This window comes from Kitasatospora sp. NPDC059646 (genome assembly GCF_042734615.1).
Lineage (GTDB): Bacteria > Actinomycetota > Actinomycetes > Streptomycetales > Streptomycetaceae > Kitasatospora.
Genome location: NZ_JBHWDS010000023.1, coordinates 1 through 51,111, shown reverse-complemented (window position 1 = coordinate 51,111; position 51,111 = coordinate 1). Strand labels below are relative to the sequence as shown.

The following is a 51,111-nucleotide window of genomic DNA, read 5'->3' as shown; positions in this document are numbered from 1 at the left end:
CGTGCGCGCCCCTTACGTGGTGTCCCCCAACCCCCCCGCCCCCTACTTGGGGGGCCGGTTGCCCCCCCCCCCCGTCTGACCCCCCCCGGGGGCCGCCCCCCGGGGGGGCGCCCACCCCACCACCCCAAACCTGCACCCGCTGACCAGCGCCACCGAGGAGACCGTCGTGCTCACCCCCGCCGCCACCGCCCGCCTCGACCGCCACCTCCGCGACCTCCCCGAACTCCTGGCGTACGCCCACCTCGCACTCCAGCCCGGCAGCACCACCCGATCCAGCCACGTCACCGGCGCCACCCGCACCGCCCCCCTGCCGTGCAGCATCAACGTCCTCAGCCTCCTCGGCCCCGCCGCAAGCGACACCGTGCGCGACCCCCACGGCGACCAGGACGGCCTCGTCCCTGCCGTTGGCACCATCACCGCCTGGGCACGGCTCCACGCCGAGGAACACGGCCAGCAGCCCGCCGACACCAACCTCGGCACCCTCCTCGCCTACCTCACCAGCCTGCTGCCCTGGGCAGCCGAACAGCCCTGGGCCGACGAGTACGCCAACGAGATCGCCGACCTCCACCGCCGGTGCACCCCCCTCGCGCTCCTCCGGCCCCGCCGCCGACTCATGCAGCTGCCCTGCCCCCGCTGCCACCTCCAGTCCCTCGTCCGCGAAGACGGCCACGACGCCGAGTGCGCCACCCCCGGCTGCGGCGTCATCCTCCGCCCCGACGAGTACGACCAGCGGGCCACCGCCTACGCCGACGCCCTCAACGCCGCCTGACCTTCAGCGCGCTGAACACCACCCAGGAGAACCCATGCACCGCACTGGAGACTGGCTCCGCGTCGAACTCGCCGGCGTCCCAGGCCTGAGCGGCTGGACCCTCGCCGGCACCGCCACCATCCTCGACATCGTCCCCCTCCACCGGCCCTACCTGCTCCTCCGCATCACCAACACAGCCGGGTCCACCCCGCTGTACGCCTACGGCCCCCTGTGCACCGAACTGAACGACGAGCAACCGGCCGTCCGACAGCCCGTCACCAACGGCATCCAGCCCGCCGCCATCACCCTCGACGAACCCGCCGGCCGCGACCACATCACCGCCGCCGACATCGACACCGCATACAGCGCGCTGAACGGATTCCACCGCTCCCTCACCCCCGACGGCCCCCTCACCGACCACCACCTGCCCCAACTCGCCCGCGCCGTAATCGACCTGGCCGTCGCTCGCCAGACCGCCCTCGACGCCGAGGCCGCCCGCGACGCCCTCATCCGCCGCTACCTCGCCGGCGAAGTCCAGCCCAAGACCATCCAGGAGTACACCGGCCTCGGCGCCTCCCGCATCAGCCAGATCCGGAACCCCGCACGGGCCGCCGCGTAGAGCCGCTTGCACAAGATCCGCCCGGTGCGCATAATGGCGACAGCGCCACACGTGCGCCCACAGACACCCCAGAGCCCCGCGGCAGAGCAGCAGCCGCGGGGCTCTCGCCATCCCCGGGGAGGTGCCGCCGTGGACGACGACGAGCTGTACACCGACCCCGAGGGCCTCGACTGCGTCACCGCCCGCCAGGCCGCCCGCATCACCGGCCGGAACATCCAAACCATCTACAGCTGGCAACGGCGCGGCCTCATCGCCCCCCGGATGACCGACGACCGCGGCCTCCGCGTCTACCTCCTCGCGGACATCTGCGCTGCCGCCGGCCACGTCGCTGTCCGCGCCCAGCGCGTCTTCGACAGCCGCACCGCCGCATAGACCGCAGAAGGGGGGAGGCCGTGAACACGACCGAACTGGCCGAGTTCCTGCACGAGCAGCTGGCCGCCGACGAACGCGAACCGGGCGGCTGGAGTCGGGCGCGGGAGCTCGCCGAGGTCGACGCCAAGCGAGGCCTGATCACCCTGCTCCTCGACACCACGCACACCGTCTGCGAGGACCCCTGGTACACCTGCGGCGCCGCCACGAAGGAGCGCGAGGGCGAGAGGTGCCCGGACAACAACCGCCGTGGCCACTGCGACTGCGGCCGCGACAGGCTCGTACTCGCCGGTCTGCAGCTGCTCGCCCTCCCGTACGCCGAACGCCCCGGCTACCAGGCCGAGTGGGCACCGAACGCATAGACCGCGGCCCGCCGCCCTCCCCCGCGGCGGGCCGCTATCTCCAGGAGGTGACCATGGCCGAACTCCTCGTGCACCTGCGCATCGGCGACCTGGACGAGTACTGCATCGGCAGCATCAGCCTGGGCCCGAACGACGAGCACGTACGCCACCAGGTCGCCGACCTCCTCCGCGGAACGGCCACGATCATCCGCGCCGAACTCCCCGCCACCGACCGCACGGAGGACGACGATGATGACCGGCTATGAGGTCCACCTCCTGCCCGACGGCCGCCGGTGGATCGCCGAAGAACATGTCCTCACCGAGGAAGGCCTGGCCGCCCTGATGGCCGGCCGGGTCGAGCAGCCGAGCGAACGGGTCTGGACCTGGTCGACGGCCGACGCCACCGACTGACCCACCCCGCCCCCGGAGGGAGGTCCCCCCGGTGCCCACCCGCCCCCCGTCCCGCTGCTCTGACCCCACCTGTCCCGAACTCGCCACCAAGCGCGGACGCTGCGACCAGCACCAGCCCATCCCCTGGGCCGGCCGCGACGACAAGGCGGCCCGGTACGGGATCAGCTCCGGCCGGTGGCGCTCGCTCAAGGCCACCGTGACTCGCCGCGACGACGGCTGCTGCTGGATCTGCGGAGACGGCGACGCCGACAGCTACGTGCTCGACCACAAGGTCCCCATCAGCGAAGGCGGATCGCCGACCAGCCTCGACAACCTCGGGCTGGCCTGCGGGCCGTGCGACACGGTCAAGAGCGCCGCGGAAGCGCTGCGGGGCAACCAGCGGCGTCGCGAGCGGGCCTCAGCCCGGGCGGCCCGGCACCCCGGGGGGTAGGGGAGTCCGGATCACAGAGCCTCGGCCCCGGGGCCCCGCCGCGGTCAACTCCGCACACGTCTGCACAGAATCAGCGAAGGGGGGTCCCCGGTGGGAAGGACCGCCCAGCCGGCCGCGCTGCGGCTGCTGAAGGGCCGCGGCGACGGCAAGGACTCGGCCGGCCGCGAGGTGAACCCGGGCCCGGCGTTCGTCCGGGTCCCGCCGAACCCGCCGACCTGGCTGAACCGCGAGGCGGCGGCGGAGTGGAAGCGGGTCGTCCCGGGCCTGGCCCGGCTCGGCCTGCTCAAGCCTGAGGACCGGGCCGCACTCGCGGCGTACTGCGAGGCGTGGGCCCAGTTCGTGGAGGCGACGACGCTCCTGAAGACGGAGGGGCTGACGATCGAGGCGAAGCAGGGCGTGCTGCCGCACCCGCTGGTCGGCATCCAGCGGGCGGCCGGCCGCGAACTGCGGGCCTGGGCGGCGCACTTCGGGCTGACTCCCTCGACCGAGCAGGCCCTGGCGAGGGGGGCCGACGATGGCACGAACGAGGACAACCCCTTCGCCTGACCCGACGCCGGGCGCGTTCCTGGATGATGCCGAGCTGGAGCACCTCAAACTCAGCCCGGAGGTGGCCTGGTACCTGACCAGCCGGGGCATCCCGCTGCCGGACTGCCCTCCGCTGATCCAGACCCCGTCTCCGGGCGAGGCACCTGGGGCGGTGTTCGATCCTGCCCGGGTCGACAGGGTGCTGCAGTCCTTCAGCTTGCTGCGGCACACTCAGGGCCAGTGGGCGGGGCGGCCGCTTCGGCCCGATCCGTGGCAGGTCGCCTACATCCTCGCCCCGGTGTTCGGCTGGGTGCGGTGGGACGAGGACGCCGACGACTACGTGCGCGTGGTGCGCGAGGCGTACGTCGACGTGCCGCGCAAGAACGGCAAGTCGACGCTGTCCGGCGGCTTGGCGATCTACCTGACGTGCGCGGACGGCGAGCCCGGTGCGCAGGTCATCACCGCGGCCACCACCAAGGAGCAGGCGAAGTTCGTCTTCGAGCCGGTGCGGCACCTGGCCGAGCACTCGCCGGCGCTGGCGAAGCACGTGATCCCGCTCAAGGAGAAGATCGTCCACAAGCGGTCCGGCTCGTACTTCCAGCCGATCGCCAGCATCGCGGCGGCCCAGCACGGTGCGAACCTGCACGGCGGGATCATCGACGAGCTGCACGTCCACAAGGACCCGGAGCTCGTCGAGACGATCGAGACCGGCACCGGCTCCCGGCGCCAGCCGCTGATCCTGATCATCACCACTGCGGACGCGGGCGGCCGGGAGACCGTCTACGACCGCAAGCGCCAGCGCATCGAACAGCTGGCCCGCCGCATCTTCACCGCACCCGGCACGTACGGGGTGGTGTGGGCCGCCGAGAAGGACGACGACCCGCACTCCGAGGCCACGTGGCGCAAGGCCAATCCGGGGTTCGGCATCTCGCCGACGAGGGCCTACCTGCAGTCCAAGAGCGACGAGGCCAAGCAGTCGCCGGCGGACCTGGCCAAGTTCCTGCGGCTGCACCTGGGCATCAGGACCAAGCAGGTCACCAAGTACCTGACGGTGGAGTCGTGGACGGCGAACGGCGCCCTGGTGGTCGAGGACCAGCTGGCCGGCCGGGAAGCGTACGGGGGCCTCGACCTCGCCTCGGTGTCCGACATCAACGCGCTGGTGTGGCTGTTCCCGGACCCGTCCGAGGACGGCAGCCTGGACATGCTCGTCCGCTTCTGGACACCCGAGGACAACCTGAAGTCTCTCGACAAGCGCACCGCCGGCGCCGCGTCGCGGTGGGTCAAAGAAGGCTGGCTGAAGACCACGCCGGGCAACGTCACCGACTACGGCTTCATCGGCGCGCAGATCCGCAAGGACCTGGACGCCTTCGACGTCCGCGCGCTGGGCTTCGACCGCTGGTCGTCGACGTCGCTGACCAACGACCTGGAGGGCGAGCGCGCCCCGATGGTCGGCGTCGGCCAGGGCTTCAAGTCGATGAGCCCGGCGCTGAAGGCCGTCAAGCGGCTGCTGCTGCAGGGCGAGCGCCAGGTCCGCGAGGGCGAGCGCCCCGTGCTCCGGCACCAGGGCAGCCCGGTCATGACGTGGATGGTCGACAACCTCGCCGTCGAGGAAGACGCCGCGGGCAACGTCAAGCCGTCCAAGGCCCGCGCCGGAGACAAGATCGACGGCGTCTCGGCGTTGTGCGACGCGATGTCCGAGGTCCTGGCCCGCCCGCCCAAGCGCCGCTCCGCGTACGAGGACGGCGACTTCGAAGCGATCTGACAGGGGGTGAGGTCGTGGCGTTCTGGCGCCGCAGGACCAAGGCCATTGGCTCCGGCCTGGTCATCACCCCGGACGGCCTGCCCGTCGCGGCGAAGGCCTCGCCGGCCACCGATGGCGTGCTAGCCACGTTCCCGTCGCTCGCCGAGCCGTGGGTCTTCGACGGCCGCGTGATCGTCCCGGATCCGGGCATCCCGCTCGGGGCCTACGCGGACAGCGGCGGCTGGGACCTGTACGCCACCCAGCCGTCGGTGCGGAAGGTGACCGGGTTCATCGCCCGCAACATCGCGGGGATCCCGTGGAAGGTCTACCGGCGAGTGTCCGACACCGACCGGCAGCGCGTCACCGACCACCCGCTCGCGCAGGTGCTGGCCGCCCCCAGCGAGACCACCACCGCCTACCGACTGTGGAACTCGCTGATCATGGATCTGCTGCTGGATGACCGCTGGTGCGCGCGGGTGCTGCCGTCGGCGGACACCGCGTCCGGGTGGGAGATCCGGCGCATCCCGGCTGCGCGGATGCGGCTGGTGTCCGACGGCTGGGACGGCGTCGAGAAGATCGTCATCCAGGGCATGGACGGGACACGGACGGAGGCCGCTCCCCGCGGCTATCTGTTCGATCACGGCTACTCGCCCGCCGGGCAGGCCAACGGCGTCTCGCCGATGGTGACGCTGCGGAACATCCTGGCGGAGTCCGCGGAGGCGGTGGAATACCGGCGGCAGGTGTGGCGCAACGGGGCGCGCGTCCCCGCTGTGATCGAGCGCCCGGCCGACGCACCCGGCTGGTCGGCGACCGCGAAGGATCGGTTCACCGAGTCCTTCGCCCGGTTCATCGGCCGCAGCGGCGGCGCCGGCGGCACGCCGATCCTTGAAGACGGAATGAAGCTGGTCACCGTCAATGCCTTCACCCCCAGGGACACGGCGGACATCGAGGGCCGGCAGCTCACCGACGCCGAGGTCGCCTCCGCCTACTACGTCGCGCCCGAGCTGGTGGGCGCCCGCGAGGGCACCTACTCGAACGTCGACGCGTTCCGGCAGATGCTCTACGGGACGACCCTCGGGCCGATCGTCACCAGTTTCGAGCAGGCCCTGAACCTGCTGCTGCTGCCCATCGTCGCCCCGGGCGAGAGCGACCTGTACATCGAGGCCGACGTCGCCTCCAAGTTGCGCGGCTCCTTCATGGAGCAGGCCTCCGTGTTGCAGTCCGCGGTCGGCGCGCCGTACATGCTGCGCTCCGAGGCCCGCGCCGTGCAGAACCTGCCCTACGTCGAGGGCACCGACGAGCTGGTGACGCCGCTCAACGTCACCATCGGTGGCCTGGCCTCGCCCAGGGACACTGCGCCGAAGGGCCGGCCGCCGGGCCCAAAAGCTCCAGGCCGGGACGGGTGAAGGCGTCCCGGCCGGACGACCTGGGCACGTTCGCGGTCGAGCGGGACGCCCTGACGGCGTCGCTCACCGCGTGGGCGGACAAGGAGGCGGCGTCGCTGGTGCGCCGCGCCGGCCCGGCGGACGCCGGGGCGCCGGACCTGTACGGGCTGTGGGGCGAGTCCTCGCCCGAGCGGCAGGCCTCCCTCGCGGCGCTGATCCAGGGTCACACCTGGCGCATCGCGCAGGTCGGCGCGTGGGCCGTCCTGGGCACGTACAACCCGGAGGCGGACGGCTGGGACGCCTCGGTGATGGAGGGGTGGCTGGCCGCGGCCGCCGCCTCCCACGCCGCCCAGTACGAGCAGGCCGGGTACGCCGCCGCGGTCGGCGCGCTCGCCTCCCCGGACGGCTGGCACGCCGGGCTCACCGCGGCCATGGCCGGGTGGGTCACCAACGCGGCGATCCGCGCCGTCACCGCCTCCACCGAGTCCCGCTCGTTCGGCGGGCACGACGCCGCCGGCGCCTCGGGCCTGGTCTACAAGGTCTGGAACACCGGCTCCAACGCCCGCAGTTCGCACTCGGCGCTGAACGGCGACCGGGTCGAGCTCGGCGACGTTTTCACCAACGGCCTGCGCTGGCCGGGCGACGCCCGCGGCAAGGACGCCGAGACCGCGAACTGCAACTGCCACCTGACCTACGAGAGAGGGGAGTAGGCGTGCCTCGCACCAAGGAGTGCAAGGCCCGAGTCAAGGCCGCCGGCCCCGCCGACGGCCTGAGCGAAGGCCAGTTCGTCGCGTTGGTCAGCGTGTTCGGCAACGAGGACAGCGCTGGCGATGTCGTCGTCCCGGGCGCGTTCACCCAGACGCTGGCCGACTGGGCCGCCAAGGGCGACCCGATCCCGGTGATCTGGTCGCACGACTGGGGCGACCCGTTCTCGCACATCGGCGTGGTCGTCGAGGCCGAGGAGACCGCCGAGGGCCTGCAGATCACCGGCCAGATCGAGGACATCGACACCAACCCCACCGCCGCCCAGGTCTACCGCCTCCTCAAGGGCCGCCGCGTCACCCAGTTCTCCTTCGCCTACGACGTCGAAGAGGGCGCGTGGGTGGAGGGCACCGACGAGGAGGGCGACTGGGAAGGCTGGTACGAGCTTCGCCGCCTCAAGCTCTACGAAGTCGGGCCGTGCCTGGTGGGCTGCAACCAGCAGACGGAGCTGATCGCCGCGAAGGCCGAGCAGCTGACCCGCGGCGTGAAGGCCGGCCGCGTGCTGGCCCAGCGCCACATCGACACCCTGACCGCCGCGCACGCCGCGATCGGCGACGTCCTGGCCGCTGCGCAGGCCGCCGACGACGCGAAGACCACCACCGCCACCGAGTCCGGCCACCGGCCGGTCGAGCGGCCCGCCGTCGCCCCCGAGGCGCCCGCGAAGGTCGCCGGCCCGTCGCCCGCCCAGGTGCTCGCACGCGCACTCACCCGCAAGCACCTGATCGGAGAACCCCGATGAACCTGCGTCAGCAGCTCAAGGCCGCCCTCGACCGCCTCGCCGAGATCGCCGCCCTCGCCAAGAGCGAGAACCGCGACTTCACCGAGGAGGAGATCACCGAGGTCGCCACCCTGTCGGCCAGCGCCGACGCCCTCGACGCCCAGATCAAGGCCGCCGACGACGCGCAGGCCTCCATCACCCGCCTCGTCAAGAGCGGCGAAGGCCGGCCCGCGCCGGTTCTCGACAGCGTCACCGACCGCACCGACCAGGCCCTGACCGGCAGCTTCGGCGACCAGTTCGTCAAGTCGGCCGCCTACCAGCAGTTCCGCAAGGACCACCCGTCCGGGTTCGGCCAGGGCACTCCCATCCAGTTCGGCCTGATCAAGGTCGGCACGCTGCGCGACCTCGGGCGCAAGGCCAACGCCCCGACGCTGCAGGCCGGCCTGGACCACACCCAGGCGATCCGCTTCCCGATGGTCGACCTGACGACCCCGCCGCCGATCACCCTGCTCGACGTGATCAGCCGCGGCCAGATGGCCGGGCAGAGCATCGAGTACCTGCAGATCACCGCGGTGACCCGCAATGCGGCGATCATCCCGAACGAGATCCTCCCCGCGGACGGCACCACCAAGCCGACCTCCGGCCTGTCCACCGCCCTGGCGACCGCCTCCGCGTTCACGTACGCGGACGGCTTCACCGTCACGAACATGATGCTGGCCGACGCCCCGGCCCTGGCCTCCTACATGGACAGCCAGATCGAGTTCAACATCAACGCCGTGGTCGAGGACAAGCTGATCAACGGCTCCGGAACCGGCGGCAACCCGACCGGCATCCTGGCCACCTCCGGCACCCAGGCGCAGGCCTTCGACACCGACGTGGTCACCACCATCCGCCGCGCGATCGGCAAGGTCACCCGCATCGGCGGCACTGTCACCGGCGTCCTGGTCAGCCCGGACGACGACGAGATGTTCGATCTGCTCAAGGACGCCGAGGGCCGCTACTACTCGGGCGGGCCCTGGTCGTCCGGCCCGAACACCATCTGGGGCCGGCCCCGGATCGTCTGCCACCGCCTGGCGGCCGGCACCGCGATCGTCGGCAACCTGCGCACCATCACCCTGCTGGACCGCGAGGGCCTGTCCGTCCTGGCGTTCAACCAGCACGCCGACTACGCCGCGAGGAACCTCGTCTACGTCCGCGGCGAGCTCCGTGCCGCACAGGCGATCTTCAAGCCGGCCGAACTCGCCGTCGCCGACCTGACCCCGTGAGGGAGTTGAGCATGCCGCAGCACAAGATGGTCGTCGTCGACGGCATCCGCTACCGCGTGGAGGACGCCCCGGCCCGCCCGGAGCCCGTCCAGGAACCGTCGCCCGGGCCCGGGCAGCAGCGGCCCGCCGCCCCCTCCTCGGACGACACTCCGTTCGACCCGGACGCCCACACCGTCGAGGACGTCCTCGCCCACCTGCTGGCCGCCGACGGCGACGAGCGGGCGCGCGTCCTGGCCGCCGAAGCCGAGGGCAAGGCCCGCAAGGGCGTCCTCGAAGCGAACCTGACACCGCCGGGGACGTCCGGTGGCGCTGCCTCCTGACGGCCTGCTGGCCTTCCCCGCCGACCTCGCGACCTGGCTGAAGGTGCCGGCCGACGACCCGAACCTGCTGCTCGCCCTGCGCAGCGCGAGCAGCAGGTTCATCGCCGACGTCCGCCACCCCGTCCGGCTGGTCACCGGGGACACCACGACCCTGTACGGGGACGGCACCGACCGGCTGCTGCTGCCCGCCGCCCCCGTCGGCCAGGTCGCCTCGGTGACCGTGGACGGCACCGCGGTCACCGACTGGAAAGTCCGCCGCGACATCGGCGCGCTGCTGCGGACCTCCGGCTGCGGCTGGCCGTCCTGGTCCGAAGTCGTCCTGGTCTGGGACCACGGCCTGGACCCGATCCCGCAGGACGTCCAGGACGCCGTGATCGGGCAGGCCCGCGTCGTCTACGCGGTGCTGCCCGGCGTGCAGACCGTCCAGGCCGGCGGCGAGTCCATGACCTACGGCGCGGCCGCCGCCACCGGCGTCACCGCGGAGTGGACCAGCGCCGTTTCCAACTACCAGCTCGCCCACGGCGACCGAACCTGAGGAGGCCCCCGTGCCCGGCCCCGCACCCATGTACGCCAAGCTCCGCAACGCCGCCGCGGCCAATCCCGCGCAGCAGGTCCTCGACCTGGTCGTCGTCGCCGGGTCGGCCGCTCCGCTGCCGGGCACCGCCCCGGTCATCAACAACCAGAGCCCCGACTTCGCGAGCCTCGCCGCCGTCACCACCGCCTACAACAACCTGCTCGCCGCGCTGCGGACCCGCGGCGTCATCGCCGGATCCTGATGGCGATCTTCCACCAGCAGGTCGTGCGGCTCCGGCCCGGCACGCGGACCGACCGGGGCGGCAACACGGTGCCGGACTGGTCGCCCGGCGCCGTCGACCGGCTCGCCGTCGGCCGGCTGTCGGTGCAGCCCGCAGTCCAGATCGAGCGGCCGGGGCCGGACCGGACCGAGGTGGTCACCGGCTGGCACGTCCTGTCTGCGCCCGGCACCGCGCCGGACGTCCGCTCCGGCGACCGCATCGAGTACGACGGCCTCACCTGCGAGGTCATCGGCGAGGTCGCCCGCTGGGCGAATCCGGTCACCGGAGCCGTCCACCACGTCGAATGGCAGATGACCCGGGCCACCGGGTAGGAGGGAGGCCGCGATGGCGCGTCAGCGCGTCACCTTCGAACTCGACCCGGCCGGCATCCGCGAAGTGCTGCGCACCCCCGAGGTGAAGGCCATGGTCGACGGCGCGGCCGAGCAGATCGCCCGGCATGTCCAGGCCGAGGTCCCCGCCGGCGTCGAGGTCGAGGTCCGGGCCTACACCACCGACCGCGAGGCGGCGACGGTCGCCGTACCGGACCGGCGCGCGATGGGCTGGCAGGCGAGGGACGGCATCCTCACCCGGGCCGCCGCGAGCATCGGCGCCGAGGTGAAGGAGCGCGGCGGGTGACCGCGCCGCTGGTCGTCTTCGGCGACGCCCAGGCCGCCACCGCAACGTACCTGCGCGTCGCCCTCGCCGGCCGCGCGGAGCCGTACGCGGCAGGGGCGACGGTCGGCACCCGCGTCCCGGACAACCGCCGGCCCGAGGACCCGTACCTGCCCTACGTCCTGGTCCGCCTCGACAGCGCGATCCCGGACCCGTCGATGGCCAACTCCCGCGTGACGCTTCGGCTCACCGTCTGGCACGCCGACCCGGACCAGGCACACGACCTCGCCCAGCTCGTCCAGGGCCTGATGGTCGTCCACAACGGGCCCGTCATCCGCTCGGTGCGGCCCGCACTCGGCCCGGTGCCGGCGCTCGACCCCGACTCCGCCGTGGACCTGTCCACGTGCACCGTGACGGCCAACGTCCGTCCCGTCCAACTCACCTGACGATCAGGAGGTCCGGCATGTCCGGAGACACCAGCAACGCGCGGCTCTGGGCCAACGCCGACTTCTGGGTGGCCGACTCGCTCACCACCGCCAACCCGGCCGACGCGAACACCGCCTTCGGCCCCGGCTGGAGCATGGTCGGCCTGCTCGACGGCGACGACGGCTTCCCGGAGAGCCGCGACGAGGACACCAGCGACCACTTCGCCTGGGGCGGCGACCTCGTCCGCACCAGCCGCACGCACTTCAAGGCGACGAAGAAGGTCTCGATCCTGGAGGACAACCCCACCACGCGCGCCCTGATCTGGCCCGGCTCGACGCAGACGGCGATCGTCGTGCCCAAGCCGGTGCCGATCAAGTGCGCCTGGGAGACCCGCGACCCGGAGGCCGGGATCGTCTACCGGAAGATCACCGCCGGGCACGCGATCATCACCCCGGACGGCGACATCGACCAGAACGAGACCGACCTGCAGAAGGTGCAGCTGGCCGCGGTCATCTACCCCGACACCAGCACCAGCCCGGCCACCCTCTACATCCAGCAGACCTCGCTCGCCGTCGCCTCGCTGGCCATCGCGCCGGCCACGAAGGCCCTGACAGCCGGGCAGATCGGCGCGCTGACCGCCACCGCGACGCTGACCGACTCCACGACCCGGGACGTGACCCTGCACCCGTCCACCGCCTGGTCGACGTCGGCCGCCGCGAAGGCGACGGTCCGGTACGGCTACGTCACCGCCGTCGCCGCCGGCGCCGCCACCATCACCGCCACCTACATGGGCGTCTCCGGGACCTGCGCGGTCACCGTGTCCTGACGCCCTGCCAGTCCCCGGGGCGGGCGAGCTGCGCGGTCCGCCCGCCCCGGACAACCACCCCCACCGCGCGCACCGACGAGGAGACACCGCGCATGAGCACCAAGACCGTCCGGCCGGATGACAAGCCGTTCGACTTCAACCTCGACGCCGTCGCGGCCGAGGCCGGCCTCCAGCCGTTCGTCGTCCACTGGGGCGGCACCCGCTGGTCCTTCGCCCACATGCAGGGCCTGGACATGTGGAAGGCGCTGGAGGTCACCAGCAAGGTCGACATCGAGGTCATCATGGGCACCCTGCGCATGGCCCTCGGCGAAGAGGGCTGGGCAGAGTTCCAGAAGACGCCGCTGCCCGGCTACAAGCTGCGGGCCCTGTGGAAGGCCTACCAGGAGCACAGCGGCACCACCGCGGGGGAATCCTCGGCCTCCGCCGACTCCTAGCCGAGTTCGGGGAGGCCATCGAGGCCGACCTGCCCGCCCACTACCCGGGCGTGCGGCTCAAGCACCTGTTCACCGGCGAGCTGACCTGGCGCGAACTGCGGTCGCTGATCCGCGGGTTGCCGCCCACGTCGCGGCTGCGGACGGCGATCGCCGGCCGCCCCGCCTGGGGGATGACCGAGTACCTGCTGGCCGACCTGTTCGACGTCCTCGCCACGGCGAACTGGCAGCGCGCCGGCGACCGCACCGCGTCCCGGCCCCGGCCGTACCCGCGGCCGGTCGTCCGCGACCACCAGGCCGACGCCGCCAAGGACAAGGCCCGGGCTGCCGCGCGCGAGCGTGCACGCGCCCACCAGCACGCCGTAGAAGCCGGGTACACCGGCTGACCGCCCGCGCACCGAGGGGAGGCAGCCCGTGCCCACTGTCGGCTACGCGTCCCTGCAGATCATCCCCTCGGTGCGGGGCATCGGCTCCGAGATCCGCGAGCAGCTCGCCGGGCCCGTCGCGGACGCCGGAGAGAAGGCCGGCGACGGCTTCGTCGGGAAGCTCGGCGGCGCGCTGAAGGTCGGCCTGCTGGGTGCGGGCGCGATCGGCGGCGCCGCCCTGGTCGCCGGCCTCGGCGAGGCGATGGACCAGCAGGTCATCGCGGGCAAGCTGAAGGCCCAGCTCGGCGCGACCGGCGAGGACGCCAAGCGCTACGGGCAGATCGCCGGCCAGCTGTACGCCTCTGCGGTCACCGAGGACGTCGGGTCGGCGGCCGACGCGATCCGGTCGACCATGTCGGCCGGGCTGCTTCCGCCCGACGCCACCAACCAGCAGATCCAGTCGATCGCCACCAAGGTCTCCGACCTCGCGGGGACGTTCGAGCTGGACTTGGGCCAGGCCGCGAACGCGGTCGGCCAGATGATGAAGACCGGCCTGGCGCCGAACGCCGAGGCCGCGCTCGACACCATCACCCGCGGCCTCCAGGTCATGGGGCCGCGCGCCGACGACATCGGCGACACTTTTAATGAATATTCAACTATTTTCCGCCAGATGGGTTTGTCCGCCGAGCAGGCCACCGGGCTTCTCGCGCAGGGCATGAAGGCGGGCGCTCGCGACACGGACGTCGTCGCGGACAGCCTGAAGGAGTTCGTCCTGATCGCGCAGGGCGGCGGCGACGCCGTCGACGCGGCGTTCAAGACGCTGGGCCTGTCCGGCTCCGCGATGCAGAAGACCTTCATCGAGGGCGGCCCCAAGGCCGCGGGCGCGCTGGACACCGTCCTGGACCGGCTGCGTGCCGTGAAGGACCCGGCCGAGCGCAACGCCACCGCGCTGGCGCTGTTCGGCACCAAGTCGGAGGACATGCAGGCCGCCTTGCTGGCCCTCGATCCGTCCTCGGCGGTGGCGACGCTCGGTCAGGTCGGCGGCGCGGCGGCCGGGATGGGCGACTCGCTGCGTGACAACGCGAGCACCCGGCTGACCGAGTTCACCCGCGGTCTGCAGCAGGGGTTCGTCGACATCGTCGGCGGCCAGGTGCTGCCCGTCCTGTCGGACGTCGCCGGGCAGCTCGTCGGCACCTTCGGGCCGTCGGTCGGCGAGGCTGCCGGCTGGGTGAAGGACCACCTGCTGCCGGCCGTGCAGGACGCGGGCGGCTGGCTGCGCGACAACCTCGTCCCGGCGCTGGCCGACACGGCGCGCTTCGTCCGCGACGACATGGTGCCCGCCCTGCGCGACTTCGGCGGCTGGCTGGACGACAACAAGGGCACGATCGAGGTCGTCGCCGGGGTCATCGGCACCGTGCTGTTGCCCGTCCTGATCACCACCGCGGTCGGCTACGCGCAGGCCGGGATCGCCGCGACGGTGTCCGGCGCCCAGCAGGTTGCGGCGTGGGTCGCTTCCGGCGTCTCGGCAGTGCGCAACGGCGCGCTGTCCGTCGCCGCGTCCTACCAGACCGTCGGCGGCTGGATCGCGTCCGGCACCTCCGCGGTCGTCTCCGGCGCCCAGCAGGTCGCGGCGTGGATCGCAACCGGCGCCCGGGCGACGTGGGGCATGGCCTTGCAGCTCGCCGCGGCGGCGAGCGTCGTGGGCGGCTGGATCCTGATGGGCACTCAGTCCCTGATCCAGGCGGCCCGGATGGCCGCTGCTTGGATCATGGCGATGGGCCCGATCGGCTGGATCACCGTCGCCGTGATCGCGATCGTCGCGCTGATCATCGCGTACTGGGACGAGATCAAGGCCGCGACCCTGGCCGCCTGGGACTGGGTGGTCGACAAGGTCAAGTGGGTCGGTCAGTTCCTCCTCGACCTCTTCATGAACTGGAGCCTTCCCGGGCTGCTGATCAAGCACTGGGACGACATCAAGTCCGGTGCCCAGGCTGCCTGGGACTGGGTCGTCGACTTCGTGCGGGCCATCCCGGGGCGGCTGTGGAACATCTTCCTGAACTTCACCTTGCCGGGCCTGCTGATCAAGTACTGGTCGGACATCAAGCAGGGCGCGATCGACGGCTGGAACTCCGCGATCGACTGGATCAAGGGCGTCCCCGGCTGGATCGTCGACGCCGTGTCCGACCTGAACGTGCGCATGATCGAGGTCGGGATGGACACCGCCCGCGGCATCTGGGAGGGCATCCAGCGCATGGGCGGCTGGCTGCGCGACAAGGTCATGAGCTGGGCGCGGAACGTGATCCCCGGGCCGATCGCCGACGCCCTCGGGATCCAGTCGCCGTCGACCGTGATGCGCGATCAGGTCGGCCGGTGGATCCCCGCCGGCATCGTCGCGGGCATCGACCTGGGGACCCCGGAGCTGGAGCGGACGATGGCCGACCTGGTCGTCCCGCCCACGATCCCCGACTGGATGCTCCAGGAGGTCGGTCCCGTCAAGGTCGGCGCTGCCGTCGCCTCCGCAACGATTCCGGGCGCCGGGCCCGGGACGGTCGGTGCGGCGGGGCCGGCGGTGCAGATCGAGCACTACCACGAGGCCGAGGGCGGCAACGCCCGCAAGACCGCCGTCGAGTTGCAGATGCTGTCCAAGGGCAGGGGGTGACACGGTGGCAGCAGGCGACCTGATCACTCGTGACCTCCAGATCGAGTGGGCCGGGCGGCTGTGGGGCGACGGCACCGCGGTGCAGGTCGTGAACGTCGACGGCTGGGACACCCTCCCAGCCGTCGACTCCCGCACCGTTCCACGAGCCCAGCAGCACGGCAGCTACCTCGGCGGACTCCTCTCCCAGTCCCGAATCGTCACCGCCGACCTCCAGCTCACCACCTGGCCGGACGAGTACCCCGCCGCGCGGCGGGCCCTGCTCACCGCCACCGCCCTCGCCCAGGACGAGCAGCCGCTCGTCATCCGGCTCGCCGGCGAGACCCAGCTCGTCCACGCGCGCGTCTTCGCCCGGCGGCTGCCCGACGACGCCCAGGCCGCGCAGGGCACCCCGGCCCTCACCATCGCGTGGGAGGCCACCGACCCTCGCCGCTACGGCCTCGCCGAGCAGGTGGTCACCACCGCCCTGCCGCAGCCCGGCCTCGGCCTGGACTGGGCGGACGGCGGCAGCCCGGCCGGCCTGGACTGGCACGACGGTGACTCACCCGCTGGCCTGGACTGGGGAGCTGACACCTCGACCGGCAACGTGACCTGCGTCAACGCGGGTGACGCGGACGCGCATCCGCTGCTGGAGATCCGCGGCCCCGTCACCCTGCCGTCGGTGACCGTCGTCGAAACCGGCCAGGTACTCGAGTACGACATCACCCTGGCCGCGTCCGACGTGCTGACCGTCGACACCTGGGGCGGCACCGTGACCCTCGCCTCCGGAGCCACCCGCCTCTACACCGCCACCGCGCGGTCCGCGCCCGAGGGCGCGTTCGTCCTCCCTGCCCTCAGCACCTCGACGCTCGCCCTCCGCTCCGCCCCCGGGTCCAGCGACCCCGCAGCGTCCCTGACCGTCCGATACCGCTCCGCGTACTGGTAGGAGGCCCCCATGGCAGGCCTGTCCCGATGGCTCAAGCCCCGCGCCGCCGGCGGCGGGCAGACCCGCAAGGAGACCCGCCTCGCAGCGACGCCCGGCGACGGCACCCCGACCGGACCCATCACCTTGCGGTCGGGGGTCGTCCCCGGGGGCGACCCCTTCAGCCTCAGTGGCTCGGGCATGACCGCTACCGTCGGCGTCGGCCGTGCGGTTGTCCAGGGCACCACCGCGCAGGGCGCCTACAGCGTCGCGTTCGACGCCCCGCAGTCGCTGCTCATCCCGGACGGCAACGGCGTCAACCCCCGCATCGACCTCCTCGTGGTACGCGTCTACGACCCGGAGATCGACGGCTCCCCGACCGCCCAGGTGGTGCTGGAGCGGGTGGCCGGCACTCCGCTGGGATCGCCGGTCGCGCCCGCCGCCCCGGCCGGCAGCCTTCCGCTGTGGGAGATCCGCGTCGAGGCCACCGCCTCGGCCGGAAGCCCGATCAACTGGGCCAGTCGAACCGACCGGCGCCAGTACACCGTCTCCGCCGGCGGCATCGGCGTCGGCCCCGACACCTCCAACGGCGTGCACGAGGCCCAGTACCGCGACCGCGGAACCACCACGGGCCTGGAGAGGTGGAACGGCGGCAGCGCGGCCTGGGAGTCGCGGCTGTACCTCGGCACCAGCGGCCGGATCGTCATCGGCTCCGACGTCGAGCTGTACCGCGACGCCCCCAACAGCCTGCGCACGCCTGACCAGCTGACCGTCGACGGCCAGCTGAACGTGGCCGGCACCCTGAACGCCACGGGCATCGGCCAGCGGCGGCGCGGGCGCGTCCCGGGGGACCTGTCCGTCCCGAGCACCACGATGATCGACGCCACCAACATGTCGTGGTCGGTCGTCGCGGGCGGCGAGTACATCGTCACCGGCCTGATCGGCGGTTCCGGAACGACCGCGGCAGACCTCAAGATCGGCTGGTCCGCACCGACAGGCAGCGTCTTCGACTGGACGCCGACGATGCAGCCCGCTGGCGCAACCGCGACCGTCGGCAGCGTGATCACGGACCGCTCCACCCTCGCGCAAAGCCAGCTGCTCGGCACCATCGGCACCGGCACCACCATGACCGCCGTCATCAACGGCTCCCTCCTCGTCGGCGGCACGGGCGGCACGTTCAAGATGCAGGTGGGGCAGGGCGCCGCAGATGCGACCCCGTCCGTCCTCAAAGCGGGCTCGTTCATCATGGTCGAGCGGGTCGCCTGATGGCGGACGAGGCGTACCGCCTGGTCGTCGCGGACCTGCGCACCGACGTCGTCATGGACGTCCTGCCGATCAGCGGGGTGTCGTACGACGACTACATCGGCAAGTCCGGCTCGCTCTCCGGCACGATCCCGCTGCCGAACCGGGACCTCGCCGCCCGGGCCCGCGCCGCGCTGCTGCCCGGCCGCACGATGCTGTACCTGGAGTACGACGGGCAGGTCGCCTGGGGCGGACCGCTGTGGACCCGCACCCCGACCCGCGCCGCGCGCGGCGAGCTCACGTGCGCCGTGCAGGCCGCCGGCCTCGAATCCATCCTGCGCGGCCACCGGCTGCTGCTCGACACAACGACGTTCAGCGGCGTCGACCAGTTGGAAATCGCGCGCCAGCTCGTCGCCTACACGCAGGCCCAGACGGGCGGTCAGCTCGGCATCGAGATCGACTGGAGCCAGCTGTCCGGCGTCCTGCGGGACCGCACCTACTCGCGGTACGACGCGCCCTGGATCGGCGGCCTGCTCGACCAGCTGGCCGCCGTCCAGGGCGGCCCGGAGTGGCGGATCCACGTCTACCGGGACAGCGCCGGCAGCCGGCACCGCGCGCTCCAGCTCGGCACCCCGCGCCTGGCCGCGTCCGGCGTCGACACCGTGCTGTCCACCCCGGCCGGCGCGAAGGGCGAAGGCGCGATCACCGCCTACTCCCTGCCGGAGGACGCCACGACCCAGGCCAACGCCTGGATCTCGCGCGGTGCCAGCATCAACACCGACCAGGCCAGCGCGTCGGTGCCGCTCATGTCCGCACTGGCGACCGCGACCAGCGACTTCACCGACGGCTGGCCGAGGCTCGACGGCACCAGCGACTACACCGACGTCAACGTCCAGGCGACCCTGGACAGTTACGCCGCCACCGACCTCGCCCGCTGGCGCCGCCCGATCATCATCCCGTCCGTCACCATCGCCTCTAGCCCCGGCCGCCGGCCCGAGCTCGGCTCCTACGTGCGGATGCGGATCACCGACGACTGGTACCCCGAGGGGCACTCCGCGCGGTACCGCGTCGTCGGCTACAAGGTCGCCCCGGCCGAGCGCCGCGCCGAGTCCACTGACCTGTTTCTGGAGGCTGCCTGATGGTCGCGAACGTCCCCGTGGACATCCTGGACCGGCTCCGCGCGGTGGAGGACCGGCTCCGCCAGGTCGAAGGCCGCACCCAGCAACGCCCCGCGCTGAACCAGATCCTCGGCAACGTCAACGTGGGCCCCGGCGGCATCTTCAAGGTCCTCGACACCGACGGCAGCACGATCTTCTGGGTAGGTGGCATCTCGCCTGCGCACCCGGACGGCAGCCCCCAGCGCGGCGTGCTGATGTACCGCGAAGACGGGTCGATCGCGTTGCAGATCGCCACGACAACCGCTGACCCGCAGGGGCTGGCCATCCGCGACCGCGCCGGCTACTTCATCCTCGCCGACGACGTGCCGTCAGGATCAGGTTTGTCCGCCCCGCACTTCGGGGCTGACGGCTGGTACGGCTACACCGAGACGCCGGCGTGGACCACAACGAGTGCCTCGTTCGCAACGTGCATGTCGCTGGCCTGGAAACGCTTTCACCCCCGTGTGCAGGGCTTCTACCTGGTCCGATGCGATGCTGGGGTGTCGGGTGAGATCCGCCTGGTCGATGGCGCCGGTGGCGTGATCGGCACCGTTGCGCTGGGCGCGGGTGCCTACCAGGTCGGGTCGGTGACCGGCCCGATCAGCGGCGGCCTTGGCAGCGATCAGACCCTGACCTGGCAGGCTCGGGTCACCGGCGGCACCGGCTCGATCGGCGTCCGCGGCCTGAGCACGTTCGGCGTCGGGTCCTAGAGCTGGGGAGGCGGACCGGACGGGGTCGGCGCGTTGGGGTCCGGGACGTGGGTCGGCGGCAGCCCGTTGTCCACCGTGCCGCCGCCGCCAGGGTTCTGACCAACAGGGCTGGGCGGCGGGGTGGTCGGGTCCGGCTCGGTCGGCGTGGTCGGGGTGCTCATCGTGCTTCCCTTCTTCGTCGTGCTCGGCGTCGGGGCCGCGGTCGTGGCCGGCGCGGTGGTGCTGGCCGGCGGGTCGCTCGGGGTGGAGCTGGCGGACGCGGACGCCGACGGGCTGCTGCTCGGGCTCTCGCTCGCACCGGGGCTCGGGCTGCCGGTGTCCGCGACGTCGGCCGTCTGCACCTGCTGGGTGCTGTCCCCGCCCGTGCCGAGCGCCCAAGCCCCGCCGCCGATGCCCAGCACCGCCACCACCGACGCCGCCATCGCTGCCGTCTGCCTGCTGATTCGGAACGCCATCTCGTAGACCCCCCTTGGCTGTTGGTGCCCACCACGGTACCGCCGCGGCCGACACATCTCCCTCACACCACCCGAGTTGGCGACGAATTCGCACGCTCGCATTCCGCTTGGAGCTCTGATGCCCGAACAGTTCCTGCCCGGTGCCGAGGTGCACCGGCTCGACGACGCCCCGATGGCAGGTGACGGCGGGGCGCGCGCAGGCTGGCACATCACCTGGGACCGGAACGCGACCGCTGCCGCCCCGGCTGACCTGGTGCCGTTCGACAACCTGGTGCAGTACTTCGCCGGCTCCGGCGCCGGATCGGCCCCGCACCTGCTCTGGGACCCGTTCACCGGCCGGGTCGCCCAGTTCTTCTCCGCGACCTCGCGCAGCAAGAGCTTCGTGAACAAGGCGGGCGGCGTCGAGACGAATCGCAAGGGCAACCTGCTGGTCCAGATCGAGACCGTCTTCTTCCCCTACTGCCAGGTGGACGGCCGGGTGTACGCGACCGTCGCGGACACGCCGTGCGTCGGGCTGGACCGGATCGTCGAGTGGCTCCGCAGCTGGGGCGTCCCGGACGACTGGCCAATGGGCTGGCCCGACTGGTCCTCGCAGCGCAACGCCGGGATCTGGGACTCGACGAGCGGCCACTACGGGCACAGCCAGGTGCCGGAGAACGACCACAACGACCCGGGCCCCATGCCGCTCGGGATGTTCCAGACCAACACCGCGGCCCGGACGGACCGGCGCCGCCTCGATGAGGAGGTGCGCTGATGGCGCTCATGAGTGGCGAGGTCAAGTCAGGCTTCCTGGCTGACGACCCCGCGAACGCGACCCTGGTCCCGCTGCCGCCGCAGAACGGCGGTGCCGTCGGCTGGGGGCAGGTGTACGTCAGCTTCGCGGCCGAGTTCGCGGACGCGGTGCTGCGCGTGGCGGTCTGGAACGACACGGCCAGGGCCTTCCGAATCATGGAGCGGCTGGCCGTTCCGCGTGCCGGAGGCCGGGTCAACATCTCCATCCAGGACGGCGACTCCAAGATCAGTGTGGGCCGCGTCAAGGCAGGGCCGTCCGACACCGGCCGGTGCCCGGTCGCCTGGCTGCTCGAAACCACCCTCAAGGGCTGACGGGAGATCACGATGAAGGACTCGACGCGCAGACTGCTCCGCACGATCTTCGCGGTCCTCGCTGGCGGCGCTGCCGCGATGCCGCTGCTGGTGCACACCGCCGGGATCCCGGACACGGTGCCTGGCCTCAGCGTCCTGCTCGGTGTCTCCGGGGCCGTGACCCGGCTCCTCGCGCTCCCGGTGGTCGAGGGATGGCTGCCGGCCTGGCTCCGGAAGGCGCCGGACCCGGACGCCGAGGCACTCAGCCGGGCGGTGCGCGAGTGACCAGCCCCCCGGCCGACCCCCTCACCTCCCTGGCAGTCAGCATGACCGCACTCCGCGGCGAGGTCTCGACCGGCCTCGCCGAGATCAAGGGGGAGTTGGCGCTGCTGCGGCAGTCCGACTCCCAGACCGGGCAGACGCTGGCGGCGCACAGTGCGCAGCTGGCCGAGCACGATCAGCGGATCGCGGAGCTGAGACAGGCGCAGGCGGCGGAGGCCGAGGTTCGGCGGGTGGATCACCGTCGGTTGCAGGCCGCGGCGGCGGTGGTGGGGATCGTTGCGGCGGCGGCTGCGGTGGTCCCGATCGTTCGGTGAAGGCGGTGTTTCGCTCGTTCGGGTGACGCTCAGGCCTGTGGGCCTTGCTGGTTGTCGGAGGGGCGTGCCAGAGTATCGACGTCCCCGGGAGACCGGGGGTGAGCCGTCTGGAGGCTGGTCTCCTGGCTCTGCGTTACCTGGGTGTCCGTGGCCCCTTGTCCCTGCGCGAGCGGGGGTCGTCCGAGGTGGTCGTCGGTTCACAGGGCTGAACCAGCAGTTCGTCTTCCCCGCGCGAGCGGGGGTCAGCCGGTTCTCTGCGAGGCAGCTGACGGGCCAGCAACATCCCCTCCCCGCGCAAGCGGGGGTCACGACCCGCCCCGCTCGGCTTCGGCCGGCGGGGCGGTTTCGTGCGTCCGGGCCCCGCTACGCTGCCCGCATGACGATCAAGGCAGTGGTGTTCGATGTCGGCGAGTGCCTGGTGGACGAGACCCGGGAGTACGGCACCTGGGCGGACTGGCTGGGCGTGCCCCGGCACACGTTCGTGGCCCAGTTCGGGGCCGTCATCGCAGAGGGCCGCGACTACCGCGAGACGTTCCAGGTGTTCCAACCCGGCTTCGACCTGTACGCCGAGCGGGAGCGGCGCGCGGCGGCCGGCCAGCCGGAGACCTTCGGCGAGGACGACCTCTACCCGGACGTCCGACCTGCGCTCGCCGAACTGCGCGCGGCTGGGCTGCACCTGACGATCGCGGGCAACCAGACCGTCCGGGCGGGCCGGATCCTGCGCGAGCTGTTCAGTGGGGACGTCGACCTGATCGGCACCTCCGACGACTGGGGTGCCAGCAAGCCGGACGCGGCGTTCTTCGAGCGGGTCGCCGAGGTCGTCCCGGCCGAGCCCGGCGAGATCCTGTACGTCGGCGACCGCCTCGACAACGACGTGCTGCCCGCCCTCGCCGCCAAGATGCGCACCGCGCTGATCCGCCGCGGCCCGTGGGGCTGGATCCAGCAGCATGACCCGGCCGCCGAGAAGTCGACGTTCCGCATCGACAGTCTGACCGAACTCCCCGAACTGATCGCCAAGTTCAACGCTGGAGCGAGCTGAGGGTCGCGGACCAGGAGTAGAGGCGGTCGTCCACGGCCTGGACGGCCGCCGTGTCCTGCCACTCCGTCAGCAGAGCCCGGGCCTCGCGCACCCGCTCCATGCCGGTCTCGTACCAGGTGACCCGCAGCTGTTCGAGAGCTGCCTCCAGGTGGCGGCATGCGTCCTCGGGACGTCGGGCACGGGCCTCGACGGCGGCGAGGTCGGCGAGGACGACGACGCGCTGCTTGCCGTCCGAGTCGCCAAGGCCGTCCAGCACCTCGGTCAGAGTTTCCCGGGCCTGCGGGAGGTGGCCCGCGGCGAGTTGGGTGTTCCCCAGGAACGCGGCGAGCCTGGTCGGGTTGAACCAGGTGAACCACTCCGGCAGGATGCTCGGTTCGCTGGCCGCCAGTAGGTCGGCGGCGTGGTTGAGCAACGTCAGCGCGCCCCGAATGTCCTGGCAGCGTGTCAGGCACTCGGCTTCGACGGCGTCCAGCCAGGCGTGAACCTCGGCTGGTGCGCCCCCTCGACGGGCGTACGCGCGGGCACCGCGCATCCGGTCAGCCATCTCCTCGCGGCGCCCAGCCCAGCCCGGGACGAAGGCCGCGTGGCCGAGGATCGCGGCACCGAGGAGCTGGTCGTCAGCAGCCCCGGCGGCATGCAGCGCGCGAACCAGGGTGCTGTCCGCGGCGGCGGGCTGTCGCAGATCGAAGAACTCGATGCGGCCCGCCAACAGCAGGGTCTCGGCGAGCGCCGCGGCAAGCACACGCCGGGCGACGCCGGACGTCTCGCCGAGCAGGGCTTCGCCCAGGGCGGCGTGCTCAGCAACGGACCGGTGCAGGGTCGCGGGGGCGACGGTCCAGTACATCTGCCGGTGCGCGGCAGTGATGGCCGCGTAGGCGGCGCCGATCGTCTCCGGCTGGACACCGTCGGCCTGGGCCGGGTGTGGCACCGCGGGCCGGGGCGCGGGCGGGACCGCAGGTGCCGGGCCCGCCGTGGCGGACGGCTGCCGGCCGCCGAACCCGAGCTGCGAGAGCGGCAGCCTCAGCAACTCGACCATCACGCGCTGATGCTCGTCCCTGGGCCAGGGCGGGTTAGACCCGAGCCAGCGGGCCACCTGCCGCATGCTGACGCTGTACTGCGCGATGCCGAGGCTGCGGCCGGTACGCTCCAGCGCCTCGCGCAGAGCGCGGTTGCTGCCGATGCCCGCGGCGAGCATGGCCGCTCGCAGGGCGGTGTTGCCGTCGGTGGTGCGTGCCACCCGGCCCTCCTGGTGAGCTGGTGTCGGGCCTCAAAGGTACTCCGCAGGCGGTCGTTTGAGCGACCGTCATCCGATCGAGCGGGAGGAAAAGTCACCAAAGAGGCATCCAAGAGGCATTGTTAGGGCATTCATATGTCGCCCCTGATAGCCGACTCTGATCCTGCACCGGATCCGGTGCGCCAAGTGATCAGAGGAGAGCAGCCCATGCTCGACACGCAGCAAGCCGGGCCCGCAGCGGGGCACCCAGAAGACGCTGGCGAAGGCAAGCCGTACATCCCGTGCGAAGGCTGTGCCCGGCGCCCCACCGGCACTGCCTGCCAGGCCGCCGCCTGCAGCTGCCTGGAGCAGAACCGTGGCTGAAACGGCGAGGCTGGGCATCACCGCAGAAATCACGGGTCACATGCCCAAGACCCACTTCGACTCCTTTTCGGAGGCTGGCGCTTCGCTTTGGGCCGTCCTGCGCTCCCTCCCGCTCGGCCATGTGCAGGCATCGGCCTACCGGCACCTGCTTACCGACGCTGCCGACCAGCTCGGGCCGCTCTTCCAGCACCGGGCCACGGTCCATCTCACCTTCGAGCTGGACCGCGGAACACGGCACACGGTCACCATCACCCGCAGGCCGTGACCGCAGGGTTCGGCACCGCCTCGGACGCGGCGGGCCAGGTGCTCGACCACGCTGCATGGCTCGGCCGCACCCTGGGCCAGGACGTGCGCATACGGCACCTGGAGTGCCGGTGCGTCAGCATCGGCGTCACCTACGCCGAAGGCGCAGTCAGCCCGTTCGATGAGATCTCGGCCGTGCAGCAACTGCTCGACGTCGCCACCACCGTGACGGCCACCACGACTGCCGAAGGAACAGCTCTTTCTGCCGCGATGCACGCTGCTACCTGCTACCTGCTGGCAGCACCGCGGATCCTCGCGCCCCCCAAGCCCGAGCTGCCCGCGCTGCCGCGGCATGCGGGTTGGTCGCTGCAGAGCGGCCGGTGGCGCCTGAGAGATGCGCTGGACGACCTCCTGCTGGCCGACCAGATGGACGACGCGGTGGCCGCAGAGCAGATCGTTCGCCGAATAGCCGCCCACTTCCACATACCAATGCCCCCACCGAGGACGCCACGATGACCACCCCGGACACTGCAACCGGCCACTACTACGTCGACCAGCTGCGCACCCTCGTGGACGGCACACCGATCTGGGGTGTGCGCCGGCCCGACGGCGAGCGGCGGATACGGATGGGCGTCGCCGACTTCTACGTCAGCCGCACCGACGCCGACCGGGTAGTAGCCGAGCTCAACGAGATCAACGGGCTGGCGGTCTAGCCGACGAAGAGCTGCCAGACGTCCAAGCCGAGGGCGCCGGCGACGGCGGTGATCTCATCCAGTCCTGGATTGGTCTGTGCGCGCTCCCAGTACCCGATGGTCTGCCGATCCAGACCAGCCAGCTCGGCCAGGCGTTCCTGGCTCAGGTCCCGCTCGACGCGGAGCTGGCGGAGCCGTCGGCCGAACCGCACCCGCTGCTCGATCTGGTGTGGGCTCGGAGTGCGGCGGGACGTTCGGGCTGACACCCGTTGACATTCGCCGGTACATGATCAATTGTCTGCATCACACGTTTGCCACTTATCGAGCATCAGTTCGATACTGTTCGCCGATCGTCCGGGGGGACCTGAGGAGTGCGCGTGACCACACCCCCGCGGCCGGGGCATAGCCTGGACGTCCCGTTCGACCTGGAGTCGGCAGCAGCCGACCTTCTGGCCGTGAACCGGCTGATCAGCGAGCTGGCCCAGAACGACGACGGAAGCGCGTCCAACGCCGCGGCCATCAACGCAGCGCGCCGCCTGGCCGGGCGGATCTCCGACCGGATCAGCGAGCACACCAGGTAGCTCAGTCGAGCTCGGCCTCGTGCCGGGCAAACCAGTACCCCATCTGCGCGAGGCTCGTAGTTCCCGTGATCGCCTTGATCTTGCTGATCTCCGCGTGCACCGCGCGGTCGCGCAGGTCCATCCGCTTGGCCACGGTGGCTTGCGGTACTCCGGTGACCAGCATCCGCATGATCTGGCGCTGCTGTTCGGTCAGTGCGGTTGCTCTCGGCCGGCGGTCTCCCCTCCACGGTGTGGCTCGGTCCCAGTCTCGATCGAACATCACGGCTGCGTAGTGGACGACGCCCGGGTCGTGGAGGATCAGGGCTCGAATCGGCTCGCGGCCGGGCCCCAGCGGGGTGTGGTCGGCGACGACAGCGATCCTGCGGTCGATGATGACCGCGCGGAGGAAGTCTTCGCCGAGGGTTCGCACGTGCGCGCCCTCCTGGGTGACCTGGGCGGCCCACTTCGCGGTGTCGTCATCGTCCCTGCAGTCGGCGCGGTAGAGCGTGCGCATGGCCACTCCGCGCCGGATTGCCGCGGTGTCCCGGGGGAGCGAGAGGGCCAGCGTCGATGCGGGACGAGGGCCGCCTGGCTGGGCAGTCAGCAGTTCCTGGGTGGCGCCAGCGATGATCTCGGAGAGCCTGCTGTTCACCGCTTCCATCCCTGCGACGTACTCCACCGCCCCGGCGACGAGGTTTGGCTCGGCGCGCTGGTACGCCATCGCCAGCGGACGGAGCACCTCGGGCAGGCGTGCGACGCCCGTGATCGCCTTCCCGATCTGTTCGTACGACCGCTCCCGGCGCTCCGCCAGGACTTCGAGAGGATCGCGGGCGATGAAGCGGCCGGGACGATGCGGATGCGGGACGACCAGGCCGAACGCGAGGAGCTCGTCCAGCGCGCTGTTCGAGCCGGCCGGGCACGGGTGGGCATGGGACAGGATCACGTACAGGGCCTGGGCCTCGGGCGATAGCTCCGTGGCCTCAAGAGCGTTTGCCGCAGGGGCAGTTGGCATCTGGCTTCCAGGGTCTGAGGGAAGTTCTCGCAGTGCGAGAACTTGCACAGTAGAGGGCCTTGAGGTGTCACGTCCATGGCCGGGAGACTGTTCGTACAGGCGCACCTGCACCACAAGCTGCTGACGCACCGGCAGCACCTGATCAGGCCTCACGTCCCCGGCATCTGAAGGAGCCCCAATGCGCACCCTGCGCGCTCTCGCCGTCGCGGCCGGCCTTGCCTTGGCCGTCGTGACCACCGCCAGCCTGGCGGCCGGATCGGCGTCCGCCGACTCGGGGTGGAACGTCGCCCCGACGACCAGTACCTCGCCGTCTCCGAGCCCGTCCCTGAGCACCGTCGCGTCGGTCTCGGATTCTGGCTGGAACTGATCGGCGCAAAGACTGGCCGCCCCTGCCGTGGAGGACGGCGAGGGCGGCCTCGGCAGGGGCCCTGCGGCCCGTACCGCCAGCAGGCGGGAGGTCGGCCTTGGAGGAGGCATAGCCCCTGTCAGAGCCCGTCGGTGGACTTGGTCCGCTCGGCGGGCTCTTGTGCGCTTTCTACCACCCTGTAGAACCGCCGCACAGCCCCCGACCGGCGGGGTGGAGCAGTTCCGGGCCATGGGCCTGACGCTCCTCCCGGATTCCGGACGAATACCGGATGAGGGGGACCGTCGAATGTAGAAGGCCCGACCCCCTCTACGAGGGGATCGGGCCTCTGACCTGCGAGAGGTCGCCGGTGGGCCTAACAGGACTTGAACCTGTGGCCTCTTCCTTATCAGGGAAGCGCTCTAACCGTCTGAGCTATAGGCCCTTGCCGCACTGAAAGATTAGCGGACCGAGGGCCGATCTCCCAAATCCGTATCCCCGGCCCCCGTCGGACGGTGCAGTTCAGCGGCTTCGGCGAGCCACTGGGCACGGGTCGCGGGGAGGTGGGAGGCGCCCGTGACGGTCGGGCGGACGGCGAGGACCTGGTTGATGCCGATGCGGTTCTGCTCGAAGGCGAGGGCGCTGGCGGCCATGTACAGGCGCCAGACCCGGGCCCGGCCGCGGCCGACCAGCGAGACGGCGTCGGGCCAGTGGGCCTCCAGGTTGGCGACCCACTCGCGCAGGGTGCGGCCGTAGTGCTCGCGGAGGGCCTCGACGTCGCGGACCTCGAAGCCGGCCTCCTCCAGCCGGGAGACGGTGGTGCCGACCGGGGAGAGCTCGCCGTCGGGGAAGACGTAGCGGTCGATGAAGGGGGAGAGCCGGTACGTCTCGCCGGGGTGCAACGGGCGGCGGGCGATCTGGTGGTTGAGCAGCCGGCCGCCGGGGGCCAGCAGGTCGTACAGGTGGCGGGCGTAGACCAGGTACTGGTCGGAGCCGACGTGCTCGGCCATGCCGACGCTGGAGATGGCGTCGAAGGGCCCGTCGGGGATCTCCCGGTAGTCCTGGAGCCGGACCTCGATCCGGTCGGCCAGGCCGGCCTCGGCGACCCGCTGGCGGGCCAGCGCGACCTGTTCGGTGGAGATGGAGACGCCGACGGCCTCGACGCCGTAGTGGCGGGCGGCGTGCAGGACCAGGGAGCCCCAGCCGCAGCCGACGTCCAGCAGGCGCATGCCGGGGCGCAGGCCGAGCTTGCGGCAGATCAGGTCGAGCTTGGCCTCCTGGGCGTCCTCCAGGCTCTTGGCCTCGGGCGTCCAGTAGGCGCAGGAGTAGACCATGGTGGGGCCGAGGACGAGCCGGTAGAAGTCGTTGCCGACGTCGTAGTGGTGGCTGATCGCGGCGCGGTCGCGGCGGCGGCTGTGCAGGCTGCCGCGGCGGTGCCGGACCTCCTCCGGCGGGGGAGCGGGCTGCGGGCCGATCGCCCCCTGGCGCAGGGCGGTGCCGAGCAGGCGGCGGCCGGGGGCGCCGAGGACCTGACGGGGGCCGAGGCGCAGGGTGCGGATCTCCGGGTCGTCGGCGAAGGCGGCGACGGCGTCCAGCACCTCGTAGAGGTCGGTGCTCGGGTCGAGTTCGAGGTCGCCGGAGACGTAGGCGCGGGCCAGGCCGAGTTCGCCGGGGGCCCAGATCAGGCGGCGCAGGGCCCTGCGGTTGCGCAGGACGATGGTGGGGGCGTCCGGCGGGCCGGCCTGGGAGCCGTCCCAGGCGCGTACCCGCAGGGGGATCCGACGGCCGATCAGGCCTTCGAGTGCTCGGACCAGTTGCTGTGCGTTCTCCGCCATCACGGACCTCTCGACCGGCCGTACCCGTCCGGGCCGCCCGGTGACCGCTGTCGCGGCCGGTCGGCCCCGTGCTCGTTGGTGTCTCTTCATTTGTCCACGCGGGGGCGGTGCACACGCCCTGGCGCGCCGGGGCGGTCACCCGATTGCCGCCGGAGACGGCGAGGGCCCCGAAGGCTTCAACAGCCTTCGGGGCCCGGGGAATTCCGCCGAACTGACGCGGATTCAGTCTTCTTCGGCGAGGGTCAGCTCGATGCCGCCGGTGAAGCCGGCCGCGGTGTTGTAGATGAACGCGGCGAGGGTGGACAGCGCGGTCATCAGGACCACGTCGACCACCGCGATCAGGGTGGTGAACATCATGACCTTGCCGAACCCGATGTAGTCCATCAGGTTGAAGGCGCCGGAGCTGTCGCTGCCGGTGACGTCCTTGAGGGTGCTGGTCAGCGAGTCGAAGACGCCGAGGCCGTCCAGGGTCATCCAGAGCACCGCGGCGGCCACGATGATGATCACGCCGACGGCGAGCGAGAGCAGGAAGCTGACCTTCATGACCGACCAGGGGTCGGCCTTGGTGATCCGCAGCCGCGCCTTGCGGACCCGCCCGGTGCCGCCGCCGGAGGGGGCCGGGCCGGGGCCGCCGGGGCGACGGGCCTGGCCGCCGCCCTGACCGCCGGTGGGGCCCTGGCCACCGCCGGTGCGGGTGCCGCGCGGCGGGGTGGGCTGGCCCTTGGCGTAGGTGGTGGGCTGGGAGAAGCCGCCCGCCGGCGGGGCGCCGGGGGGCGGCGGCGGGGTCTGGCCGCTGTAGCCGGGCTGGGCGCCGCCCTGGCCGACCGGGGGCATCACCGAGGTGGACGCGGCGGGGTGCTCGGGGCGCTGGGGTGCACCGTACGGTGTCCCGCCCGGTCCGCCCGACAGGCCGCCCGTGGCACCTCCAGTACCCGTGGCTCCGCTCACCGTGGTCCTCCCGAACCGTCCGCCAGGCCGATCGAACCGCCCTGGTCCGTGTTGTGCTCGTGCTCCGCCTGCCCGGTTGGCCTGCGGTCAACCCGTGGTGCCCGCCCCGCCTGGAGCGGGACGGGCACCACGGTCGCGGTCGTGCGTCAGCCCTGGTCGGGCGTGCCGTCCGCCTCGTGCTCGGTGGCGGTCGCGGTCTCGGTCGCCTCGGCGTCCAGGTCCGCGCCCTCCTCCTCGTCGGCCTCCGCGTTGCGGGCCATGCCCACCACCGCGTCGCGCTTTCCGAGGTTGATCAGTTGGACGCCCATGGTGTCACGTCCGGTTTCACGCACTTCGGAAACCCTGGTCCGGATCACGCCGCCGGAGAGCGTGATGGCCATGATCTCGTCGGTCTCCTCGACCACCAGGGCGCCGACCAGCGAGCCCCGGCCCTCGACGATCTTCGCCGCCTTGATGCCGAAACCGCCGCGTCCCTGCACACGGTACTCGTCGACCGAGGTCCGCTTGGCGTACCCGCCGTCGGTGGCGGTGAAGACGTACGTACCGGGACGGACCACGTTCATCGAGAGCAGTTCGTCGTCCTCGCGGAACGACATGCCCTTGACGCCGGAGGTGGCCCGGCTCATCGGGCGGAGCGCCTCGTCGGTGGCCTTGAAGCGGATCGACTGGGCCTTCTTGGAGATCAGCAGCAGGTCGTCGTCGGCGGAGACCAGCTCGGCACCGATCAGCTCGTCGTCCCTGCCCTCCTCGTCCTGGCGCAGGTTGATCGCGATCAGGCCGCCGGAGCGCGGGGAGTCGTAGTCCTTGAGCGGGGACTTCTTGACCAGGCCGCCGCGGGTGGCGAGCACCAGGTACGGCTTGTCCTCGTAGGTGCGGACCGCCATCACCTGGGTGATGTGCTCCTCCGGCTGGAAGGCCAGCAGGTTGGCGACGTGCTGGCCGCGGGCGTCGCGGCCGGCGTCCGGCAGCTCGTAGCCCTTGGCGCGGTAGACCCGGCCCTTGTTGGTGAAGAACAGGATCCAGTTGTGGGTGGTGGTGACGAAGAAGTGGTCGACGATGTCGTCCTGCTTCAGCTGCGCGCCGCGCACGCCCTTGCCGCCGCGCTTCTGCGAGCGGTACAGGTCGGAGCGGGTGCGCTTGACGTAGCCGCCGCGGGTGATGGTGACGACGATGTCCTCCTCGGCGATGAGGTCCTCGATGGAGAGGTCGCCGTCGGAGGGGATCAGGGTGGAGCGCCGCTCGTCGCCGTACTTCTCGACGATCGCGGTGAGCTCCTCGGAGACGATCTCGCGCTGCCGGGCCGGCGAGGCGAGGATCGCGTTGTACTCGTTGATCTTGGCTTGGAGCTCGTCGTGCTCGCTGAGGATGCGGGCGCTCTCCAGGGCGGCCAGCCGGCGCAGCTGCATCTCGAGGATGGCGTTGGCCTGGAGTTCGTCGATCTCCAGCAGCCGCATCAGGCCGGTGCGGGCGGCGTCGGCGCTCTCCGAGGCGCGGATCAGCGCGATCACCGCGTCGATCTGGTCGAGGGCCTTGAGCAGCGCGCGCAGGATGTGGGCGCGCTCCTCGGCCTTGCGCAGCCGGAAGGTGGTCCGGCGGACGATGACCTCGATCTGGTGGGCGACCCAGTGCCGGATGAAGGCGTCCAGCGACAGGGTGCGCGGCACGCCGTCGACCAGGGCCAGCATGTTGGCGCCGAAGTTGGTCTGCAGGTCGGTGTGCTTGTACAGGTTGTTGAGCACGACCTTGGCGACCGCGTCCCGCTTGAGCACGATGACCAGGCGCTGGCCGGTGCGCGAGGAGGACTCGTCGCGGACGTCGGCGATGCCGGCGATCCGGCCGTCCTTGACCAGGTCGGCGATCTTCAGCGCGAGGTTGTCCGGGTTGACCTGGAACGGCAGCTCGGTGATCACCAGGCACTGGCGGCCCTGGATCTCCTCGACCTCGACCACGGCGCGCATGGTGATCGAGCCGCGGCCGGTGCGGTAGGCGTCGTCGATGCCGCGACGGCCGACGATCAGCGCGCCGGTGGGGAAGTCGGGGCCCTTGATCCGCTCGATCAGGGCGTCCAGCAGCTCCTCGTTGGACGCCTCGGGGTGCTCCAGCGCCCAGAGCGCGCCGGAGGCGACCTCGCGCAGGTTGTGCGGCGGGATGTTGGTGGCCATGCCGACCGCGATGCCGGTGGCACCGTTGACCAGCAGGTTGGGGATGCGCGAGGGCAGGACGGTGGGTTCCTGCTGGCGGCCGTCGTAGTTGGCGGCGAAGTCGACGGTCTCCTCGTCGATGTCGCGCATCATCTCCATCGCCAGCGGCATCATCTTGCACTCGGTGTAGCGCATCGCCGCGGCCGGGTCGTTGCCCGGGGAGCCGAAGTTGCCGTTGCCGTCGACCAGCGGCATCCGCATCGACCAGGGCTGGGCGAGGCGGACCAGGGTGTCGTAGATCGAGGTGTCGCCGTGCGGGTGGTAGTTGCCCATCACGTCGCCGACCACGCGGGCGCACTTGTAGTAGCCCTTCTCGGGCCGGTAGCCGCCGTCGTACATCGCGTAGAGCACGCGCCGGTGCACGGGCTTGAGGCCGTCGCGGACCTCGGGGAGGGCGCGCGACACGATGACGCTCATCGCGTAGTCGAGGTAGGAGCGCTGCATCTCGGTCTCGAGCTCGATGAGCTCGACCCGGTGACCGCTCTGGGCAAGGGTGGTGCTGTCCTCGGGCTGCTCGCCGCCGTCCGGACGGTTGTCGTCGACCACTGGTGGTCAGTTTCCTTTCAACGATCCTGGGCGGACGTCAGACGTCCAGGAAGCGGACGTCCTTCGCGTTGCGCTGGATGAAGGAGCGGCGGGCCTCGACGTCCTCGCCCATCAGGACGGAGAACAGGTCGTCGGCGCGGGCGGCGTCCTCCAGGGTGACCTGGAGCAGCAGGCGGTGGGCGGCGTCCATGGTGGTGACGCGCAGCTCCTCGGCGTTCATCTCGCCGAGACCCTTGAAGCGCTGGATGGCGTCGTCCTTGGGGAGCCGGCGGCCGGCCTCGACGCCGGCGGCGATCAGCGCGTCGCGCTCGCGGTCGGAGTAGGCGTACTCGAACTCGTCGCGGCCCCACTTGATCTTGTACAGCGGGGGCATCGCCAGGTAGACGTACCCGGCCTCGACCAGCGGCCGCATGAAGCGGAACAGCAGGGTCAGCAGCAGGGTGCGGATGTGCTGTCCGTCGACGTCGGCGTCGGCCATCAGCACGATCTTGTGGTAGCGGAGCTTCTCGGCGTCGTAGTCCTCCTGGATGCCGCAGCCGAAGGCCGAGATCAGCGCCTGGACCTCGGTGTTCTGCAGCACCTTGTCGATCCGGGCCTTCTCGACGTTCAGGATCTTGCCGCGGATCGGGAGGATCGCCTGGGTGCGCGGGTCGCGGCCCTGCTTGGCGGAGCCGCCGGCCGAGTCGCCCTCGACGATGAAGATCTCGCACTCGGCCGGGTCCTTGGACTGGCAGTCCGAGAGCTTGCCGGGCAGCGAGGCGGACTCCAGCAGGCCCTTGCGGCGGGTCAGGTCGCGGGCCTTGCGGGCGGCGACCCGGGCGCTGGCGGCCTGGATGGACTTGCGGATGATGTCCGCGGCCTCGTTGGGGTTGCGGTCCAGCCAGTCGGCCAGGTGCTCGTTGACCACCTTCTGGACGAAGGTCTTGGCCTCGGTGTTGCCGAGCTTGTCCTTGGTCTGGCCCTCGAACTGCGGCTCGCCGAGCTTGACCGAGATGATCGCGGTCAGGCCCTCGCGGATGTCCTCGCCGGAGAGGTTGTCGTCCTTGTCGCGGAGCAGCTTCTTGTCGCGCGCGTAACGGTTCATCAGACCGGTCAGCGCGGCGCGGAAGCCCTCCTCGTGGGTGCCGCCGCCGTGGGTGTGGATGGTGTTCGCGAACGAGTACACGCCCTCGGTGTAGGACGAGTTCCACTGCATCGCGACCTCGGCGGAGATCCGCTTGTCCTTGTCCTCCGCCTCGAAGTCGATCACCGAGGGGTGGATCACCTCGCCCTTGCGGGAGTTGAGGTGGGCGACGAAGTCGGCGATGCCGCCGTCGTACTTGTACGTGACGGAGAGCGGCCTGCCCTCCTCGTCCGCGTGCTCCGGGCGCTCGTCGGTCAGCGAGATGGTCAGGCCCTTGTTGAGGAAGGCCATCTCCTGGAAGCGCCGGGAGAGCGTCTCGAACGAGTAGACGGTGGTCTCGAAGATGTCCTGGTCGGCCCAGAAGGTGACGCTGGTGCCGGTCTCCTCGGTGGCCTCGTGCTTGGCCAGCGGGGCGGTCGGGGTGCCGGACTTGTACTCCTGCGTCCAGCGGGCGCCGTCGGTGAGGATCTCGACCGCGAGGCGGGTGGAGAGCGCGTTCACCACGGAGACGCCGACGCCGTGCAGACCGCCGGAGACCGCGTAGCCGCCGCCGCCGAACTTGCCGCCCGCGTGCAGCACGGTCAGGACGACCTCGACGGCGGGCTTGTCCTGGCCGGGCATGATGCCGACCGGGATGCCGCGGCCGTTGTCGACCACCCGCACGCCGCCGTCGGCCAGGATCGTCACGTCGATGGTGTCGGCGTGGCCGGCCAGCGCCTCGTCGACCGAGTTGTCCACGATCTCGTACACCAGGTGGTGCAGGCCGCGCTCGCCGGTCGAGCCGATGTACATGCCGGGGCGCTTGCGGACGGCGTCGAGGCCCTCCAGCACCTGGATCGCGCTGGCGTCGTACGCCTTGTTGTCGGACGGGTCTGGGGTCTGGCTGGGGTTGCCGGAATCGGCCACGAAGCGCCCTCTCTGGCACAGCGCGGGCCGCGCCCCTTCCCGCTTGCCCGGGCAGGTGTGCGACCACGGCGTTTCGACTCGGTTGCTGCACGCAACGGTGTTTGCGCTTCAGTCTACCGGTACGAGTGACAGAGAGGGGCGTTTGGCAGCCTCTGAGGGCAGATGTGCCGCCCTGAATCCCCTCTGCACATGTCCCGATACTCGACAGGGGGGCTCAGAGCGCCTGGACGGGCCGCCAGCGATTCCGGAAGATCCCGATCCGCTCCGCCCGGCTCAGCCCCAGGTGTCCCCGGGGCCCTTGCTTCCGGGCGCCCGCAACCGCCCGTAACCGCGCACCGGGGCGTCCGGCCCCAGGACCTTGATCACCCGGACCGTGCCGTGCCCCAGCTCGTGGTTCAGACGGGCCACCAACTGCCGTGCCAGCAGCCGGAGTTGAGTGGCCCAAGCAGTGGAGTCGCACTGCACGGTGAGGACCGCCTCGGCCTCCGCGTACGACTTGGGTTCACAGTGCGCAGCGATGTCCGGCCCCACGATCTGCGACCAGCGGCCCATCACCCCGCCCACCGCGGCCGGCGCCTCCCAGCCCCGCTCGGTGATCAGCCGGTTCAGCGCCGCCCCCAGCGGCACCGGGTCGCGGCCGTCCGCGCGGGCGCCGCTGCGCAGTCCGGTGCGCTTCGCCTCCCGGCGCTCGCGGACCTGCTCGCCGCGCTGACGGGCCTGCTCCTTGGCGGCGCGCAGCGCCACCCGGGCCAGGTCGATCCCCGAAAGCTCCGAGCTCTCCGCCATCACGCTCCATCCCCAGGCTGTGGACAACTGCACCGACGAGCGGTCCAGGGTACGGGGTCGCCCGACCTCACGGCGTGAGTCGGGTCACGGCGCCCTCCGAGACGCCGTACCGGGCCCCGCTGAGCGCCTTCGGGACGTCCTCCGCGACCGCCGCGGTGACCAGCACCTGCTCGCCGCCGGCCACCAGCTCGGCCAGCCGGTCCCGCCGGCGGGCGTCCAGCTCGGCGAACACGTCGTCCAGGATCAGCACCGGCTCCCCGCCCTCGGAGCGCAGCAGCTCGTACGAGGCCAGCCGCAGCGCCAGCGCGTACGACCAGGACTCGCCGTGGCTGGCGTAGCCCTTGGCGGGCAGCGGGCCGAGCCGCAGCAGCAGCTCGTCGCGGTGCGGGCCGACCAGGGTCAGGCCGCGCTCGATCTCCTGCCTGCGCACCGCCTGCAGGGCGTCCAGCAGTTGCTGTTCGGCCTGTTCGCGGCTGTTCGGCAGCTCGCCCTCGAAGGAGGAGCGGTACTCCAGCACGGTCTCCCCGGTGCCCGGAGCGAGCTGGCGGTACGCCTCGGCGACCAGCGGCTGGAGCGCGGCCACCAGGTGGATCCGGAAGGCCGTCAGCTCCGCCCCGGCGCGGGCCAGGTGGCCGTCCCAGACCTCCAGGGTGGACAGGTCGGCGGCCTTGCCGCCGCCGGCCCGGCGGGCCGCCGCGGCGGTCTTCAGCAGGGCGTTGCGCTGCTTGAGCACCCGCTCGTAGTCGGAGCGCACGCCGGCCAGCCGGGGCGCCCGGGCGGTCAGCAGCTCGTCCAGGAAGCGGCGGCGCTCACCGGGGTCGCCCTTGACCAGCGTCAGGTCCTCGGGGGCGAACAGCACGGTGCGCAGCACGCCCAGCACGTCGCGCGGGCGGACGTTGTCGGAGCGGTTCAGCCGGGCCCGGTTGGCCTTGCCCGGGGTGATCTCCAGCTCGACCAGGGTGGTCCGGCCGCCCTGCGCCACCACGCTGGCCCGGACCACCGCCCGCTCGGCGCCGAGGCGGACCAGCGGGGCGTCGGTGGCGACCCGGTGGCTGCCCAGGGTGGCGACGTAGCCGATCGCCTCGACCAGGTTGGTCTTCCCCTGCCCGTTGGGTCCGACGAACGCGGTGACGCCCGGGTCGAGCGGAACCTCGACCCGGGCGTAGGAACGGAAGTCGGCGAGCGACAGGTGCGCGACGTGCATGACGGTGGACTGCGCTCGCCTTCTGGCCGTGGGTGCTTACTTGGACTCGACCGCGTGGCCGCCGAACTGGTTGCGCAGCGCCGCGATCATCTTCATCTGCGGGGAGTCGTCCTGCCGGGACGCGAACCGGGCGAACAGCGACGCGGTGATCGCCGGCAGCGGCACCGCGTGGTCGATCGCGGCCTCGACGGTCCACCGGCCCTCGCCGGAGTCCGCCGCCCAGCCCTTGAGCTTGGCCAGGTGCTCGTCGTCGTCCAGCGCCCGGACCGCGAGGTCGAGCAGCCAGGAGCGGATGACGGTGCCCTCCTGCCAGCTGCGGAACACCTCGCGCACGTCGGTGACCTCGGGGGCCGCCTCCAGCAGCTCCCAGCCCTCGGCGAAGGCCTGCATCATCGCGTACTCGATGCCGTTGTGGACCATCTTGGCGAAGTGGCCGGCGCCGACCTTGCCGGCGTGCACCGAGCCGAACTCGCCCTCGGGCTTGAGCGCGTCGAAGACCGGCTGGACCTTGGCGACGTGCGCGGCCTCGCCGCCGTACATCAGCGCGTAGCCGTTCTCCAGGCCCCAGACGCCGCCGGAGACGCCGCAGTCGACGAAGCCGATGCCCTTGGCGGCCAGCAGCTCGGCGTGCTGGATGTCGTCGGTCCAGCGGGAGTTGCCGCCGTCCACCACCACGTCGCCGGGGGAGAGCAGCTCGGCCAGGTGCTCGACGGTCTCCTGGGTGGGTCCGCCGGCGGGGACCATCACCCACACCACGCGGGGGGCCTCCAGCGTGGCGACCAGCTGCTCCACGCTGTCGACATCGGCGAGGTCGGGGTTGCGGTCGTAGCCGATGACGGTGTGGCCGGCGCGGCGGATGCGCTCGCGCATGTTGCCGCCCATCTTGCCGAGACCGATGAGGCCGAGCTCCATGACAAGTCCTTCACTGTGGTGTCGTGCCTGACGGCGGCGCCGTTGCCGCGCTCCCCGAGCCTACGCCGCCGATCGGGCACGTCCGGGCAGCCACAGGGGCGCGGAGGCCGGTGCCCCTCGCGCCCCTGGTGACTTGACGCCGCGTCAGCCGGACAGCCGGACCGGCATGATCAGGTACTGGTAGGCCTCGTCCGGTTCGGCGTCCACCGCGGGCTTGCCGGTGAGCAGCGCCGGCTTGGTCGGGGTGGTGAAGCTCAGCTGCGCGTACGCGGCGTCGATCGCCTTGAGCCCCTCCTCCAGGTAGCCGGGGTTGAACGCGATCGAGATGTCGTCGCCCTCCAGGTCCGCCTCGACCCGCTCGGAGGCCTGGGCGTCGTCGCCAGAGCCGGCCTCCAGGGTGAGCACGCCCTGCTCGAAGTTCAGCCGGACCGGGGTGTTGCGCTCGGCCACCAGCGAGACGCGCTTGAGCGCCTCCAGGAACGGCTGGGTCTGCACCGCGGCGACCGCCGAGAACTCGGTCGGGAAGATCGACCGGAACTTCGGGAACTCGCCCTCCAGCAGGCGGGTGGTGGTCCGCCGGCCGGCGCCCTCGAAGCCGATCAGGCCCTCGCCGGCGCCGCCGGTGGACAGCGCGATCGACACGTGGTCGCCGCTGCCCAGCGACTTGGCGATGTCCTGCAGGGTCTTGGCCGGGACGAGCGCGACGGCGTTGATGTCGTCCTGCTCGGGCTTCCACAGCAGCTCGCGGACGGCGAACCGGTACCGGTCGGTGGCGGCCAGGGTGATCCCGCTGCCGTTGATCTCGACCCGGACGCCGGTGAGCACCGGCAGGGTGTCGTCGCGGCCGGCGGCGACCGCGGCCTGGCTGACCGCCGAGGCGAACACGTCGCCCGGGACGGTGCCGGTGGCGGTCGGCATCTGGGGCAGCGCGGGGTACTCGTCGACCGGCAGCGTCGGCAGGGTGAACCGCGAGCTGCCGCAGACCACGCTGACCCGCATGCCGTCGGTGGAGATCTCCACCGGACGGTTCGGCAGGTTGCGCGAGATGTCGTTGAGCAGGCGACCGGAGACCAGGACGGTGCCGGCCTCCTCGACGTCCGCCTCCAGCTCGACCCGGGCCGACACCTCGTAGTCGAACCCGGACAGCGCCAGCGAGCCGTCCTGCGCGGTCAGCAGCAGGCCGGCCAGCACCGGCACCGGCGGCCGCGCGGGGAGGCTGCGGGCGGCCCAGGCCACCGCCTCCGCGAGGACATCACGCTCCACCCGGAACTTCACCGGTAACCGCCTCCTGGCTGCTGTCGCCGCGCCGTCGGCCCGTACTGCCGACCGGCGCTGTTGATCGTCTTCCGGCTCCCCGCCGACCGGACTCGCTCCGCTCGGCTCCAGGTGCCGAAGGACAGTCTGACGTACTCGGCCGACAGTCGGGGCAGATGGGCGGAAGCAAGCCGAACAGATGTCGGGGCGCGGTTGTCCACAGATTCGGGCCACCCCCACTGTTGATCAAGTCGCGAGGTCTCTAGGTGTAGCAGTAGTAGTAGGGCCTGTGGATACCGTGGATAACCCCGTTTCCGCAGGTCAGAGGCCGAATTTTGTCCACAGGGCTTGTGGACGGCGACTGTGGACAACCAGGCCCTGCTGTGGACAGCGGAGCGTAATCCACAGGGCACGCTGAGTATCCACAGGTTATCCCCAGGCTCGTCCACAGAAATCGGGTGAGTTATCCACGGCCCCGGATCAACATCACGTGACGCCTTTCACACCCAGGCGTGACAAGGGAGTTGATGTTGTCGAACTGTGGACACCGCTGTGGAAAACCTGGGGAAAACTCGGTCCTCCCTGTGGACGACCTGGGGACAACTCCGACCGGCCGCTGACGCCCACTCAGTTCTCCACAGCCTGTGGACAACGGTTGTGCACAAGTCCACAGGGGTCTGACCTGCGCCGAAGAGCGTAGCGGCGATCCGCCTGTGGAGGAACCTCTGGAAAACTCGGACCTGTGGAGCCTGTGGACGGGGAAAACCCACCCGTTCCTGTGGACAACTCCAGTACGCACCCGAACCGTTCGAATTGCTGCGCAGATGTTCGGGTGGACGGCGGGCCGGTCGCCCGTGGCCGCCGGAACGATTCCTGCCCCGCCGCGCGCGCCCCCACACCTGCCGGCCGCCGCGATTCCCCCGGCCGGCCCGCCGCGGGCACGCCGGAGGGGCGTCGGGCCGACTCGGCCCGACGCCCCTTCGGACGGTTCAACTGCCCTGCTGCGGCTAGCTCTTGATGCGGTTGGTGAGCTCGGTGACCTGGTTGTAGATGGACCGCCGCTCGGCCATCAGCGAGCGGATCTTCCGGTCCGCGTGCATCACGGTCGTGTGGTCGCGGCCGCCGAACTGCGCACCGATCTTCGGCAGCGACAGGTCGGTCAGCTCGCGGCACAGGTACATGGCGATCTGACGGGCCGTCACCAGCACCCGGCTGCGCGAGGACCCGCACAGGTCCTCCACACCCAGCCCGAAGTACGCGGCCGTCTGCTGCATGATCACCTGCGCCGTGATCTCCGGCCCGGCGTCCTCGTCCCCGCCCGGGATCAGGTCCTTCAGGACGATCCCGGCCAGCTCCAGGTCCACCGGCGCCCGGTTCAGGTTCGCGAACGCGGTGACCCGGATCAGCGCGCCCTCCAACTCCCGGATGTTCCGGGTGATCCGGGACGCGATGAACTCCAACACGTCGGCGGGAGCGTTGAGTTGCTCCTGGATCGCCTTCTTGCGGAGGATCGCGATCCGGGTCTCCAGCTCCGGCGGGGTGACGTCGGTGATCAGACCCCACTCGAACCGGTTGCGCAGCCGGTCCTCCAGCGTGATCAGCTGCTTGGGCGGCCGGTCCGAGGAGAGCACGATCTGCTTGTTGGCGTTGTGCAGGGTGTTGAAGGTGTGGAAGAACTCCTCCTGCGTCGACTCCTTGCTGGCCAGGAACTGGATGTCGTCGACCAGCAGGATGTCGATGTCCCGGTAGCGCTTGCGGAACGCGTCCGCCTTGCCGTCCCGGATCGAGTTGATGAACTCGTTGGTGAACTCCTCCGAGCTCACGTACCGCACCCGGGTGCCGGGGAACAGGCTGCGCGAGTAGTGCCCGATGGCGTGCAGCAGGTGGGTCTTGCCGAGACCGGACTCGCCGTAGATGAACAGCGGGTTGTACGCCTTGGCCGGGGCCTCGGCGACCGCCACCGCCGCGGCGTGCGCGAAGCGGTTGCTGGCGCCGATCACGAAGGTGTCGAACAGGTACTTGGGGTTCAGCCGGGCGTTCGGCTCGTCCTTGCGGGAGCCGCCCGCCGGGGGAGCGCCGGGCGGGGCCGGGACGCCGGGCGCGGGCGTTCGCTCCGCCGGGGCGGGCCGGGGCGCGGCCCGCCGGGAGCCGCCGTGCCGCGGCCGGTCCTCGTCGGGGGAGCCCAGCGCCCCGCCGAACAGGTCGCCCTGGGCGGAGTCCGCGGCCGGCCGGCTGCTCCGCCGCGGGGCCGGCTCCGGCCGCCGCTCGGGCGCCGCCTGCGGCTCCCAACTCCCGCCGCCCTGCTCGCGGTACGGGTCCTGCGGCGGCGCCCCGTAGGGCTCGGCCGGCGGGTAGCCCTGCGGGTACGCGGGCCGCTGGTAGTCGTCGGCGGGGCGGCCGGGCCAGGCGCCGGGCTGCGGCTGCTGCGCCGGGTGCGCGGGACCGGGCTGCTGGTAGCCCTGGTCGGAGGGGTAGCCCTGCTCGGCCCGCGGGTGCGGCCACTCCTGGACGTCCTCGGGCTCCGGCTCGGGTTCGGCCTCCGGTCCGGCGGGCGGGGCGGCGTTGGCGTCCACCATCACGGCGATCCGCACCTGGCGGCCGAACTCGTGCGAGATGGCCTCGGTGAGCTGCGGCAGCAGCCGGCCCTCCAGCACCTGCTTGGCGAACTCGTTGGGCGCCGCGAGCAGGGCGGTGTCGTGCATCATCCACATCGGCTGGGTCCGGCGGACCCAGTTCTTGTCCTTCTCCACGACATCGCTGTCGCTGACCAGTCGCTCGACGACCCTCGACCACATCAGGACGAGATCGCTGTTGACATCAGCCACTGGTACACGCTTTCTCGTTCCCCGGGCAGGGGCAGTCAGGCAAGGTCGGGAGAGGTTGGGGTGGGCGCGGGGCGGAGGCGGCCGCGAGCACAGAACAAAAGAGACAAGTCCTGCAACGGTAGTCAGCGCGCAGAGCTGATTCAAGTCGTTGTCCACAGGCTGTGGGCAACGGGCCGACGGCCACCTGGTTTGACCCTCCGACCCGCCGCCGCGTACCGTAACCAGGTCGAGTTGTCGATGGCCGCTGCCGCATGTCCGCGGGTCCGCCCGCTTCCATGACGCGCGCAGCACGGGCGCCGTGGTGGTCCCGGTCCAGCAGATCTGGGCCCCGGGACCGGATTTCCCAGTGCAAGGGGAGGTCGCGCGGACGCACGGTGACGGCCAAGCGACCCCCCGTCATCCTACGATTCACCCCAGGAGCCCCCGAGTGAGCAAGCGCACCTTCCAGCCGAACAACCGTCGTCGCGCCAAGACCCACGGCTTCCGGCTGCGCATGCGTACCCGTGCCGGCCGCGCCATCCTGGCGTCGCGCCGTGCCAAGGGCCGCAGCGCCCTGTCCGCCTGATCCGCGCCAAGGGTCTGCAGTGCTGCCCACCGAGAATCGGCTGCGGCGGCGCCAGGACTTCGCGACCGCGGTGAAACGCGGTCGCCGCGCCGGTCGGCCCCTGCTGGTGGTCCACCTCCACAGAGAGGCGGCACCCGACGAGGGCGCCGACCGGAACAGCGACTCCAGCCCGCACGTCGCCGAGGGGCTTCCTTCGGCGCGTGCGGGTTTCGTCGTGAGCAAGGCCGTGGGGCCGGCCGTGGTCCGGAACGCCGTGAAGCGTCGGCTGCGTCACCTGGTCCGTGAGCGTCTGTCCCGGTTGCCCGCAGGTAGCCTGATAGTGGTACGTGCGCTGCCCGCTGCGGCGACGGCCTCGTACCCAGACCTCGGGCACGACCTGGACGCGGCGCTCCGCCGCCTGCTCAGGTCGGAACCGGCCGGCAGTGCCCCGACGGGAACAGGGCGATGAAGTACCTCCTGATGGGCCTGATCAGGCTCTACCAGTGGACCATCAGTCCGCTGCTCGGCCCGGTGTGCCGTTACTACCCCTCGTGCTCCCGCTACGGGTACGAGGCGGTGCGCGTCCATGGGGCGATCAAGGGAGGCGGGCTGACCGTCTGGCGCATCCTGCGCTGCAACCCCTGGTCTCCCGGTGGGGTCGACCATGTTCCGCCGCGAAAGCATCCGGTGTGGCACCGCCGGCTGCGCAATCTGCTGACCCCCACGAGCGGGACCGCCGAGCCGGAGCCGGTGGCGAAGCCCGATGTCCAAGGAGTCTGACCGGTGACCTTCGGTTTTCTGAGTCCCCTCTACTACGCGGTGTCCTGGATCATCGTCCAGTTCCACTCGCTGTTCAGCCACGTCTTCGACCCGGACGGCGGCTGGGCCTGGGGCCTGTCCATCGTGATGATGGTGGTCGTCATCCGGATCTGCCTGATCCCGCTCTTCGTGAAGCAGATCAAGGCGACCCGGGCCATGCAGGCGATCCAGCCGAAGATGAAGGCCATCCAGGAGCGCTACAAGAACGACAAGCAGCGCCAGTCCGAAGAGATGATGAAGCTGTACAAGGAGGCGGGTACCAACCCGTTCTCCTCGTGCCTTCCGATCCTCGTGCAGGCGCCGTTCTTCACCGCCCTCTACGGTGTGCTGGCCTCGGTCGCCAACGACAAGCCGATCGGCGTCATCGACCAGAGCCTGCTGGAGAGCGCCAAGCAGGCGCACATCTTCGGTGCCCCGCTGTCGGCGAAGTTCGTCGGCGCGGACAGCCTGCAGGTGCAGATCGTCGTCGCGGTCATGATCGTGCTGATGTCGCTGTCGCAGTTCATCACGCAGCGCCAGCTGATGACCAAGAACATGGACCTCACGGTCAAGACGCCGTTCATGCAGCAGCAGAAGATGCTGATGTACGTCTTCCCGATCATGTTCGCCGTGATGGGCATCAACTTCCCGGTCGGTGTGCTGGTCTACTGGCTCACCACCAACGTCTGGTCGATGGGCCAGCAGCTGATCGTCATCCGCAACAACCCGACGCCGGGCAGCCAGGCCTGGAACGAGCGTCAGGCCCGTCTGAAGAAGCAGGGCCGGATCAACCCGGACGGCTCGATCAAGAAGGTCGGCCTGCTGGCGTCGCTGACCGGCTCCAAGAGCAGCGCGGCGGCCGAGGCCCAGGCGGCGGTCGAGGAGAGCGTGCAGGCCCGCCGGCAGCAGCCGCGCAAGCAGACCAAGGCCCAGCGACAGGCCTCGGCGGCCCACCAGGCGCACGCGGAGGAGCAGAGCCCGGCAGCGGGCGAGTCGGAGGCAGAGCCGGCCGGAGCGGCCGGGAAGTCCGGCACGAAGGCGGGCGGGGCGAAGCCGGCGGACCGACAGGGTCAGCGCCAGCAGCCGCGGCGCGGCGGCCAGGGCCAGCGTCCGAAGAAGAAGTAGTCCCGACCCCTCGTTCTCGGCCCCACCCGAGGGCCCCATTCCTGAAGGAGTCCACCTGTGACGGATGGCACCACCTCCGCCGTCGACACCGCGCCGGCCGGTGAGAGCGCCCTCGCCCGTCTGGAGCGCGAGGGTGACATCGCCGCCGACTACCTGGAAGGTCTGCTGGACATCGCGGACCTGGACGGCGACATCGACATGGACGTCGAGGGGGACCGGGCGCTGGTCTCCATCGTCGGCGAGGGCGACGACCGGACGCTGCAGCGGCTGGTGGGCCAGGACGGTGAGGTGCTGGAGGCACTCCAGGAGCTGACCCGGCTGGCCGTGCACCGGGAGACCGGTGAGCGCAGCCGGCTGATGCTGGACGTCGCGGGCTTCCGGGCGCGCAAGCGGGCCGAGCTCGCGGAGCTGGGCGCGGAGGCGGCCGAGCGGGTCAGGAGCACCGGCGAGCAGGTCAAGCTGCGGCCGATGACCCCGTTCGAGCGCAAGGTGGTGCACGACGCGGTGGCCGCCGCGGGGCTGCGCAGCGAGTCGGAGGGCGAGGAGCCCCAGCGCTGTGTGGTCGTACTGCCGGCTTGATGCCGGTGGTGCCGCCGGAACTGCGTCCGACCCCGCCCGCCTCTCGCGGGCGGGGTCGTTGCCTTTGCGGTGGACTGATGTTTCACGTGGAACAGTGCTGGGACGGGCGGGTGGATTCGACGGTGAGCGGAGAGGCAGAGATGGACAGGGACGGCACGGAGTCCGAGGCGCCGCTGGAGGGGCTGGCCGAAGCGCCGGAGGCAGCGGGGCGGATCTTCGGCGATCGGCTGCCGCAGGCCGTGCGCTACACCGAGCTGCTGGCGACGGCCGGGGTGCAGCGCGGCCTGATCGGCCCGCGCGAGGTGCCCCGGCTGTGGGACCGCCACGTGCTCAACTGCGCGGTGCTGGCCGAGCTGCTGCCCGCCGAGGTCTCGCTGTGCGACGTCGGCTCGGGAGCCGGCCTGCCCGGCATCCCGGTGGCGCTGGCCCGGCCGGACGTCTCGGTGACGCTGCTGGAGCCGCTGCTGCGGCGTACCACCTTCCTGGAGGAGGTGGTCCGCGAGCTCGGCCTGGACAACGTCACCGTGCTGCGCGGCCGCGCCGAGGAGACGGTCGGCAAGCTGGCCGTGGACGTGGTGACCGCCCGTGCCGTGGCTCCGCTGGACCGGCTGGCCGGCTGGGGCATGCCGCTGCTGCGGCCCTACGGGCAGATGCTGGCACTGAAGGGCGACACCGCGGAGCAGGAGCTGACCGAGTCGCGGGCGGCGCTGACCCGGCTGGGCGCGGTGAAGTGGTCGGTGATCGGCGTCGGTGAGGGCGTGCTGGAGACCCCGACCCGGGTGGTCCGGGTGGAGGCGGGCGAGAGCCCCGGCGGCGTCAAGGCGGCCACCCGGCGGGCCAAGGCGGCCCGGGCCGGTCGCGGCGGCAAGGGCACGGAGGGCACCGGCCGGCGTGGTGGCGGCGGTGGCCGCGGGCGGCGCTGAGGCTTGAGCGTGGTGCGGCGGGGCGGGTGGCGATCGGGTCACCCGCCCCGTTCGCTTGTCGGCGCCCCGGAGTGTCGGGCCGTCGGACACGGACATTCCGGGCATCGTGTTTCACGTGAAACGTCGCTTCCTGCTTACCGGCGTACTCGGCCAAGAGCTGAACCGGACCCCCGAACGGGAACCGGCAGTGACTGTCGCGGCTCCGGTTTCACGTGAAACACTGACCCCCATGCAGGAGTCGGAGATCGTCGATCAGGTGGATGACACCCCCGTCGCACGTACCGCGCACGCCGCCGTCCCGGTCACCGGGTATGCCGGGGAGGGGCTTCCCCGACCTGCTGCCACCCGGGTCATGGTGGTGGCCAACCAGAAGGGTGGGGTCGGCAAGACCACCACCACCGTCAACCTGGCCGCCGCGCTCGCCATGCACGGCCTGCGGGTGCTGGTCATCGACCTCGATCCGCAGGGCAACGCCTCGACCGCCCTGGGCATCGACCACCACGCCGAGGTGCCGTCCATCTACGACGTGCTGGTCGAGGGCAAGCCGCTGGCCGACGTGGTGCAGCCGGTGGTGGACGTCGAGGGGCTGTTCTGCTGCCCCGCCACCATCGACCTGGCCGGCGCGGAGATCGAACTGGTCTCCCTGGTGGCCCGGGAGAGCCGGTTGCACCGGGCCATCGCCGCCTACGAGCAGCCGCTCGACTACGTGCTGATCGACTGTCCGCCCTCGCTCGGGCTGCTGACCGTCAACGCCCTGGTGGCCGGCCAGGAGGTGCTGATTCCGATCCAGTGCGAGTACTACGCACTGGAGGGCCTGGGCCAGCTGCTGCGCAACGTGGAGCTGGTGCGGGCGCACCTGAACCCGGCGCTGCACGTGTCGACCATCCTGCTCACCATGTACGACGCCCGGACCCGACTGGCCGCCCAGGTCGCCGAGGAGGTGCGGACGCACTTCGAGAACGAGGTGCTGGCCACCGCCATCCCGCGGTCGGTGCGCATCTCCGAGGCCCCCAGCTACGGGCAGACCGTGCTCACCTACGACCCCGGTTCCAGCGGTGCGCTCTCCTACCTGGAGGCCGGCCGCGAGCTGGCGCTGCGGGCGGTCGTGAAGGCGGGCGACGGGCGGCACCGGGCAGGCGCGGCGGTCGTTCCGCCGCGCAGCGGCGCGGAGCCGTCCGTGCCGACCGCACAGCACAGTTCGATGGAGGGCAACCGGTGAGTGGCACGCGCAGGGGTCTGGGCAGGGGTCTGGGAGCGCTGATCCCGGCGACCCAGCCGGCGGCCGGGGGAGCGGCCGCACCGGCCGACCCGCCGGCGCCGGTGGTTCCCACCGATCGCGGCACGGTGGCCGCCAAGGCGGCCGCGGAGAGCCTGCGGGAGCTGGCGGGCGATCAGCGCCGCAGCGTCCTGGAGGCGGCGCTCTCCCCGGTGGACGGCGCGCGGTTCGCCGAGCTGCCGTTGGACTCGATCAGCCCCAACCCGCGCCAGCCGCGCGAGGTGTTCGACGAGGAGAAGCTCGCCGAACTGGTCGCCTCGATCAAGGAGGTCGGCCTGCTGCAGCCCGTGGTGGTCCGTCAGACCGGGGCGGAGCGCTACGAGCTGATCATGGGCGAGCGCCGCTGGCGGGCCTCCCGGGAGGCCGGTCTCGACGTGATCCCGGCGATCGTCCGGGCCACCGAGGACGACAAGCTGCTGCTGGACGCGCTGCTGGAGAACCTGCACCGCGCCGAGCTGAACGCGCTGGAGGAGGCTGCGGCGTACGACCAGCTGCTGCGCGACTTCGCCTGCACGCACGACCAGTTGGCGCGCCGGGTCGGCAAGTCCCGGTCGCACGTGTCGAACACGCTGCGGCTGATGAACCTGCCGGTGTCGGTGCAGCTGAAGGTCGCGGCGGGGACGGTCAGCGCCGGGTGCGCGAAGGCGATCCTGATGGTGCCGGACGCCGAGCGGCAGGAGCAGCTGGCCGAGCGGGTGGTGGCCGAGCAGCTGACGGTGCGGGCCACCGAGGAGATCGCCGGGCTGATGGCCGGGGAGACCCCGAAGGCGAAGAAGGCCTCGCCGCGGGCGGGCCGGTTCAACTCGCCGGCCTTCAACGAGCTGGCGGGCCGCCTCTCGGACCGCTTCGACACCCGGGTCAAGGTCGAGGTCTCGCAGCGCGACGGCCGGATCGGCAAGGGCAAGGTGGTGCTGGAGTTCGGCTCGGTCGAGGACCTGAACCGGATCCTGGACAGCCTGGCGCCGGGCGAGCAGGGACTGCGGCTGTCCTGACCTCGGTGACCGCCAACGGCGAACAACGGGTGCATGTTTCACGTGAAACGTGCACCCGTTTCGCTGGGCGGCGCAGACTGGAGTCCAGGGCCGGATTCCGTGTGGAGGAGGAGGTGCGGGCGTGGGGCGAAGGGTCGTTCCGCTGACGCTGGACAACCTCTCGGAGCTGCCGAACCCCTGTCGTTCCTGCGTGTTCTGGGAACTCGACCCGGTCAGCGGTCGGGCCGCGCAGGACGCCGGCAAGGGGGAGCTGGAGAAGGAGGGCTGGATCTCCGCAGTGCTGCTGGAATGGGGGTCCTGCGGCAGAGTCGCCTACGTGGACGACCGCCCGGCCGGGTTCGTGCTCTACGCCCCGCCCGCGTACGTACCGCGCGGGCAGTCGTTCCCGACCAGCCCGATCTCCCCGGACGCGGTGCAGCTGATGGTCTCGCGGGTGCTGCCGGAGTTTCAGGGGCAGGGCCTGGGGCGGGTGTTGGTGCAGGCCGTCGCCAAGGACCTGATCCGGCGCGGCTTCCGGGCGATCGAGGCGTTCGGCGCGCAGGGGCGCGAGGTGCCCAGCTGCGTTCTGCCGGCCGAGCACCTGTTGGCGGTCGGCTTCAAGACCGTGCGGCCGCACCACCGGTACCCGCGGCTGCGGTTGGAGGCGCGCTCCACGCTCTCCTGGAAGGGCGACGTGGAGGGTGCGCTGGAGCGTCTGCTCGGCGGGCGGCGCAAGGAGCCCGCGCTGCGGCCGTTCTGAGGGCGGCGTTCTCCGCCCCAGGGTGTCCGGCGCGGGCCGGAGGGCCGGGCTCCCGGGGCTTCCTGGCGAAGCCTCAGCGGGATGTGGAAACGCCGAGGCGGCCCGGACGGGGACTCCCCGTGCGGGCCGCCTCGGCGACGGCGTCCGGAACGGACTACAGGTACTCGGCCAGCTCGCGGAGCAGCGCGGCCTTCGGGCGGGCACCGGTGATGGTCTTCACCAGCTCGCCGCCCTTGTAGACGTTCAGCGTCGGGATGGAGATCACGTTGTACGCCGCGGCGGTCTCCTGGTTGGCGTCCACGTCGAGCTTAACGATCGACAGCTTGTCGCCGTGCTCGGCCGCGATGTCCTCCAGGACCGGGGCGACCTGGCGGCACGGACCGCACCAGGTGGCCCAGAAGTCGACCAGAACGGGCTTGTCGCTCTTGAGGACCTCGGCGTCGAAGGTGGCGTCGGTTACTTCCTTGGTGGCGCCGGCCACGGGAACTCCTTGGGGTCGGAGGGGAGGTGCGTCAGGGATAACAACGGCGGGGGCGGTTCTGTTTCGGTGCGGAAACGGTCGCCGCCCCCGGCCGGTGGGCTGCTCGGCCCTGGGGGAGGATCAGACCGCGACGGCGGCGGTCTCGGCCTCGGAGTCGGTCAGCGCGGCGAGGTAGCGCTCGGCGTCCAGCGCGGCGGAGCAGCCGGTGCCGGCGGCGGTGATCGCCTGGCGGTAGGTGTGGTCGACCACGTCGCCCGCGGCGAAGACGCCCGGGATGTTGGTGCGGGTGGAGGGGGCGTCCACCTTCAGGTAGCCCTCGGCGTCCAGGTCCAGCTGGCCCTTGAACAGGTCGGTGCGCGGGTCGTGGCCGATCGCGATGAACAGGCCGGTGACGGGCAGCTCGCGCAGGTCCCCGGTGTTGGTGTCGCGCAGGGTCAGGCCGGTCAGCTTCGGGTCGCCGTGGATCTCCTCGACCGCGCTGTCCCAGGCGAAGCTGATCTTCGGGTCGGCGAAGGCGCGCTCCTGCATCGCCTTGGAGGCGCGCAGGGTGTTGCGGCGGTGGACCACGGTGACGCTGCGGGCGAACCGGGACAGGAAGGTGGCCTCCTCCAGGGCGGTGTCGCCGCCGCCGACGACCGCGATGTCCTGGTCGCGGAAGAAGAAGCCGTCGCAGGTCGCGCACCAGGAGACACCGCGGCCGGAGAGCTTGTCCTCGTTCGGCAGGCCGAGCTTGCGGTGCTGCGAGCCGGTGGTGACGATCACGGCGCGGGCGCGGTGCACGGTGCCCTCGGAGTCGGTGACGGTCTTGATGTCGCCCGTGAGGTCGACGGCGACGATGTCGTCCGGCACCAGCTCGGCGCCGAAGCGCTCGGCCTGGGCACGCATGTTGTCCATCAGCTCGGGGCCCATGATGCCGTCGCGGAAGCCCGGGAAGTTCTCCACCTCGGTGGTGTTCATCAGCGCGCCGCCGGCAGTGACCGCGCCCTCGAACACCAGCGGCTGGAGGGAGGCACGCGCGGTGTACAGCGCAGCGGTGTACCCGGACGGGCCGGAACCGATGATGATCACGTTACGGACGTCGCTCACTGCATCTCCTGGTTCGCATGGCGTCCCGCTCGCGCGGGGGAGGGCGGTTGCTCCGCCGCCCCGGACAACGACTTACCAGTCTCCCGCATTCCCAGGCCCGACCGCACCAGGTGCCCGCAGTCCGGGCGTGGTCGGCGCGGAACGGCGAGGAATCAGGGGGCCGGGACGGTGCTGTGCAGCAGGATCGTCGAACCGGGGCACTCCGGGGTGGCCAGGTAGACGTCCAGCGGCCCGCTGCCGCCGGCGGGACGGAACACCAGGGCGAGCACGGTGCGCCCCTGGTAGCGGCCCGGTCCGGCGCCGAGCGGCTGCTGGTCCGGGTGTCCGGCCGCGGTCAGCACGCAGGCCGGGACGGACGGCGCCGAACTGTCGGCGGGGCCGAGGTGGGCGGTGGGCCTGCCGTCCAGCAGTCGGCGGACCTGCGCGGGCAGCTGTTCGGCGGTGAAATCCGGTCCCTGGTCGCCGCCGACGGCCTGCGGCTGTGCGGCGGAGCCGGCGCCCGCCGGGCTGGGGGCGGCCGCGTCGGCGCCGCCGCGGGCGGAGGAGACGGTGCTCTCCGGCGAGTTCCGGCCGAGCAGCAGCACGCCGCCCAGGGCGGCGGCGACGAAGGCCGCGCCGGCGGTGGCGAGCAGCAGGCTCCCCGCGCGGCGGCGG

Annotated in this window: 61 protein-coding genes, 1 tRNA gene and 1 pseudogene; 47 read left to right on the top strand and 16 right to left on the bottom strand. The window is 71.6% G+C overall.

Annotation, left to right across the window (positions count from 1 at the left end; genetic code table 11):
* Nucleotides 1-166 precede the first annotated feature (166 nt).
* The 33 genes from ACFV1L_RS18495 (at nt 167) to ACFV1L_RS18335 (ending at nt 22,927) form a co-directional block, all read left to right on the top strand.
* Nucleotides 167-769, top strand: a complete 603-nt coding sequence (locus ACFV1L_RS18495; RefSeq protein ID WP_380367068.1) for a hypothetical protein — start codon at nt 167-169, stop codon at nt 767-769.
* Between the two features lie 34 nt (nt 770-803).
* Nucleotides 804-1,367 (top strand): hypothetical protein, encoded by a 564-nt coding sequence (locus tag ACFV1L_RS18490; protein ID WP_380367066.1) that lies wholly within the window; start codon nt 804-806, stop codon nt 1,365-1,367.
* 129 nt (nt 1,368-1,496) lie between these two features.
* Nucleotides 1,497-1,739, top strand: a complete 243-nt coding sequence (locus ACFV1L_RS18485; RefSeq protein WP_380367065.1) for a MerR family transcriptional regulator — start codon at nt 1,497-1,499, stop codon at nt 1,737-1,739.
* A gap of 20 nt (nt 1,740-1,759) precedes the next feature.
* Nucleotides 1,760-2,098, top strand: a complete 339-nt coding sequence (locus ACFV1L_RS18480; RefSeq protein ID WP_380367063.1) for a DUF6221 family protein — start codon at nt 1,760-1,762, stop codon at nt 2,096-2,098.
* A 53-nt stretch (nt 2,099-2,151) separates the two neighbouring features.
* Nucleotides 2,152-2,343 carry a hypothetical protein gene (locus ACFV1L_RS18475; RefSeq protein ID WP_380367061.1) on the top strand — a complete coding sequence of 64 codons (192 nt, stop codon included), beginning with the start codon at nt 2,152-2,154 and terminating at the stop codon, nt 2,341-2,343.
* Nucleotides 2,330-2,488, top strand: coding sequence for a hypothetical protein (locus tag ACFV1L_RS18470; protein ID WP_380367059.1), 159 nt, complete (start codon nt 2,330-2,332; stop codon nt 2,486-2,488). Before ACFV1L_RS18475 ends, ACFV1L_RS18470 begins: the two co-directional genes overlap by 14 nt.
* Nucleotides 2,489-2,519: 31 nt before the next feature.
* A complete protein-coding gene (locus ACFV1L_RS18465; protein ID WP_380367057.1) occupies nt 2,520-2,918 on the top strand; it encodes an HNH endonuclease in 399 nt (132 codons plus the stop codon).
* A gap of 90 nt (nt 2,919-3,008) precedes the next feature.
* The gene (locus tag ACFV1L_RS18460; protein ID WP_380367055.1) at nt 3,009-3,464 is read left to right on the top strand and encodes a phage terminase small subunit P27 family; all 456 of its coding nucleotides are present in this window, start codon (nt 3,009-3,011) and stop codon (nt 3,462-3,464) included.
* Nucleotides 3,433-5,205 (top strand): terminase large subunit, encoded by a 1,773-nt coding sequence (locus ACFV1L_RS18455; RefSeq protein WP_380367053.1) that lies wholly within the window; start codon nt 3,433-3,435, stop codon nt 5,203-5,205. The genes ACFV1L_RS18460 and ACFV1L_RS18455 overlap by 32 nt, the downstream gene beginning before the upstream one ends.
* Nucleotides 5,206-5,219: 14 nt before the next feature.
* A complete protein-coding gene (locus ACFV1L_RS18450) occupies nt 5,220-6,590 on the top strand; it encodes a phage portal protein (RefSeq protein WP_380367051.1) in 1,371 nt (456 codons plus the stop codon).
* On the top strand, nt 6,587-7,279 hold the full coding sequence (locus tag ACFV1L_RS18445) for a hypothetical protein (protein WP_380367049.1): 693 nt from the start codon (nt 6,587-6,589) through the stop codon (nt 7,277-7,279). The genes ACFV1L_RS18450 and ACFV1L_RS18445 overlap by 4 nt, the downstream gene beginning before the upstream one ends.
* Before the next feature lie 2 nt (nt 7,280-7,281).
* Complete coding sequence (locus ACFV1L_RS18440; protein WP_380367048.1) at nt 7,282-8,070, top strand: HK97 family phage prohead protease; 789 nt, start codon at nt 7,282-7,284, stop codon at nt 8,068-8,070.
* Complete coding sequence (locus tag ACFV1L_RS18435; protein ID WP_380367046.1) at nt 8,067-9,314, top strand: phage major capsid protein; 1,248 nt, start codon at nt 8,067-8,069, stop codon at nt 9,312-9,314. The genes ACFV1L_RS18440 and ACFV1L_RS18435 overlap by 4 nt, the downstream gene beginning before the upstream one ends.
* Before the next feature lie 11 nt (nt 9,315-9,325).
* The gene (locus ACFV1L_RS18430; protein ID WP_380367045.1) at nt 9,326-9,634 is read left to right on the top strand and encodes a hypothetical protein; all 309 of its coding nucleotides are present in this window, start codon (nt 9,326-9,328) and stop codon (nt 9,632-9,634) included.
* Complete coding sequence (locus ACFV1L_RS18425; protein ID WP_380367043.1) at nt 9,618-10,169, top strand: mobile element protein; 552 nt, start codon at nt 9,618-9,620, stop codon at nt 10,167-10,169. The genes ACFV1L_RS18430 and ACFV1L_RS18425 overlap by 17 nt, the downstream gene beginning before the upstream one ends.
* A gap of 10 nt (nt 10,170-10,179) precedes the next feature.
* The gene (locus tag ACFV1L_RS18420) at nt 10,180-10,410 is read left to right on the top strand and encodes a hypothetical protein (protein WP_157031936.1); all 231 of its coding nucleotides are present in this window, start codon (nt 10,180-10,182) and stop codon (nt 10,408-10,410) included.
* Nucleotides 10,410-10,760 (top strand): hypothetical protein, encoded by a 351-nt coding sequence (locus tag ACFV1L_RS18415; RefSeq protein ID WP_380367041.1) that lies wholly within the window; start codon nt 10,410-10,412, stop codon nt 10,758-10,760. Before ACFV1L_RS18420 ends, ACFV1L_RS18415 begins: the two co-directional genes overlap by 1 nt.
* A 13-nt stretch (nt 10,761-10,773) precedes the next feature.
* Entirely contained in the window at nt 10,774-11,064 is a 291-nt protein-coding gene (locus ACFV1L_RS18410) for a hypothetical protein (RefSeq protein ID WP_380367039.1), read from the top strand.
* Entirely contained in the window at nt 11,061-11,486 is a 426-nt protein-coding gene (locus tag ACFV1L_RS18405; RefSeq protein WP_380367037.1) for a hypothetical protein, read from the top strand. Before ACFV1L_RS18410 ends, ACFV1L_RS18405 begins: the two co-directional genes overlap by 4 nt.
* A 17-nt stretch (nt 11,487-11,503) precedes the next feature.
* Nucleotides 11,504-12,292 carry a hypothetical protein gene (locus ACFV1L_RS18400; protein WP_380367036.1) on the top strand — a complete coding sequence of 263 codons (789 nt, stop codon included), beginning with the start codon at nt 11,504-11,506 and terminating at the stop codon, nt 12,290-12,292.
* A gap of 92 nt (nt 12,293-12,384) precedes the next feature.
* A complete protein-coding gene (locus ACFV1L_RS18395; protein WP_380367034.1) occupies nt 12,385-12,726 on the top strand; it encodes a hypothetical protein in 342 nt (113 codons plus the stop codon).
* Between the two features lie 50 nt (nt 12,727-12,776).
* On the top strand, nt 12,777-13,109 hold the full coding sequence (locus ACFV1L_RS18390; protein WP_380367033.1) for a hypothetical protein: 333 nt from the start codon (nt 12,777-12,779) through the stop codon (nt 13,107-13,109).
* Nucleotides 13,110-13,137: 28 nt separating this feature from the next.
* The gene (locus ACFV1L_RS18385) at nt 13,138-15,747 is read left to right on the top strand and encodes a phage tail tape measure protein (protein WP_380367031.1); all 2,610 of its coding nucleotides are present in this window, start codon (nt 13,138-13,140) and stop codon (nt 15,745-15,747) included.
* 4 nt (nt 15,748-15,751) lie between these two features.
* A complete protein-coding gene (locus ACFV1L_RS18380; protein ID WP_380367029.1) occupies nt 15,752-16,669 on the top strand; it encodes a phage tail protein in 918 nt (305 codons plus the stop codon).
* 9 nt (nt 16,670-16,678) lie between these two features.
* Complete coding sequence (locus ACFV1L_RS18375) at nt 16,679-17,911, top strand: hypothetical protein (protein WP_380367028.1); 1,233 nt, start codon at nt 16,679-16,681, stop codon at nt 17,909-17,911.
* Complete coding sequence (locus ACFV1L_RS18370; protein WP_380367026.1) at nt 17,911-19,026, top strand: hypothetical protein; 1,116 nt, start codon at nt 17,911-17,913, stop codon at nt 19,024-19,026. The genes ACFV1L_RS18375 and ACFV1L_RS18370 overlap by 1 nt, the downstream gene beginning before the upstream one ends.
* Nucleotides 19,026-19,754: a hypothetical protein gene (locus ACFV1L_RS18365; RefSeq protein WP_380367024.1), complete on the top strand. Its 729-nt coding sequence runs from the start codon at nt 19,026-19,028 to the stop codon at nt 19,752-19,754. The genes ACFV1L_RS18370 and ACFV1L_RS18365 overlap by 1 nt, the downstream gene beginning before the upstream one ends.
* A gap of 162 nt (nt 19,755-19,916) precedes the next feature.
* Nucleotides 19,917-20,216: a hypothetical protein gene (locus ACFV1L_RS18360; protein ID WP_380367022.1), complete on the top strand. Its 300-nt coding sequence runs from the start codon at nt 19,917-19,919 to the stop codon at nt 20,214-20,216.
* Between the two features lie 111 nt (nt 20,217-20,327).
* Nucleotides 20,328-20,963 (top strand): hypothetical protein, encoded by a 636-nt coding sequence (locus ACFV1L_RS18355; protein WP_380367021.1) that lies wholly within the window; start codon nt 20,328-20,330, stop codon nt 20,961-20,963.
* Nucleotides 20,963-21,313 carry a hypothetical protein gene (locus ACFV1L_RS18350; RefSeq protein ID WP_380367019.1) on the top strand — a complete coding sequence of 117 codons (351 nt, stop codon included), beginning with the start codon at nt 20,963-20,965 and terminating at the stop codon, nt 21,311-21,313. The genes ACFV1L_RS18355 and ACFV1L_RS18350 overlap by 1 nt, the downstream gene beginning before the upstream one ends.
* Before the next feature lie 12 nt (nt 21,314-21,325).
* Complete coding sequence (locus ACFV1L_RS18345; protein WP_380367017.1) at nt 21,326-21,577, top strand: hypothetical protein; 252 nt, start codon at nt 21,326-21,328, stop codon at nt 21,575-21,577.
* A gap of 41 nt (nt 21,578-21,618) precedes the next feature.
* Entirely contained in the window at nt 21,619-21,888 is a 270-nt protein-coding gene (locus ACFV1L_RS18340; RefSeq protein WP_380367016.1) for a hypothetical protein, read from the top strand.
* A 376-nt stretch (nt 21,889-22,264) separates the two neighbouring features.
* Nucleotides 22,265-22,927 carry an HAD family hydrolase gene (locus ACFV1L_RS18335; RefSeq protein ID WP_380367015.1) on the top strand — a complete coding sequence of 221 codons (663 nt, stop codon included), beginning with the start codon at nt 22,265-22,267 and terminating at the stop codon, nt 22,925-22,927.
* Here the strand turns inward: ACFV1L_RS18335 and ACFV1L_RS18330 are convergent.
* Nucleotides 22,908-24,164, bottom strand: a complete 1,257-nt coding sequence (locus ACFV1L_RS18330; RefSeq protein ID WP_380367013.1) for a transcriptional regulator — start codon at nt 24,162-24,164, stop codon at nt 22,908-22,910. The genes ACFV1L_RS18335 and ACFV1L_RS18330 overlap by 20 nt on opposite strands.
* A 352-nt stretch (nt 24,165-24,516) precedes the next feature.
* Between ACFV1L_RS18330 and ACFV1L_RS18325 the strand changes: the two genes are divergently transcribed.
* From ACFV1L_RS18325 to ACFV1L_RS18315, 3 genes are read left to right on the top strand one after another with little or no spacing between them, the layout of a single operon-like run.
* Entirely contained in the window at nt 24,517-24,789 is a 273-nt protein-coding gene (locus ACFV1L_RS18325; RefSeq protein ID WP_380367011.1) for a hypothetical protein, read from the top strand.
* Complete coding sequence (locus ACFV1L_RS18320) at nt 24,786-25,283, top strand: hypothetical protein (RefSeq protein WP_380367009.1); 498 nt, start codon at nt 24,786-24,788, stop codon at nt 25,281-25,283. Before ACFV1L_RS18325 ends, ACFV1L_RS18320 begins: the two co-directional genes overlap by 4 nt.
* Nucleotides 25,280-25,480: a hypothetical protein gene (locus ACFV1L_RS18315; RefSeq protein ID WP_380367008.1), complete on the top strand. Its 201-nt coding sequence runs from the start codon at nt 25,280-25,282 to the stop codon at nt 25,478-25,480. The genes ACFV1L_RS18320 and ACFV1L_RS18315 overlap by 4 nt, the downstream gene beginning before the upstream one ends.
* On the opposite strand, the gene ACFV1L_RS18310 is transcribed toward ACFV1L_RS18315, so the two are convergent.
* Nucleotides 25,477-25,725 carry a helix-turn-helix transcriptional regulator gene (locus ACFV1L_RS18310; protein ID WP_380367006.1) on the bottom strand — a complete coding sequence of 83 codons (249 nt, stop codon included), beginning with the start codon at nt 25,723-25,725 and terminating at the stop codon, nt 25,477-25,479. The two genes, ACFV1L_RS18315 and ACFV1L_RS18310, sit on opposite strands and share 4 nt — an antisense overlap.
* A gap of 111 nt (nt 25,726-25,836) precedes the next feature.
* On the opposite strand from ACFV1L_RS18310, the gene ACFV1L_RS18305 reads away from it, so the two are divergent.
* Nucleotides 25,837-26,040, top strand: coding sequence for a hypothetical protein (locus ACFV1L_RS18305; RefSeq protein WP_380367004.1), 204 nt, complete (start codon nt 25,837-25,839; stop codon nt 26,038-26,040).
* Between the two features lies 1 nt (nt 26,041).
* Here ACFV1L_RS18305 and ACFV1L_RS18300 read toward each other — a convergent pair whose 3' ends face one another.
* On the bottom strand, nt 26,042-26,962 hold the full coding sequence (locus tag ACFV1L_RS18300; protein ID WP_380367002.1) for a TrmB family transcriptional regulator sugar-binding domain-containing protein: 921 nt from the start codon (nt 26,960-26,962) through the stop codon (nt 26,042-26,044).
* A gap of 247 nt (nt 26,963-27,209) precedes the next feature.
* Here ACFV1L_RS18300 and ACFV1L_RS18295 point away from each other — a divergent pair, with 247 nt between their 5' ends.
* Nucleotides 27,210-27,398, top strand: a complete 189-nt coding sequence (locus ACFV1L_RS18295) for a hypothetical protein (protein ID WP_380367001.1) — start codon at nt 27,210-27,212, stop codon at nt 27,396-27,398.
* 347 nt (nt 27,399-27,745) lie between these two features.
* On the opposite strand, the gene ACFV1L_RS18290 is transcribed toward ACFV1L_RS18295, so the two are convergent.
* The 10 genes from ACFV1L_RS18290 to dnaA form a co-directional block, all read right to left on the bottom strand.
* A tRNA-Ile gene (locus ACFV1L_RS18290) sits at nt 27,746-27,819 on the bottom strand.
* A 16-nt stretch (nt 27,820-27,835) separates the two neighbouring features.
* The gene (locus ACFV1L_RS18285) at nt 27,836-29,209 is read right to left on the bottom strand and encodes a class I SAM-dependent methyltransferase (RefSeq protein ID WP_380367000.1); all 1,374 of its coding nucleotides are present in this window, start codon (nt 29,207-29,209) and stop codon (nt 27,836-27,838) included.
* A 222-nt stretch (nt 29,210-29,431) separates the two neighbouring features.
* Complete coding sequence (locus ACFV1L_RS18280) at nt 29,432-30,157, bottom strand: DUF3566 domain-containing protein (protein ID WP_380366998.1); 726 nt, start codon at nt 30,155-30,157, stop codon at nt 29,432-29,434.
* 146 nt (nt 30,158-30,303) lie between these two features.
* Nucleotides 30,304-32,904 carry a DNA gyrase subunit A gene (gene gyrA / locus ACFV1L_RS18275; RefSeq protein ID WP_380366996.1) on the bottom strand — a complete coding sequence of 867 codons (2,601 nt, stop codon included), beginning with the start codon at nt 32,902-32,904 and terminating at the stop codon, nt 30,304-30,306.
* Nucleotides 32,905-32,941: 37 nt separating this feature from the next.
* Entirely contained in the window at nt 32,942-34,933 is a 1,992-nt protein-coding gene (gene gyrB / locus ACFV1L_RS18270; RefSeq protein WP_380366995.1) for a DNA topoisomerase (ATP-hydrolyzing) subunit B, read from the bottom strand.
* A gap of 273 nt (nt 34,934-35,206) precedes the next feature.
* Nucleotides 35,207-35,719: a DUF721 domain-containing protein gene (locus ACFV1L_RS18265; protein WP_035864440.1), complete on the bottom strand. Its 513-nt coding sequence runs from the start codon at nt 35,717-35,719 to the stop codon at nt 35,207-35,209.
* A 67-nt stretch (nt 35,720-35,786) separates the two neighbouring features.
* A complete protein-coding gene (gene recF / locus ACFV1L_RS18260; protein WP_380366993.1) occupies nt 35,787-36,923 on the bottom strand; it encodes a DNA replication/repair protein RecF in 1,137 nt (378 codons plus the stop codon).
* Nucleotides 36,924-36,959: 36 nt separating this feature from the next.
* Nucleotides 36,960-37,835 (bottom strand): phosphogluconate dehydrogenase (NAD(+)-dependent, decarboxylating), encoded by an 876-nt coding sequence (gnd, locus tag ACFV1L_RS18255; RefSeq protein WP_380366991.1) that lies wholly within the window; start codon nt 37,833-37,835, stop codon nt 36,960-36,962.
* Nucleotides 37,836-37,979: 144 nt separating this feature from the next.
* On the bottom strand, nt 37,980-39,110 hold the full coding sequence (gene dnaN, locus ACFV1L_RS18250; RefSeq protein ID WP_035864433.1) for a DNA polymerase III subunit beta: 1,131 nt from the start codon (nt 39,108-39,110) through the stop codon (nt 37,980-37,982).
* Between the two features lie 986 nt (nt 39,111-40,096).
* Nucleotides 40,097-41,914 carry a chromosomal replication initiator protein DnaA gene (gene dnaA / locus ACFV1L_RS18245; protein ID WP_380366989.1) on the bottom strand — a complete coding sequence of 606 codons (1,818 nt, stop codon included), beginning with the start codon at nt 41,912-41,914 and terminating at the stop codon, nt 40,097-40,099.
* Between the two features lie 427 nt (nt 41,915-42,341).
* Here dnaA and rpmH point away from each other — a divergent pair, with 427 nt between their 5' ends.
* From rpmH to ACFV1L_RS18200, 9 genes are all read left to right on the top strand, one after another.
* Nucleotides 42,342-42,479, top strand: a complete 138-nt coding sequence (gene rpmH, locus ACFV1L_RS18240) for a 50S ribosomal protein L34 (RefSeq protein WP_043915359.1) — start codon at nt 42,342-42,344, stop codon at nt 42,477-42,479.
* A gap of 19 nt (nt 42,480-42,498) precedes the next feature.
* Entirely contained in the window at nt 42,499-42,927 is a 429-nt protein-coding gene (rnpA, locus tag ACFV1L_RS18235; RefSeq protein ID WP_380366987.1) for a ribonuclease P protein component, read from the top strand.
* A complete protein-coding gene (gene yidD / locus ACFV1L_RS18230; protein WP_035864431.1) occupies nt 42,924-43,238 on the top strand; it encodes a membrane protein insertion efficiency factor YidD in 315 nt (104 codons plus the stop codon). The genes rnpA and yidD overlap by 4 nt, the downstream gene beginning before the upstream one ends.
* A 3-nt stretch (nt 43,239-43,241) precedes the next feature.
* Entirely contained in the window at nt 43,242-44,381 is a 1,140-nt protein-coding gene (gene yidC / locus ACFV1L_RS18225) for a membrane protein insertase YidC (protein WP_380366985.1), read from the top strand.
* 57 nt (nt 44,382-44,438) lie between these two features.
* Nucleotides 44,439-44,960: a protein jag gene (locus ACFV1L_RS18220; RefSeq protein ID WP_380366984.1), complete on the top strand. Its 522-nt coding sequence runs from the start codon at nt 44,439-44,441 to the stop codon at nt 44,958-44,960.
* Nucleotides 44,961-45,100: 140 nt separating this feature from the next.
* Nucleotides 45,101-45,883 carry a 16S rRNA (guanine(527)-N(7))-methyltransferase RsmG gene (rsmG, locus tag ACFV1L_RS18215; RefSeq protein ID WP_380367155.1) on the top strand — a complete coding sequence of 261 codons (783 nt, stop codon included), beginning with the start codon at nt 45,101-45,103 and terminating at the stop codon, nt 45,881-45,883.
* Nucleotides 45,884-46,112: 229 nt separating this feature from the next.
* Nucleotides 46,113-47,102 (top strand): ParA family protein, encoded by a 990-nt coding sequence (locus ACFV1L_RS18210; protein WP_380366982.1) that lies wholly within the window; start codon nt 46,113-46,115, stop codon nt 47,100-47,102.
* The gene (locus ACFV1L_RS18205; RefSeq protein ID WP_380366980.1) at nt 47,099-48,151 is read left to right on the top strand and encodes a ParB/RepB/Spo0J family partition protein; all 1,053 of its coding nucleotides are present in this window, start codon (nt 47,099-47,101) and stop codon (nt 48,149-48,151) included. The genes ACFV1L_RS18210 and ACFV1L_RS18205 overlap by 4 nt, the downstream gene beginning before the upstream one ends.
* A gap of 121 nt (nt 48,152-48,272) precedes the next feature.
* Nucleotides 48,273-48,890, top strand: a complete 618-nt coding sequence (locus ACFV1L_RS18200; RefSeq protein ID WP_380366978.1) for a GNAT family N-acetyltransferase — start codon at nt 48,273-48,275, stop codon at nt 48,888-48,890.
* Nucleotides 48,891-49,044: 154 nt separating this feature from the next.
* On the opposite strand, the gene trxA is transcribed toward ACFV1L_RS18200, so the two are convergent.
* The 3 genes and pseudogenes from trxA to ACFV1L_RS18185 all read right to left on the bottom strand — a co-directional run.
* Nucleotides 49,045-49,371 carry a thioredoxin gene (gene trxA, locus ACFV1L_RS18195; protein WP_035864420.1) on the bottom strand — a complete coding sequence of 109 codons (327 nt, stop codon included), beginning with the start codon at nt 49,369-49,371 and terminating at the stop codon, nt 49,045-49,047.
* Between the two features lie 120 nt (nt 49,372-49,491).
* A complete protein-coding gene (gene trxB, locus ACFV1L_RS18190) occupies nt 49,492-50,457 on the bottom strand; it encodes a thioredoxin-disulfide reductase (protein WP_380366977.1) in 966 nt (321 codons plus the stop codon).
* A gap of 152 nt (nt 50,458-50,609) precedes the next feature.
* Nucleotides 50,610-51,111, bottom strand: a pseudogene (locus ACFV1L_RS18185) (hypothetical protein); the annotation flags it as partial.

Coding starts and splice junctions, on each gene's coding strand:
- ACFV1L_RS18490 (WP_380367066.1), top strand. CDS start 804: ATGCACCGCACTGGAGACTGGCTCCGCGTCGAACTCGCCGGCGTCCCA.
- ACFV1L_RS18475 (WP_380367061.1), top strand. CDS start 2,152: ATGGCCGAACTCCTCGTGCACCTGCGCATCGGCGACCTGGACGAGTAC.
- ACFV1L_RS18470 (WP_380367059.1), top strand. CDS start 2,330: ATGACCGGCTATGAGGTCCACCTCCTGCCCGACGGCCGCCGGTGGATC.
- ACFV1L_RS18455 (WP_380367053.1), top strand. CDS start 3,433: ATGGCACGAACGAGGACAACCCCTTCGCCTGACCCGACGCCGGGCGCG.
- ACFV1L_RS18435 (WP_380367046.1), top strand. CDS start 8,067: ATGAACCTGCGTCAGCAGCTCAAGGCCGCCCTCGACCGCCTCGCCGAG.
- ACFV1L_RS18430 (WP_380367045.1), top strand. CDS start 9,326: ATGCCGCAGCACAAGATGGTCGTCGTCGACGGCATCCGCTACCGCGTG.
- ACFV1L_RS18415 (WP_380367041.1), top strand. CDS start 10,410: ATGGCGATCTTCCACCAGCAGGTCGTGCGGCTCCGGCCCGGCACGCGG.
- ACFV1L_RS18410 (WP_380367039.1), top strand. CDS start 10,774: ATGGCGCGTCAGCGCGTCACCTTCGAACTCGACCCGGCCGGCATCCGC.
- ACFV1L_RS18400 (WP_380367036.1), top strand. CDS start 11,504: ATGTCCGGAGACACCAGCAACGCGCGGCTCTGGGCCAACGCCGACTTC.
- ACFV1L_RS18395 (WP_380367034.1), top strand. CDS start 12,385: ATGAGCACCAAGACCGTCCGGCCGGATGACAAGCCGTTCGACTTCAAC.
- ACFV1L_RS18375 (WP_380367028.1), top strand. CDS start 16,679: ATGGCAGGCCTGTCCCGATGGCTCAAGCCCCGCGCCGCCGGCGGCGGG.
- ACFV1L_RS18370 (WP_380367026.1), top strand. CDS start 17,911: ATGGCGGACGAGGCGTACCGCCTGGTCGTCGCGGACCTGCGCACCGAC.
- ACFV1L_RS18365 (WP_380367024.1), top strand. CDS start 19,026: ATGGTCGCGAACGTCCCCGTGGACATCCTGGACCGGCTCCGCGCGGTG.
- ACFV1L_RS18355 (WP_380367021.1), top strand. CDS start 20,328: ATGCCCGAACAGTTCCTGCCCGGTGCCGAGGTGCACCGGCTCGACGAC.
- ACFV1L_RS18350 (WP_380367019.1), top strand. CDS start 20,963: ATGGCGCTCATGAGTGGCGAGGTCAAGTCAGGCTTCCTGGCTGACGAC.
- ACFV1L_RS18345 (WP_380367017.1), top strand. CDS start 21,326: ATGAAGGACTCGACGCGCAGACTGCTCCGCACGATCTTCGCGGTCCTC.
- ACFV1L_RS18340 (WP_380367016.1), top strand. CDS start 21,619: ATGACCGCACTCCGCGGCGAGGTCTCGACCGGCCTCGCCGAGATCAAG.
- ACFV1L_RS18335 (WP_380367015.1), top strand. CDS start 22,265: ATGACGATCAAGGCAGTGGTGTTCGATGTCGGCGAGTGCCTGGTGGAC.
- ACFV1L_RS18315 (WP_380367008.1), top strand. CDS start 25,280: ATGACCACCCCGGACACTGCAACCGGCCACTACTACGTCGACCAGCTG.
- ACFV1L_RS18295 (WP_380367001.1), top strand. CDS start 27,210: ATGCGCACCCTGCGCGCTCTCGCCGTCGCGGCCGGCCTTGCCTTGGCC.
- ACFV1L_RS18285 (WP_380367000.1), bottom strand. CDS start 29,209: ATGGCGGAGAACGCACAGCAACTGGTCCGAGCACTCGAAGGCCTGATC.
- ACFV1L_RS18265 (WP_035864440.1), bottom strand. CDS start 35,719: ATGGCGGAGAGCTCGGAGCTTTCGGGGATCGACCTGGCCCGGGTGGCG.
- recF (WP_380366993.1), bottom strand. CDS start 36,923: ATGCACGTCGCGCACCTGTCGCTCGCCGACTTCCGTTCCTACGCCCGG.
- gnd (WP_380366991.1), bottom strand. CDS start 37,835: ATGGAGCTCGGCCTCATCGGTCTCGGCAAGATGGGCGGCAACATGCGC.
- yidD (WP_035864431.1), top strand. CDS start 42,924: ATGAAGTACCTCCTGATGGGCCTGATCAGGCTCTACCAGTGGACCATC.
- rsmG (WP_380367155.1), top strand. CDS start 45,101: ATGGACAGGGACGGCACGGAGTCCGAGGCGCCGCTGGAGGGGCTGGCC.
- ACFV1L_RS18210 (WP_380366982.1), top strand. CDS start 46,113: ATGCAGGAGTCGGAGATCGTCGATCAGGTGGATGACACCCCCGTCGCA.